This is a genomic window from Mesorhizobium sp. M2A.F.Ca.ET.043.02.1.1 (assembly GCF_003952405.1).
Taxonomy (GTDB): domain Bacteria; phylum Pseudomonadota; class Alphaproteobacteria; order Rhizobiales; family Rhizobiaceae; genus Mesorhizobium.
In genome coordinates this window covers 1015023-1072149 of record NZ_CP034445.1, presented here as the reverse complement: position 1 = coordinate 1072149, position 57127 = coordinate 1015023, and the positions used below count along the sequence as shown (strand labels likewise).

The 57127-nt window shown below is 64.9% G+C and carries 54 protein-coding genes (2 of these 54 only partly in view); 34 read left to right on the top strand and 20 right to left on the bottom strand.

Annotated features, from left to right (window positions below; translation table 11 throughout):
• The 7 genes from EJ068_RS05035 to EJ068_RS05005 all read right to left on the bottom strand — a co-directional run.
• Positions 1-590, bottom strand: partial view of an NAD(P)-dependent oxidoreductase gene (locus EJ068_RS05035; RefSeq protein WP_126081831.1) — the 5' portion only. The gene continues 226 nt to the left of window position 1, outside the view; 590 of the gene's 816 nt are visible here — the first part of the coding sequence; the start codon lies at positions 588-590; its stop codon lies off the left edge, out of view.
• 74 nt (positions 591-664) lie between these two features.
• On the bottom strand, positions 665-2284 hold the full coding sequence (locus EJ068_RS05030; RefSeq protein WP_126081832.1) for a hydantoinase B/oxoprolinase family protein: 1620 nt from the start codon (positions 2282-2284) through the stop codon (positions 665-667).
• Positions 2281-4377, bottom strand: a complete 2097-nt coding sequence (locus EJ068_RS05025; protein WP_127251853.1) for a hydantoinase/oxoprolinase family protein — start codon at positions 4375-4377, stop codon at positions 2281-2283. Before EJ068_RS05025 ends, EJ068_RS05030 begins: the two co-directional genes overlap by 4 nt.
• Positions 4378-4552: 175 nt before the next feature.
• Entirely contained in the window at positions 4553-5500 is a 948-nt protein-coding gene (locus tag EJ068_RS05020; RefSeq protein ID WP_126081834.1) for a LysR substrate-binding domain-containing protein, read from the bottom strand.
• A 78-nt stretch (positions 5501-5578) separates the two neighbouring features.
• Positions 5579-6328 (bottom strand): SDR family oxidoreductase, encoded by a 750-nt coding sequence (locus EJ068_RS05015; protein ID WP_126081835.1) that lies wholly within the window; start codon positions 6326-6328, stop codon positions 5579-5581.
• Positions 6329-6339: 11 nt separating this feature from the next.
• Positions 6340-7050: an SDR family oxidoreductase gene (locus EJ068_RS05010; protein ID WP_127251851.1), complete on the bottom strand. Its 711-nt coding sequence runs from the start codon at positions 7048-7050 to the stop codon at positions 6340-6342.
• Between the two features lie 303 nt (positions 7051-7353).
• A complete protein-coding gene (locus EJ068_RS05005) occupies positions 7354-8313 on the bottom strand; it encodes a dihydrodipicolinate synthase family protein (protein ID WP_128314712.1) in 960 nt (319 codons plus the stop codon).
• Positions 8314-8413: 100 nt separating this feature from the next.
• Here EJ068_RS05005 and EJ068_RS05000 point away from each other — a divergent pair, with 100 nt between their 5' ends.
• The 10 genes from EJ068_RS05000 (at position 8414) to EJ068_RS04955 (ending at position 20341) form a co-directional block, all read left to right on the top strand.
• The gene (locus EJ068_RS05000; RefSeq protein WP_126081838.1) at positions 8414-9454 is read left to right on the top strand and encodes a proline racemase family protein; all 1041 of its coding nucleotides are present in this window, start codon (positions 8414-8416) and stop codon (positions 9452-9454) included.
• 220 nt (positions 9455-9674) lie between these two features.
• Positions 9675-10667 (top strand): cell division protein FtsZ, encoded by a 993-nt coding sequence (gene ftsZ, locus EJ068_RS04995; RefSeq protein WP_042647517.1) that lies wholly within the window; start codon positions 9675-9677, stop codon positions 10665-10667.
• 176 nt (positions 10668-10843) lie between these two features.
• Entirely contained in the window at positions 10844-11905 is a 1062-nt protein-coding gene (locus tag EJ068_RS04990) for a maleylacetate reductase (protein WP_128314711.1), read from the top strand.
• A 207-nt stretch (positions 11906-12112) separates the two neighbouring features.
• Positions 12113-13111, top strand: a complete 999-nt coding sequence (locus EJ068_RS04985; protein WP_127882537.1) for an ABC transporter permease — start codon at positions 12113-12115, stop codon at positions 13109-13111.
• 37 nt (positions 13112-13148) lie between these two features.
• Complete coding sequence (locus EJ068_RS04980) at positions 13149-14165, top strand: sugar ABC transporter substrate-binding protein (protein WP_128314710.1); 1017 nt, start codon at positions 13149-13151, stop codon at positions 14163-14165.
• A 12-nt stretch (positions 14166-14177) separates the two neighbouring features.
• The gene (locus EJ068_RS04975; RefSeq protein WP_129554487.1) at positions 14178-16295 is read left to right on the top strand and encodes an SMP-30/gluconolactonase/LRE family protein; all 2118 of its coding nucleotides are present in this window, start codon (positions 14178-14180) and stop codon (positions 16293-16295) included.
• Positions 16292-17386 carry an SMP-30/gluconolactonase/LRE family protein gene (locus tag EJ068_RS04970; protein ID WP_128315049.1) on the top strand — a complete coding sequence of 365 codons (1095 nt, stop codon included), beginning with the start codon at positions 16292-16294 and terminating at the stop codon, positions 17384-17386. The genes EJ068_RS04975 and EJ068_RS04970 overlap by 4 nt, the downstream gene beginning before the upstream one ends.
• A gap of 3 nt (positions 17387-17389) precedes the next feature.
• The gene (locus tag EJ068_RS04965; RefSeq protein WP_128315050.1) at positions 17390-18886 is read left to right on the top strand and encodes a sugar ABC transporter ATP-binding protein; all 1497 of its coding nucleotides are present in this window, start codon (positions 17390-17392) and stop codon (positions 18884-18886) included.
• Between the two features lie 103 nt (positions 18887-18989).
• A complete protein-coding gene (locus EJ068_RS04960) occupies positions 18990-19886 on the top strand; it encodes a LysR family transcriptional regulator (protein ID WP_128315051.1) in 897 nt (298 codons plus the stop codon).
• A 167-nt stretch (positions 19887-20053) separates the two neighbouring features.
• Positions 20054-20341 (top strand): GIY-YIG nuclease family protein, encoded by a 288-nt coding sequence (locus EJ068_RS04955; protein WP_126081846.1) that lies wholly within the window; start codon positions 20054-20056, stop codon positions 20339-20341.
• Between the two features lie 144 nt (positions 20342-20485).
• On the opposite strand, the gene EJ068_RS04950 is transcribed toward EJ068_RS04955, so the two are convergent.
• Complete coding sequence (locus tag EJ068_RS04950) at positions 20486-21982, bottom strand: aldehyde dehydrogenase family protein (protein WP_128315052.1); 1497 nt, start codon at positions 21980-21982, stop codon at positions 20486-20488.
• A gap of 142 nt (positions 21983-22124) precedes the next feature.
• Between EJ068_RS04950 and EJ068_RS04945 the strand changes: the two genes are divergently transcribed.
• From EJ068_RS04945 to otsB, 12 genes are all read left to right on the top strand, one after another.
• On the top strand, positions 22125-22868 hold the full coding sequence (locus tag EJ068_RS04945; protein ID WP_128315053.1) for a glucose 1-dehydrogenase: 744 nt from the start codon (positions 22125-22127) through the stop codon (positions 22866-22868).
• 27 nt (positions 22869-22895) lie between these two features.
• On the top strand, positions 22896-23987 hold the full coding sequence (locus EJ068_RS04940; protein WP_129554486.1) for an isocitrate/isopropylmalate dehydrogenase family protein: 1092 nt from the start codon (positions 22896-22898) through the stop codon (positions 23985-23987).
• Between the two features lie 4 nt (positions 23988-23991).
• A complete protein-coding gene (locus EJ068_RS04935) occupies positions 23992-25140 on the top strand; it encodes an alpha-hydroxy acid oxidase (protein WP_127252709.1) in 1149 nt (382 codons plus the stop codon).
• 109 nt (positions 25141-25249) lie between these two features.
• Positions 25250-26143 carry an S-formylglutathione hydrolase gene (fghA, locus tag EJ068_RS04930; RefSeq protein WP_127252708.1) on the top strand — a complete coding sequence of 298 codons (894 nt, stop codon included), beginning with the start codon at positions 25250-25252 and terminating at the stop codon, positions 26141-26143.
• Positions 26144-26247: 104 nt separating this feature from the next.
• The gene (locus tag EJ068_RS04925; protein WP_127252707.1) at positions 26248-26700 is read left to right on the top strand and encodes a DUF2231 domain-containing protein; all 453 of its coding nucleotides are present in this window, start codon (positions 26248-26250) and stop codon (positions 26698-26700) included.
• A gap of 40 nt (positions 26701-26740) precedes the next feature.
• Positions 26741-28033, top strand: a complete 1293-nt coding sequence (locus EJ068_RS04920; RefSeq protein ID WP_245463437.1) for a sorbosone dehydrogenase family protein — start codon at positions 26741-26743, stop codon at positions 28031-28033.
• A 242-nt stretch (positions 28034-28275) separates the two neighbouring features.
• Positions 28276-29337 carry a glycosyltransferase family 4 protein gene (locus EJ068_RS04915; RefSeq protein WP_129554485.1) on the top strand — a complete coding sequence of 354 codons (1062 nt, stop codon included), beginning with the start codon at positions 28276-28278 and terminating at the stop codon, positions 29335-29337.
• Between the two features lie 152 nt (positions 29338-29489).
• The gene (locus tag EJ068_RS33105; protein ID WP_245463342.1) at positions 29490-29690 is read left to right on the top strand and encodes a hypothetical protein; all 201 of its coding nucleotides are present in this window, start codon (positions 29490-29492) and stop codon (positions 29688-29690) included.
• Positions 29669-30370 carry a glycogen debranching N-terminal domain-containing protein gene (locus tag EJ068_RS33100; protein ID WP_245463341.1) on the top strand — a complete coding sequence of 234 codons (702 nt, stop codon included), beginning with the start codon at positions 29669-29671 and terminating at the stop codon, positions 30368-30370. Before EJ068_RS33105 ends, EJ068_RS33100 begins: the two co-directional genes overlap by 22 nt.
• A 213-nt stretch (positions 30371-30583) precedes the next feature.
• Positions 30584-31579 (top strand): hypothetical protein, encoded by a 996-nt coding sequence (locus tag EJ068_RS33095; RefSeq protein WP_245463340.1) that lies wholly within the window; start codon positions 30584-30586, stop codon positions 31577-31579.
• A gap of 148 nt (positions 31580-31727) precedes the next feature.
• The gene (locus tag EJ068_RS04905; protein WP_127385998.1) at positions 31728-33521 is read left to right on the top strand and encodes a trehalose-6-phosphate synthase; all 1794 of its coding nucleotides are present in this window, start codon (positions 31728-31730) and stop codon (positions 33519-33521) included.
• Positions 33518-34300 (top strand): trehalose-phosphatase, encoded by a 783-nt coding sequence (gene otsB / locus EJ068_RS04900; protein WP_129554484.1) that lies wholly within the window; start codon positions 33518-33520, stop codon positions 34298-34300. Before EJ068_RS04905 ends, otsB begins: the two co-directional genes overlap by 4 nt.
• 20 nt (positions 34301-34320) lie before the next feature.
• Here the strand turns inward: otsB and EJ068_RS04895 are convergent, their stop codons facing one another.
• The 8 genes from EJ068_RS04895 to EJ068_RS04860 all read right to left on the bottom strand — a co-directional run bounded on the left by EJ068_RS04895 (position 34321) and on the right by EJ068_RS04860 (position 43256).
• Positions 34321-35064, bottom strand: coding sequence for an ATP-binding cassette domain-containing protein (locus tag EJ068_RS04895; protein WP_127252440.1), 744 nt, complete (start codon positions 35062-35064; stop codon positions 34321-34323).
• Between the two features lie 9 nt (positions 35065-35073).
• Entirely contained in the window at positions 35074-36273 is a 1200-nt protein-coding gene (locus EJ068_RS04890) for an alanine racemase (RefSeq protein ID WP_127252442.1), read from the bottom strand.
• 13 nt (positions 36274-36286) lie between these two features.
• Complete coding sequence (locus EJ068_RS04885; protein ID WP_127252444.1) at positions 36287-37258, bottom strand: ABC transporter permease; 972 nt, start codon at positions 37256-37258, stop codon at positions 36287-36289.
• 43 nt (positions 37259-37301) lie between these two features.
• Complete coding sequence (locus EJ068_RS04880; RefSeq protein ID WP_245463339.1) at positions 37302-38363, bottom strand: substrate-binding domain-containing protein; 1062 nt, start codon at positions 38361-38363, stop codon at positions 37302-37304.
• A 62-nt stretch (positions 38364-38425) separates the two neighbouring features.
• Entirely contained in the window at positions 38426-39484 is a 1059-nt protein-coding gene (locus EJ068_RS04875) for a substrate-binding domain-containing protein (RefSeq protein ID WP_127252446.1), read from the bottom strand.
• Positions 39485-39519: 35 nt separating this feature from the next.
• A complete protein-coding gene (locus tag EJ068_RS04870) occupies positions 39520-40773 on the bottom strand; it encodes a M20/M25/M40 family metallo-hydrolase (RefSeq protein ID WP_127252448.1) in 1254 nt (417 codons plus the stop codon).
• Positions 40770-41984, bottom strand: coding sequence for an ROK family transcriptional regulator (locus EJ068_RS04865; RefSeq protein ID WP_127386432.1), 1215 nt, complete (start codon positions 41982-41984; stop codon positions 40770-40772). The genes EJ068_RS04870 and EJ068_RS04865 overlap by 4 nt, the downstream gene beginning before the upstream one ends.
• A gap of 240 nt (positions 41985-42224) precedes the next feature.
• Positions 42225-43256, bottom strand: a complete 1032-nt coding sequence (locus EJ068_RS04860; protein ID WP_127252452.1) for a hydroxyacid dehydrogenase — start codon at positions 43254-43256, stop codon at positions 42225-42227.
• Positions 43257-43402: 146 nt separating this feature from the next.
• On the opposite strand from EJ068_RS04860, the gene EJ068_RS04855 reads away from it, so the two are divergent.
• From EJ068_RS04855 to pobA, 11 genes are all read left to right on the top strand, one after another.
• Positions 43403-44464 carry a LacI family DNA-binding transcriptional regulator gene (locus EJ068_RS04855; protein WP_127252454.1) on the top strand — a complete coding sequence of 354 codons (1062 nt, stop codon included), beginning with the start codon at positions 43403-43405 and terminating at the stop codon, positions 44462-44464.
• A 75-nt stretch (positions 44465-44539) separates the two neighbouring features.
• Complete coding sequence (locus EJ068_RS04850) at positions 44540-45529, top strand: substrate-binding domain-containing protein (protein ID WP_245463338.1); 990 nt, start codon at positions 44540-44542, stop codon at positions 45527-45529.
• Between the two features lie 147 nt (positions 45530-45676).
• Positions 45677-46663 carry an ABC transporter permease gene (locus tag EJ068_RS04845; RefSeq protein WP_127252456.1) on the top strand — a complete coding sequence of 329 codons (987 nt, stop codon included), beginning with the start codon at positions 45677-45679 and terminating at the stop codon, positions 46661-46663.
• Positions 46660-47436, top strand: coding sequence for an ATP-binding cassette domain-containing protein (locus EJ068_RS04840; protein ID WP_127252458.1), 777 nt, complete (start codon positions 46660-46662; stop codon positions 47434-47436). The genes EJ068_RS04845 and EJ068_RS04840 overlap by 4 nt, the downstream gene beginning before the upstream one ends.
• 1 nt (position 47437) lies before the next feature.
• Complete coding sequence (locus EJ068_RS04835; RefSeq protein WP_127252460.1) at positions 47438-48292, top strand: sugar phosphate isomerase/epimerase family protein; 855 nt, start codon at positions 47438-47440, stop codon at positions 48290-48292.
• A 100-nt stretch (positions 48293-48392) separates the two neighbouring features.
• Complete coding sequence (gene pcaD / locus EJ068_RS04830) at positions 48393-49205, top strand: 3-oxoadipate enol-lactonase (RefSeq protein WP_127386197.1); 813 nt, start codon at positions 48393-48395, stop codon at positions 49203-49205.
• Positions 49198-49602: a 4-carboxymuconolactone decarboxylase gene (gene pcaC, locus EJ068_RS04825; RefSeq protein ID WP_127251422.1), complete on the top strand. Its 405-nt coding sequence runs from the start codon at positions 49198-49200 to the stop codon at positions 49600-49602. Before pcaD ends, pcaC begins: the two co-directional genes overlap by 8 nt.
• Positions 49595-50347, top strand: coding sequence for a protocatechuate 3,4-dioxygenase subunit beta (pcaH, locus tag EJ068_RS04820; protein WP_127251423.1), 753 nt, complete (start codon positions 49595-49597; stop codon positions 50345-50347). Before pcaC ends, pcaH begins: the two co-directional genes overlap by 8 nt.
• On the top strand, positions 50347-50961 hold the full coding sequence (pcaG, locus tag EJ068_RS04815) for a protocatechuate 3,4-dioxygenase subunit alpha (protein ID WP_127251424.1): 615 nt from the start codon (positions 50347-50349) through the stop codon (positions 50959-50961). The genes pcaH and pcaG overlap by 1 nt, the downstream gene beginning before the upstream one ends.
• Positions 50962-50972: 11 nt before the next feature.
• Positions 50973-52025 carry a 3-carboxy-cis,cis-muconate cycloisomerase gene (locus tag EJ068_RS04810; protein ID WP_126083749.1) on the top strand — a complete coding sequence of 351 codons (1053 nt, stop codon included), beginning with the start codon at positions 50973-50975 and terminating at the stop codon, positions 52023-52025.
• Positions 52025-53197 carry a 4-hydroxybenzoate 3-monooxygenase gene (pobA, locus tag EJ068_RS04805; protein ID WP_127251425.1) on the top strand — a complete coding sequence of 391 codons (1173 nt, stop codon included), beginning with the start codon at positions 52025-52027 and terminating at the stop codon, positions 53195-53197. Before EJ068_RS04810 ends, pobA begins: the two co-directional genes overlap by 1 nt.
• A gap of 13 nt (positions 53198-53210) precedes the next feature.
• Here pobA and pcaF read toward each other — a convergent pair whose 3' ends face one another.
• The 3 genes from pcaF to EJ068_RS04790 are packed head-to-tail and all read right to left on the bottom strand — an operon-like array spanning position 53211 to position 56074.
• Complete coding sequence (gene pcaF / locus EJ068_RS04800) at positions 53211-54416, bottom strand: 3-oxoadipyl-CoA thiolase (RefSeq protein ID WP_127251426.1); 1206 nt, start codon at positions 54414-54416, stop codon at positions 53211-53213.
• Positions 54417-55220, bottom strand: coding sequence for a CoA-transferase subunit beta (locus EJ068_RS04795; RefSeq protein WP_127251427.1), 804 nt, complete (start codon positions 55218-55220; stop codon positions 54417-54419).
• A complete protein-coding gene (locus EJ068_RS04790; protein WP_127251428.1) occupies positions 55217-56074 on the bottom strand; it encodes a CoA-transferase in 858 nt (285 codons plus the stop codon). Before EJ068_RS04790 ends, EJ068_RS04795 begins: the two co-directional genes overlap by 4 nt.
• Before the next feature lie 106 nt (positions 56075-56180).
• Here EJ068_RS04790 and EJ068_RS04785 point away from each other — a divergent pair, with 106 nt between their 5' ends.
• Positions 56181-56951: an IclR family transcriptional regulator C-terminal domain-containing protein gene (locus EJ068_RS04785; RefSeq protein ID WP_127386198.1), complete on the top strand. Its 771-nt coding sequence runs from the start codon at positions 56181-56183 to the stop codon at positions 56949-56951.
• A 74-nt stretch (positions 56952-57025) separates the two neighbouring features.
• Here EJ068_RS04785 and EJ068_RS04780 read toward each other — a convergent pair whose 3' ends face one another.
• Positions 57026-57127, bottom strand: the 3' portion of a protein-coding gene (locus tag EJ068_RS04780) for a helix-turn-helix transcriptional regulator (RefSeq protein WP_245463337.1). It continues 708 nt past the right edge of the window; 102 of the gene's 810 nt are visible here — the last part of the coding sequence; its start codon lies off the right edge, out of view — the gene reads right to left on this strand; its stop codon occupies positions 57026-57028.

The window sequence follows — 57127 nt, the reverse complement described above, 5'->3', positions numbered from 1 at the left end:
GGCGCGGTGAGCGACGCCTCGACCAGGCGCACGCAGTCGGCGAAGGAGAGATAAGACCACAGCATGCGGCGATCGGCCGGTTCGGGGAAAGACGAGAAGATGCGCAGGCACACCGTCTCGATGCCGAACTTGTCCCAATAGAGCCTGCTCAGGCTCTCGACGAAATTCTTCGAAACGCCATAGAGGCTGTCGGGGCGCACGGGCGCGTCGACGCTGATATGCGCCTCGATCTCGTGATAGCCGATGGCATGCACCGAGGAGGCGTAGATGACGCGCTTCACCCCATGTTTCCGGGCGCCTTCATAGATGTGGTAGGAGCCGCGGATGCTGGAATCCAAGATGGTCTGCCATTCGCATTCGAGGGGCGCGCCGCCGAAATGCACGATCGCGTCGCAGTCCTTGGTCGCTGCGATCGTGGCTTCCATGTCGGCGAGATCGAAGACTGCTTCCTCTTCGTGGGGCGCAAGATCGCCGAAGGGCTCGCGGCCCGCGAGGCGGATGGTCCTGGCGAGCGGCACCAGCCCCTTGCGCAACTGCGAGCCGAGCCGGCCGGCGGCGCCGGTGATCAGGATACGTTCATAATGCGGCATCGTTTACTCCACTTGCGCGACGGCGGCTTTGACCCGCGCGATCGCCTCGGTCGACAGGCGCGAGGCAACATAGCTCATTGGTCGTTCTCCGTAATGTAACCCTTGGAACGGTCATTGGCCCGCGCGGCCACGCTGCGCCTGGCCGGATCGCCATAGCCGCCGCCGCCCGGCAGTTCCAGGATCAGCCTGCGTCCAGCCGGCACATGCTGCCAGCCCTTGGGGCGCATCTTTGTGCCGTTATCGAGCTTGACGACGCCCGCGACGCCGGGCTTGCCGCCTTCGCGACCCTGGGCCGGATGGTTGACGCGGTCGAACATCGCCGAGAAATCGAATTCGTGGCCTTCGGTCGCCTCGATCTCGATGACCTGTCCGAGACCGCCGCGGAATTCGCCGTCGCCGCCGGAGTCCGGCCGCAGTTCCTTGCGCCAGATGACGATCGGGCCGGTATGCTCGGTCGCCTCAATCGGCATCGTGTGCACGCCGGACGGGAAGGCCGTCGCCGACAAGCCGTCCAGTTCGGGGCGGGCGCCCATGCCGCCGGAGTTGAACATCAGCACTTCGGCGCGGCGGCCGGAACCGCCGGCGACGGGTCGCACGGAAATGTGGATGTTCCAGAGCGCCCCGGCGCCTTCGGCGAGGATTTTTCCGGGCAACGCCTTGGAGAACGCGCCCAGCACGAGATCGGGAACCATGTGGCCGAAGATGTGCCTGAGCGCCACCGGCGCCGGCCGCACTGCGTTCAGGATGTTAATGGGCGACGACACGGTGAAGAAGGCGAGCGAGGCGGCATTGTTCGGAATATCCGGAGCGACCACGCATTTCAGCGCATAGCAGGCATAGGCCTTGCTGTAGATGATCGGGCAGTTGATGCCCCAGCGGCTCATCGGATCGCTGCCGGTGAAATCGACCTCGACATTGTCGTCGCGGACCGAGACCGTGGCCGACAGCTTCACCGGCGCGTCATAGCCGTCGGTCACCAGCTCGTTCGACCAGCTTCCCTTGGGCAGCGCCTTGATGCGCTCCAGCATGGCCTCGCGGGTGCGCGAGAAGATGAAGTCGCGGAGCCCGTCGAGCGAGGCAAGGCCGGTCTCCTTCATCATGTCGACGAGGCGGCGATGACCGACCTCGTTGCAGGCCGCAAGCGAATAGAAATCGCCGACCACCTGGTTCGGCTCGCGGACATTGGCGCGCAGGATGCGGACGACGTCGAGGTTGACCTTGCCCTTTTCCGCGAACTTCATGATCGGGATCTGGATACCTTCCTCGTAGACCGACTTGCCGTCGGCGCCGAAGCCGCGGCCGCCGACATCGACGACATGCGCCGTGCAGGCGAAGAAGGCGACGAGCTCGCCGTTCAGGAAGGACGGCGACACCATGGTGATGTCATGCAGGTGGCCGGTGCCGAGCCATGGGTCGTTGGTGACATAGGTGTCGCCCTCGAACATCTGATCGCGCGGGATCGCGTGCATGAAATGCAGCACGGCCTCGGCCATGGTGTTGACGTGGCCGGGCGTGCCGGTGACCGCCTGGGCCAGCATCTGACCGCGCGGGTCGAACACGCCCGCTGACAGGTCGCCGGCTTCGCGCACAGAGGTGGAGAAGGCGGTGCGCAGCAAGGTCAGCGCCTGCTCCTCGACCACCGAGATCAACCGGTTCCACATGACCTGCATGCGGATTGCGCTGATATCGCTCATGACTGACTGCCTTTGCGGGTCAGGAGGATCGCTCCGTCGCTTTGGATGACGGCGTCAAAGCTGGTGGTGACGACGGTCGACGTCTCGCGCTCGACGATGACGGCGGGCCCCGCCAGGCGGTCGCCGACGCAGAGCTTGTCGCGCTCGACGATGCCATAGGTCTGTGGCGCGCCGGTCGCCGGTTCGAACACGGCCCGGGTCGTTATCGGTTCGCTCTTCTTCCTGCCGGTGGTGAGTTCATGCCGCGTCACGGCCGGACGAACGTCCGTCGCCTTGACCGACCAGGTGACGATCTCGATCTCCAGCCCGTCGAGCCCTTCGATGGCCCGGCCGAAGAAGCGCTGATAGCTGGTCTCGAACAGATCCTTGAGCTTGGCGACTGCATCCTCGCCGAACGGTTCGTCGACCAACGGCACGGGGATTTCCCAGCCCTGGCCAGCATAGCGCATGAAGGCGGTGATCTCGCAGACGATCCTGCCGCTGGCGCCGCTGCGCACAAACCCCTCTGCGGAGGCCTTGAGGTCGGCGAGCAGGGCGTTGACCTCGGCCGGCTTGAAGCGCGACAGGCGCGTCAGCCTGGACGCCAGCGCCTCATAGCCGAACGGCGCTTTCAGGAAGCCGATCGCCGAGCCGACGCCGGCGCCGCGCGGCACGATGCACTGGTCGATGCCGAGCTTTTCGCAGAGCCTCGCCGCGTGCAGGGGTGCCGCGCCGCCGAAGGCGATCATCAGATTGTCGGAGATGTTCTTGCCGTTCTCGACGGCGTGGACGCGAGCGGCGTTCGCCATGTTCTCGTCCACGACCTCGCAGATGCCGAAGGCCGTCGCCAAGGCATTCAGCGACAGGCGCTCGCCGACATCGCGCAGGATCGCCCGTTCGGACGCTGCCGTGTCGAGCTTGATCGCGCCGCCGGCGAAATTGTCGGGGTCGAGTTTGCCGAGCACCAGGTCGGCGTCGGTGATTGCGGGACGTTTGCCGCCGCGGCCGTAGCAGGCAGGGCCGGGCTCAGAGCCGGCGCTTTCCGGCCCGGTCTGAATGCGGCCCATTGCGTCGACCCAGGCGATGGAGCCGCCGCCGGCGCCGATCTCGATCATCTCGATGACCGGGATGGAGATCGGCATGCCCGAGCCTTTTGAGAAGCGATAGGTGCGCGCCACCTCGAAGGTTCGCGCCGTGCGCGGCGCAAAATCCTCGATCAGGCAGATTTTTGCGGTGGTGCCGCCCATGTCGTAGGAGACGACCTTTTCCAGGCCGAAGCGACGGGCGATATCGGCGGCGAAAATCGCGCCACCCGCCGGGCCGGACTCGACCAGCCGTACCGGGAATTCCGAAGCGGTCTCCACCGAGATCAGGCCGCCGCCCGAATGGATCATGAAGACGGGGCACTCGGCGCCCATGTCTTTCAGCCGTGTCTGCAGGCGCGCGAGATAGTCGGCCATCTGCGGCCGCACATAGGCGTTGGCTGAGACCGTGTTGAAACGCTCGAACTCGCGCATCTGCGGCGAGACTTCGGCGCTGATCGAAATCGGAATAGTCAGCTTCCTGGAGAGGATCTCGCGCGCCCGGCGCTCGTGGTCCGGATTGGCGTAGGCATGGATGAAACCGATCGCCACCGAGCCGAAATTGCCGGCCGCGATCCGGTCGGCGATCGATTCGAGGGTGGCTTCGTCGAGCGGCTGCAGTTCCTGGCCCTCGGCGCCGATGCGGCCCTTGACGGTAAAGCGGTGCTCGCGCGGGATCAGCGGCGTCGGCAGTTGCAGGTTGAGATCATATTGCTCGAAGCGGTTTTCCGTCCGCATCTCGATCACATCGCGAAAACCTTCGGTCGTGACCAGAGCGGTTTTCGCCCCGCGTCGCTCGATCAGCGCGTTGGTGGCAAGCGTGGTGCCGTGGATGATGATGCCGATCTCGGCCGCCGAAATGCCGGCATCGCGGATGACCATGTCGATGCCGTCAAGCATCGCCTGCTCGGGCGCCGCATAATTGGTCAGCACCTTGGTTGAAAACATCTCTCCCCTGACATCGAGCGCGATGTCGGTGAAAGTGCCGCCAATGTCCGCGCCAAGGCGGATGTCGTCTGCTCGGGAGGTCATGCCTTGGCCTCAGGGAAGAGAATGCTGCGTCACACACTTAGCGGCAAGCGAACCGGGCTTGCCTTTCGGCTTATACCTGAACTCCAGCGGGCCGATGCGAAATCAAGAAATGCAGCTCATTCGAAAGTTCTTCTTTCCTGTCTCCCGCGCCGGAACGTTGGTCTCGCGGCACTTGTCAGTCCGAAAGCGGAGTCGGTTTCGGCAGGGAAACCTTGAGGTCGCTGCGCCAGTCTTGCTGGGCCAGCCATCGATGAAGCGCGGCCACGGGCTTGACGCGCAGATGCCCGCGCGGAACGACGAGATAGAACCCGGGAACTTCTTCCGGCCGCATATCGGCAATGGCCTCGCGGCCGATCGGCGCGACCAGCGCGCCGGAGCGGAAGTCCTCCTCGGCGTCGATCACGGAGACCAGGCCCACACCGATGCCTTGCAGGGTCGCCCGGCGCATCGTCGCCGCATCGTCGAAGCTGACGCTGCGGTCGCCGTCGGTCAGCGCCACGCCCAGGTGCCGCAATATGTCCGGCCACAGTCGCTTCGACTTGACCGTGTCGAGCAACGTGAACTTCGTCAGGTCCTGCGGCGACTTGATCTTCTCGCCGATCGCCGGCGTGCAGCAGATGATCTTCGGGTCCGGCACCAGGAGCGTCACCTCATAGTCCGGCCAGTTGCCGTAGCCCCACTGCACCGCCATGTCGATGTCGTCGCGACCGAAGTCGGGCAGGTCGACCATCGTCGTCAGGCGCAGGTCGGCGCCAGGCAGTATCTCGCGGAACAGCGACAGCCTCGGCAGCAGGTAGTGCGTGGCGAAGTATGGACTGGCGTTGAGGTTGATGCGGTCCCGGTGGTTCGACTTGGTGACGCGACGAACGCCTTCGGAAAACTCCTCGAAGCCGGCCTTCACGTAATGCGAAAGAAGGATCGCCGACTCGGTCAGTTCGATCGAGCGGCCCTTGCGCTCGAACAGCGTCACCTGCAGCGTGTCTTCCAACAGCTTGATCTGCTGGCCGACGGCCTGCGGCGTGACCAGAAGCTCGTCGGCAGCCTGCCTAAAGCTCTTGTGCTGCGCGACGGCGTGGAAGACGCGAAGCGCATTGAGCGAAGGAAGGCGAAGCTTGCCGCTCATCGTAAGTCCGCCTCTTTCCGTTCGAGACCCGTATCATGCACCGCCGAACCTCAACAGCCGCTGGCTATCGAAATGATTCTAAGCGTAGATGTAACCACCTGAAACAATGACGTTTTCGCCGGTCATGTAGGTGTTCTTCGGACCTCCGGTCATCAACACCCATTCGGCAATCTCGGTCGGCTCGGCGCCGCGCCCGAGCGGGCTTGCCTTGGCCAGTTCTTCCAGGAAGCCGAGGGCCTTCGCCTTCTCAGTGGCCATGCCGGCCGGCGCCACGGAGTTCACCAGGATGCCGTCCTTGGCGACGTGATGGGCAAAGGAGCGCGTCAGGCTGACGACGGCTGCCTTGGTCGCCGCATAATGGGCGTTCTGGGGATGCGCCTTGAAGGCGTCAACCGAGGTCAGATTGACGATGCGGCCGCGCACCTCGGCTTTCGGCTCCTGCGTCTGCATGTGGCGAACCGCTGCCACCATCATGTGGTAGGTGCCCTTGATGTTGATGCCGTTGGAGGCGTCCCAATCGGCGTCGGTGATCTCGAGCAGCGGGCGGCGCGGATAGATCGCGGCGCAGTTGATCAGCGTGTCGACGCGACCGAGCTTGGCCACGATGGCATCGAAGGCGGCATGGCATCGCGGGCCGATCTGGATGTCGCACGTCGCGGTGGCGACAGGCAGGCCCTTGGCCCTTGCCGGATCGAGCGCGCTCTCCGCCGCTTCCTGGTTGATGTCGATGATGCCGATCTTGGCCGCCCCGGCCTCGACAGCCATCTTGACCAGGAGGGCGCCGAGGCCGGCGCCGCCGCCAACGATCAGAACGGAAAGATCCTTCATTCCACTATCCCTTACTTGGTGCCGCTCGGCGAGGTCGGCCATGTCGGCATAATGTCGAAACGGGTGACGTCGGCCCATGCCGGCAGCGCGAGCACGGCGACGACCATCCTGGCCACGTCATCGGGCTGCACCACCTTGCTGGCGTACATGGCGGCGCGCGCCTTGGCGTCGAGGATATCCTGGTAGAGCTGCGTCTCGACGCGGCCGGCGACGATCTCGGTGACGCGTATGCCGGAGGGCGACAGGTCGGCGCGCAGCGCACCGGCAAAGCCGGAGATCGCCGCCTTGGTGGCTGCGTAGACGGCGATGTTGGAAAATGCCGTGTGGCCGGCGACGGAGCCGGTGAACAGGATATGGCCCGACTGCCGCTCGCGCATCTGCGGCACGACGAGGCGGGTGAGCAGGATAGCGGCGCTGAGGTTCACCTCCAGCGTTGCGTCGATGTCGGCGATCTTCATGTCGGCGAAACTGCCGAGCGGGGGCATGATGCCGGCATTGTTGATCAGCACATCGATGGTGAGATCCGCCAGCACCGATTCCAGCGCCTCGCGGTCGGTGACGTCGACGGCAATCGGCACGATGCCCGGACGCTCGGCCTGCAACTCCTTGAGCGCGGCCTGGCTGCGGCCAACGGCATAGACATCATAGCCGGCGTCGCTCAGCGCGATCGCCATCGCCCGTCCTATGCCGCTCGTCGCGCCGGTGATGAAGGCTGTCGTCACTTGGACTTCCCCATTTGCGGCTTCCCCATTTGCCTGATTTCAGTGTGCGGCGCGGGCCGGCGCCGCGAAACCAAGAAAACCAGCAAAAGGGAAAGATAAACTTTCAAAAGTTGGTGTGGCGTTTGCAACGTTCCGCGCCGCCTGCGCCATTTTCAGCGCCGTAAAGCAAAGAAATACAATGCTTTCGGCGTGCAGGAGAGGAGTTCCCGATCGAGCAAAAACATAGCTTTCGCAACCGCGTGGGAGACCCGCCGACAGCGGCTTTTCATCGGTGAAGGCGAGGTCGCGGGGCCTCAGGTCCGCTCAGGCCGCGTAACGTGCCATTGCGGGCTGCCTCGACCACTGGGCGTACCAAGTGTCGAAGAGCTTGAGCTGTGCTTCGGCAAAGCCGCGCTGGCTGTCGCTCAGCGCGTCCGTCTCGTTGAAGTGCAGCTTGTATTCAGGATTACCCTTCAGCACCATCATGTGCTTGAAATAGAGCACCAGGTCGGGCCCCTCGTCGAAAGAGGACAGGACCGCAAACGCGGCATCGAGCTCCTGCGCAAGCCGGCGCGCTTCGGCGTCGCCCTTCGCCGCGGCCTGGCTGAGGCCCGCCAGATGCAGCACTTCCTTGGGCAGCACGTTGCCGATGCCGGTGATCGCGCCGGAGGCTCCGCAATTGACGAAACCGTGGAAGACAGCGGTGTCGACGCCGATCATCAGCGCGACCTCATCGTCGCGGCTGGTGATGTTTTCCGCCGCATAGCGCAGATCCGACGGGCCGCCGAACTCCTTGAAGCCGACAAGGTTCGGATGCTCGGCGCGCAGCGCGAAGAACAGATCGGCGCGCGTGGCAAAGCCGTAATAAGGGCTGTTGTAGATGACAGCGGGTAGGTCGGGGGCGGCGGCAAGGATCGCCTTGAAATGATGGCGCTGCGCGGTGACCGACGGACCGCGCGACAGAACGCGCGGGATCACCATCAGGCCGCGGGCGCCGACCTTCTGCGCATGCGCAGCATGAGCCACGGCGCTGGCCGTGTTGACGGCGCCGGTACCGACGATCACCGGCACGCCGGCCTTCACCAGGCGCTCGACGCCCTGCATGCGCTGCTCGTCGCTCAGCAGCGGCCAGTCGCCCATGGAGCCGCAATAGACGACCGCAGACATGCCGGCAGCGATCAATTCGCGTCCCTTGCGCACCAGGGCGTCGAAGTCGGGAAGCCGGTCATCGGTGCAGGGCGTCATCAACGCCGGCATGCAGCCGGAAAAAACGTTGGCGGTCATTTGGGATTCTCCTTGAGGCTGGCACGCAGATTGATCAGTTTGTCCCGAAGCAGCACCGCTTGCCAAGCGGATAGTGGCGGCCGACAGGGAGAAACGAACAATGCGTAGCAGGACCAGCATCCGCGTCGTCAGCTGCCATGCCGAGGGTGAGATCGGCGACGTCATCGTCGGCGGCGTGCTGCCGCCGGCAGGCCGCACGATGATGGAAAAGATGATCGCGATGGAGCGCGATCACGATCATATCAGGCGCATGCTGATCTGCGAGCCGCGCGGCAGCGTCGCCCGCCACGTCAATCTCCTGGTGCCCTCGACGCGCGAGGATTGCGCCGCGGGCGCCATCATCATGGAGCCGACCGAATACCCGCCGATGTCGGGCTCCAACACGATCTGCGTCGCCACGGTGCTGCTCGAGACCGGAATGGTGCCGATGCAGGAGCCGGAGACACGCTTCAAGCTCGATATGCCGGGCGGCGTCATCGAGGTCAACGCCGAATGCCGCGACGGCAAATGCCTGTCGATCACCTTCCGCAACGCCCCCGCCTTCGCCGAACGCCTGGACGCGAATATCGAGGTCGAGGGGCTGGGAACGCTGAAGGTGGACATCGCTTACGGCGGCATGTTCTACGCCATCGTCGATGCACCCGCGCTAGGTTTATCGGTTACGCCCGACGAGGCGCGCGAACTGGCCGTGGCCGGCGAGAAGGTTCGCCGCGCCGCGCGCGAGCAGCTCGATGTCGTCCATCCTGAATTCGACAATGTGCGCGGTGTCTCGATCGTGCAGTTCGCCATGCCGTTCCAGGGGCCGGGCAAGGTCACGCGCAACACCTGCATCGTCTCGCCCGGCCGTTCCGACCGCAGCCCGACCGGGACCGGCACCTCGGCCCGCATGGCCGTGCTGCACGCGCGGGGCCAGATGAAGGAAGGGGAGGTGTTGATCCATGAATCGATCATCGGCTCGCGCTTCACCGGCAGAATTGTCGGCTTGACCGAAATCGCCGGACGCAAGGCGATCGTTCCCGAGATCACCGGCCGTGCCTGGATCACCGGCGAGCACAACTACTATCTCGATCCGACAGATCCCTATCCGCAAGGCTATGTGCTGTCGGACACCTGGGGCACCTCGACCTCGGTGACGCAATAGAACTTCTTGCAACGGCGTCGCCTTGGAGCACTCGGGCACCCGGAGCCTTTTTGTTCAAACGCAGGGGCATTGCGCTTGCATATGCTCGGCGGACTTGCAGGGAGGCGCCCGCTCTGATTCCCTGCGCTTGGTGGGGATCACCTGATTCGTGTGCTCGTTGCTCCGGTTCCGCATCGTCGTGCGGCGGAGCAGCGGGCGCTTTCGGTAGAAAGATGAAAAAATGACCGCCAAGCCGGAAATCCTGGAGATGAGACCCAAGATCACCGTCGTCGGGGTCGGCGGTGCCGGCGGCAACGCCGTCAACAACATGATCGCCGAAGGTCTGCAGGGCGTCGAGTTCGTCGTCGCCAACACCGACGCCCAGGCGCTCACCATGTCAAAGTCGTCGCGGCTGATCCAATTGGGCGCGCATGTCACCGAGGGCCTGGGCGCCGGGTCCTTGCCCCAGGTCGGAAGTGCGGCCGCGGAGGAATCCATCGATGAGATCATGGATCATCTGGCGGGAACGCATATGTGCTTCATCACCGCCGGCATGGGTGGCGGCACCGGGACAGGTGCCGCGCCCGTGATTGCGCGCGCCGCGCGGGATGCCGGCATTTTGACGGTGGCCGTCGTCACCAAGCCTTTCACGTTCGAAGGCAAGCGCCGGACCCAGGCGGCCGAGGAAGGCATAGAACGCCTTCGCGAGAGCGCCGACACCGTGATCGTCATCCCGAACCAGAACCTGTTTCGGGTCGCCGACGCCAGAACCACCTTCGCCGACGCTTTCGCCATGGCGGACCGTGTCCTCTACGCGGGCGTCGGCTGCATCACGGATCTCATCGTCAAGGAAGGCCTGATCAATCTCGATTTCGCCGACGTGAAATCGGTGATGCGGGACATGGGCCCGGCAATGATGGGAACGGGCGAGGCCTCCGGAGAGGGACGCGCAAGAACGGCAGCCGAGGCGGCGATAGCCAATCCGCTGCTGGACGAAGCCTCCATGACGGGCGCCAGGGGGCTGCTGGTGTCGATCAGCGGCGGTATGGACATGACGCTGTTCGAGGTCGATGAGGCCGCGACGAGGATACGCGAGGAGGTCGACGCCGATGCCGACATCATCGTCGGCGCCATCTTCGACCAGTCCCTGGCCGGGAAGTTCCGTGTGTCGGTCGTCGCGACGGGACTGCGCAAGAGCGCGAGCGTGATGCAGTTCGAGCAGAGGATCGCCTGACCCACCGCGATTCTCGAGCGCGCCGATGGCGCGGCGCAAATAGGCTGATGCCAGCTTCCGACGGCGAATAGATCCCTGGCCGCCAGATTTCGACAGCCTGCGCACTTACACGCGCGCCTCTTAGTCGCTAACTTTCATGCCACGGCATACAGTCGCGGCTGACGGGAGAGGCTCACATGAAAAGCTTCGTCTACAACGCCCAGCCGGCACGCGTCGTCTTCGGATCAGGCACGATCGCAAGGCTCCCGGAGGAGATCGACCGGCTCGGGCTGAAACGTGTGCTGGTCCTGGCCACGCCGCCGCGGGAGGCCGATGCCCGGCGCCATGCCGAGTTCCTCGGCGACAGGGCAGCCGGCGTCTATGCCAAAGCGACGATGCATACGCCGGTGTCCGTCACCGAGGACGCGCTGCGGGTCGCGGCGGAACTCCAGGCCGACGGGCTGGTCGCGGTCGGCGGCGGCTCCACGACGGGTCTCGCCAAGGCGATCGCCTTGCGCACCGACCTGCCGCAGATCGTGATGCCGACGACCTATGCTGGCTCGGAAATGACGCCGATCCTCGGCGAGACGAAAGATGGCGTGAAGGTCACCCAATCAAGCCCGAGGGTGCTGCCGGAAGTGGTCATCTACGACGTCGACCTGACGATGACGCTTCCCGCTTCCCTGTCGGGAACAAGCGGCATGAACGCCATCGCCCATGCCGTCGAGGCGCTCTATGCCAGGGAAAGCAACCCGGTGATAAATCTGATGGCCACAGAAGCCATCGGCGCGTTGGTGAGCGCCTTGCCGGTCATTGCCGGGAACCCGCATGACCGCGACGCGCGTTCCGAGGCGCTTTACGGCGCCTGGCTCTGCGGCATCTGCCTCGGCTCGGTCGGCATGGCGCTGCACCACAAGCTTTGCCACACGCTCGGCGGCAGTTTCGATCTGCCGCATGCGGAGACCCATACGATCGTGCTGCCGCATGCGCTGGCCTACAACGCCCCCGCCGTTCCGGCCGTCATGCAAACCCTGCGGGCCGTGCTGAAGACGGATGATCCTGCCATCGCGCTCTACGACCTCGCCGGCCGCATCGGCGCAAAACGCGCGCTGTCCGAGATCGGCATGCCGTCCGAGGGGATCGACATTGCGACGGACCGTGCGCTGGCCAATCCCTACTGGAACCCGCGGGCGCTGGAGCGGGAGCCGATCCGGGCCCTTATCGCGCGCGCCTATGCCGGCGAGCCGCCGCAGGCCTGAGAAGGCTGCCCCTGGGATGAAAGCTTCACGAAGCTTACGCTTCGTCGCGGGGGCAAACTGCACAGCGTATCAGAAAAACGAAATTGTCCGCCGACGCTCCAGTCGTAATTGTCCCGTACAGGCAAACGGCTCGGAGCCTTGGGAGGATTCCGATTCAGCTGGTCGCCTGAGGAAGGCGCCAATCATAGGCTGCCTGGGAGGAGGAAAATGCCTGGTTCGGGCAAATCGGACGACAGGCGCCTTGGCTTCAAGGCGTCGCAGGAAGTCGTCGTCGTCGCGATCTCGGTCGTGCTGTTCCTCGTCTTCTCGGCGACGCTCAACAATTTCCTGAGCCAAGGCAACATCATCGCCATCCTCAAGAACGTGTCGATCCTCGGCACGCTGGCCGTCGGCATGGGCTTCGTCGTCGTCGGCCGAGGCATCGACCTCACCATGGTGGCGGTGATGGTCGTCGGCGTCGCCTTCAGCATCTGGATTTCTACCTGGGGCATCGATTTCACGCTTGCCGTGATCTGCGGCGCCATACTGGTCGCGGCCATCGGCCTGTTCACCGGCGTCATGGTGGCGGTCGCGGAAGTTCCGCCGATCTTCGCTACCTTGGCCATCGCCTCCTCGGTCTACGGCTCGGGGCGCATCGTCTTTGCCTCGGACGTGCTCTATGCCCCGCCGGACATCGCCTGGCTGAAATTCGTCGGCAATGGCAGCGTGCTCGGGATACCGATGTCCGTCGTCATCTTCGGCGCGGTGGCGGCTCTCATGGGTCTCTTTCTGAGGAAGACGCGCTTTGGCCGGCTGGTCTACGCAACTGGCGACAATCCGAACGCGGCCCGCACCACCGGCCTGCCGACACGCCCGATCATCGTGACGCAATATGTCATCAGCGCGCTCATCGCGTTCACCGCCGGCATCATCATGACCGGTCTCGTCACCGGCATCGACACGCGCCTCTACAATTCGAGCCTGATCTACGACGTGCTGCTGGTGGTCGTGCTGGGCGGCATCGGCCTGTCGGGCGGCCAGGGCGGCGTGCGCAATGTCATCGCCGGCACCATTCTGGTCGGCATCCTGACCAACGGCATGACGATCCTCAACTTCTCCTACACCAGCCAGAATTTGATCAAGAGCGTGATCCTGCTCGGCGCCCTTGCCATCGACGCCATCATCAATCCGCGCGACGAGCAGACCTCGCAGAGCGGCGACATCTGAAACAAGAACTCGAACCATCAAATTGGGGAGGAAACCTATGAAGATATTCAAGAAATGCCTGTTGGCGGGCATGGCCGCGCTTGCGCTGCTAGGTGTCGCACAGGTCGCAAGCGCGCAGGAAACCGATCAGGTCGGCCGGGCTGCCTATCTCGACGGCGTCAAGGGCAAGAAGGTCATCTTCGTGCCGATCTCGCAGGGTATGGACCTCAACCAGGCCTGGGTGATGGTGTGGCAGCGTCACGCCGCCCGCTACGGCTTCACGCTCGAGGTGCGCGATCCGAACGGCGACACCAATGCCGGCATCCGCGCCATGCAGGGCGCGATCGCCGAGAAGCCCGACCTGATCATCGGCCAGAACCCGGACGTGCAGACCTATGCGCGGCTCTTGAAGCAGGCGCAGGCCGCAGGCATCAAGGTGCTGCAGGTCAACATGCAGTCGGCGACCCAGACCGACTCCTATGTCGGCAATGACTGGATCGAGATGGGCCGCCTGGAGATGGGCGAGCTGGCCAAGCATTGCACCGGGCCGAACGCCGTCTCGCACAAGGTGGTGTGGCTCGCCGGCGTCCAGACGGGCGCCGCCAACATCTATATGCGCACCGGCATCGACGAGGTGCTGAAGGCCAATCCCGAGCTGCAGCTCGTCTCCGACCAGCCGGCCGACTACATCAGCGAAAAGGCCCGCCAGATCACCGAGACGGTGCTGCAGCAGCATCCCGATCTCTGCGGCATCATGGGCATCTGGGACAATGCCGAAGTCGGCGCGGGCGCTGCCGTCGCGGCCGCGGGCAAGCAGGATCAGGTCACCATCGTCACCAATGGCGCGGGCGCTGCCACAGGCTGCGATAGCATCAAGAACGGGCTGCTCGATGTGATCTTCAATTTCAATGCGCCGATCCAGGGCGAGATCGCCGCGCAGCAGATCTCCGAGCTGCTGCAGCACCCTGACCGCAAGGCCGGCAGCGAGAAGACGATCTTCTTCGGCCCGATCACCCGCGTCGACAAGACCAACGCGACCGGCCGGAACTGCTGGAAGCCCGAAGACATCAAGTAAACGGACTTTCCGATGAGCATGGCCGAAAGCCTTGTGCGCTGGCGCTACCGTCTGCTCCCCGACCATGTGGTCGGGGAGATTCTGACCAAGAAATGGATCGACAGCGTCATCCCCTTCACCGCGCTGGTCATCCTGTGCGCGATCTTCGGCGTGATCGTGCCGGGCTTCTTCGATGTGGCGACGCTGACCAATCTCAGCGGCCAGACCGCCGAACTCGGCCTTGTCGTGCTCGGCATGACCATCGTGATGGTGTCGGGCGGCATCGATCTCTCTGTCGGCTCGACCTTCGCGCTCGCGGTGCTGGTCACGCTCTACGGCATGAATGTCCAGCAGTGGAGTTTTGGGACCGGCCTGCTGGCATGCCTTGGCCTCGGCGTCGTCTGCGGCGCCATCAACGGCTTCCTGGTCGGCTTCCTGCGCATGCGGGCGTTCCTGACCACGCTGGTCACGCTCATCATCTACCGATCCACCTTCGATATCGTCTTCCCGCATGTCTCGACGGCGATCGTCACCAGCGGGCCGGATTCGCCGGCCTATGATTTTCTCGGCTTCGGCACGATCTGGGGTGTGCCGACCTCCTTCGCGGTCTTCGTGGTCATTGCCATCGTGATCCACCTGGTGCTGTCGCGCGCCCGCTATGGCTGGCGGCTGTTCGCGGTCGGCGGCGCGCGCCGCTCCGCCTACAATGCTGGCATCAATGTGCGCTTCACTCTGTTCAGCGCCTATGTGCTCTGCTCGGTGCTGGTGGCGCTCTCCGGCTTCTTCTTCTCGGCCCGCATCGGCAGTGCCGCTTCCGATATCGGCACCGGCCTCGAGCTGCAGGTGCTGACCGCGACCGTGCTCGGCGGCATCTCGCTCGGTGGCGGACGCGGCTCGGTCGCCAAGGCGCTGATGGGCACGCTCTTCGTGCTCGTCCTGTCGAACAGCCTGCTCGCGCTCGCCGTGCCCGGCCCGGTCAACTACCTGATCCTCGGCCTCGTGCTGCTGCTCTCGGTCATGCTCGATGTGCGCTGGGTGAAGAACCGCCACAAGATCCTGCGCAGCGTCTATATCTCGCCAACCTTCGCCAAGATGCCGCAGGCGATCTCGACCGAGCCCGGCGTGCCGATGGCGGTGAACGACAGGCTGAAAGATGTCGGCGTCATCGGCCTCGGCTTCCTCGACGGCGCCGAGGATGTGATCTTCGACCGGCAGGACCGCCTCTACACCGGCAGCCGCCAGGGCGACATATTGCGCTTCCAGCCGCCGCACTACACGGAGAGCGAAGTCTTCGCCCATATCGGCGGCTCGCCGCTCGGCATGGCCTTCGACCGCGACGACAATCTGGTCATCTGCGTCGCCGGCATGGGCCTCTACCAGGTCTCGCCGGCGGGCGAGGTGAAGCTGCTCACCGCCGAGACCAATCGCTCGCTGACATCGGTGGTCGACGACTCGACCATGAAGCTCGCCGACGACTGCGACATTCTCCCAGACGGCCGCATCGTGTTTTCCGAAGCCACGGTGCGCTTCGAGATGCACGACTGGTACGCGGACGCGCTGGAGAGCCGCGGCAACGGGCGCATCATCGTCCACGACCCCAAATCCGGTTCGACCCGCACGCTGCTGTCGAACCTCGTCTTCCCCAATGGCATCTGCACCGCCTTCGACGGCCAGTCGGTGCTGTTCGCGGAAAGCTGGGCCTGCCGCATCAGCCGCTACTATTTCGACGGACCGAAGAAGGGCAAGGTGGAGCGGGTTATCGAGGGACTGCCCGGCTATCCCGACAACATCAACCGCGCCTCCGACGGCACCTATTGGCTGGCGCTGATGGGCATGCGCACGCCGGCGCTCGACCTGTCGCTGGAAATGCCGGGCTTCCGCCGCCGCATGGCGCGGCGCGTGTCGGAGGATGCCTGGTTGATGCCCAACCTCAACACCGGCTGCGTGCTGCGCTTCGACGAGAAGGGCCAGATCCTGGAAAGCCTGTGGGACCAGGCCGGCGAGAAGCATCCGATGATTACTTCGATGCGCGAGCACAAAGGCATCCTCTATCTCTGCGGCATCTTCAACAACCGCATGGGAACGCTGCCGCTGAAGGGCGCCGACCCCAGCTGGTTCAGCTCGGATTCCTACTGGGGCAAAAAGCCATGAGCGCCGTGAGCCGGCTTTTCGATCGCTTCCTTGGCCGTGGCGACTGGGCGGTGACCGTTCCGACGCTCGACGGGCCGCTGCTGCCCAACCAGGACCTTGAGGAGGCGGAGCTCTTCGCAGGCCTCGCTGAGGCCGACAATCTGGTGCGGACCGAAAAGGGCATGCTGGCGAGCAGCGCGAACCGGCTGATGCGGTTCGATGCCGACGGCAAGGCCGAGGTCCTGCAGGAATTTCCGGGCGAGATCACCGCGCTCGCCCATGCACGCGGCATGACCGCCCTGGCCACCGACGGCAAGGGCGTCGTCATCCGCGGCGGCCTGCATGACGGGCGGCAGGCGACGGGCGACGAGGCCCGCAGGCTGTCCTGCGTCACCGCGCTGACTTTCCTCGACAGCAACACCTTGCTGGTCGCCAATGGCTCGGCCACGCTGCCGGCGAGCGCCTGGCGCCGCGACCTGATGCAGAAGAACGCTTCAGGCTCGGTCTGGCGCCTCGACCTGAAAAGCGGCCGGCTGGAGCTGATCCGCGACGGCCTCGCTTGGCCGGCCGGCATCGCCACGACCGGATCAAACCGCGTCTACGTCAGCGAGGCCTGGCGCCATCGCGTGCTGGCGATCGATCTCGCCGGCAAGGCGACGGCGCCGGTGCTGGAACACCTGCCGGCCTATCCGGCGCGCATCGCGCCCGCCTTCAACGCCGGCTACTGGTTGACCGTCTATTCCGTGCGCAACCAGCTGGTGGAGTTCATCCTGCGCGAGGAGACTTTTCGCAAGCGCATGCTGGTTGAGATACCGGAAGCCTACTGGATGGCGCCGTCGCTCAGCTCGTGGCGCGACTACCGCGAGCCGATGCAGGGCAGCCAGCTCAAGCAGATGAACGTGCTGAAGCCCTACGCGGTCACCAGGTCCTACGGGCTGGTGGTCCATTGCGACCAGAACATGAAGCCCCTGTCGAGCTTCCATTCGCGGGCCGACGGCACGGTGCACGGCACGATCAGCGCCTGCGAGGTCGACGACGATCTGCTCGTCGCCTCGCGCGGCGGGTCGAGGATCGTGCGCGTGGCCAAGGCCGCCAGCGGCAAGCGGGGTTAAGCGATGTCGGATAACATCATCGAGCTCAGGGACGCGACCAAGGCGTTCTCGCGCATCCCCGCCTTCAAGAACGTCATTTTCGACCTGCGCAAGGGTGAGATCCACGCGCTGCTCGGCGAAAACGGCGCCGGCAAATCGACGCTGACCAAGGTCATGGCCGGCGTGTTCAAGCTGACCGAGGGCAAGCTCTTCTTCGACGGCAAGGAGGCGTCTTTCGCAACGCCCGCCGAAGCGCTGCGCGCCGGCATCGCCATGGTGTTCCAGGAGACCAATCTGGTGCCGGCCATGACGGTTGCGCAAAACCTCTATCTCGGCGAGGAGAAGATGTTCAACCGGCTGCGCGGCCTCTACATCCAGGCGCGCCAGTTCCTCGCCGGCATGGGCTTCCAGGTGGACCCGACCGCGCAGGTGAGCACGCTGGGCGCGGCGCACAAGCAGATGGTGGAGATAGCACGCGCCGTCCACCACAAGGCCCGGGTCATCATCTTCGACGAGCCGACCGCGACGCTGACGCCGGAAGAGAAGCGCCATTTCTTCAACCTGCTGCAGCGGCTGGTGAAGGAAGGCATCGCCATCATCTTCATTACCCACGCGCTGGAAGAGGCGCTCGCCGTCGCCAACCGCATCACCGTGATGCGCGACGGCGAGATCGTGGCTTCGGGCGAGGCCAAGGGTTTCACCCGCGCCTCGATCGTGCAGGCCATGGTCGGCCGGACGCTCACCGAAACGCTGCATGGCGAGGTCAAGCGCACCGCGCGCCCCTATGGCGACAAGGTGCTTTCGGTCGAGAACCTCTCCTGCGCCGGCCTGGTGCGCAACTCGTCCTTCTCCGTGTTTTCGGGGCAGGTCACCGGCATGTTCGGACTGGTCGGCGCCGGCCGCACCGAGATGGCCAAGGTCGTTGCCGGGCTGTTGAAGCGCAACATCTTCCATGGCGGCGAAATCCGCCTGCTCGGCAAGTCGGTGCGCTATCGCGTGCCGCGGCCGGCGGTGCGCGACGGCATCGTCTATGTGACGGAGGACCGCAAGTTCGACGGTTTCTTCGAGACGATGACGGCCGGCGAGAACCTGCAGATCGGCGAGCTGACCGACAAATCCAACCCGGTGTCGATCGTTTCCCTGGCGCGCGCCAGGGAGCTCGCCAAGCAATGGGGCGAGCGGCTCAGGCTGAAGCAGATCAGCGAGCGCGCCAGGATGATCGAGCTTTCGGGCGGCAACCAGCAAAAGGTCGTGATCGCCAAATCGCTGATACAGCAGCCCAAGCTGGTGATCTTCGACGAGCCGACGCGCGGTGTCGATGTCGGCGCGATCGTCGAGATCCACCAGCTCATCAGCGATCTTGCCGATCAGGGCATGGCCGTCGTCGTCATCTCGTCGTATCTGCCGGAAATCCTAGCGGTCTCCGACCGCATCCTGGTCGTGAAGCGCGGCCGCGTGGTCGAGGAGATGATGCTGTCGGACGCAACCGAAGAACGCGTGATGTTCGCCGCCGTTCATTGAACTGGAACAGATTTGCTGGCTAAGGCCTGGGACGGCCCTATTGCCTTGCAATCGCTTCCGCGTCTGAATAGGTCAGGAGGCCAGATCACCTGCCCGAGCGGACATGTCCAGCATCAACCTCAAACTTCTGCAGACGTTCCTGCTCGCCGCCGAAAACGGCAGCTTCCGGCGCGCGGCCGAAGAGAGCAACCGTTCCCCTTCGGCCGTTTCCATGCAGATACGCGACCTCGAGGAGCAGATCGGCATCTCGCTCTTCATCCGCACGGCGCAGCGCGCCAGCCTGACGCCGGAAGGCCAGGTTCTGTTCGAGGAGATCGCCAATGCGATGTCGCAGGTGCAGACCAGCCTCGACCGGCTGACCGAGATCGCCGCGCGGCGCAAGGGCAAGGTGCAGATCGCCTGCGCGCCGACGCTGGCGGCGAGCCGGCTGGGCGACATATTGGCGACATTCAAATTGCGCTATCCGCGCTCGATCGTCGAGGTCATCGAAACCCCGCCGCAGGCCGCGCTTGCGCTGTTGCAGCAACAGGAGGTCGAGTTCTATCTCGGCCCGGAAGTGCCGAACCTCAACGACTTCCAGTTCGAGTCGATCCTGGACGATCCGCTGATGGCCTGCATCCCGGTGGAGACCTATGGCGGCGAGAAGAAGCTCAATCTGTCCGACCTCAAGCGCTTCCCGCTGATCCTGCTCAACCGCAAGACGGCGGTGCGCGGCCTGCTCGACCGGCTGACGGCGGCGGAAGGGATCGAGCTCAAGCCGCAATACGAAGTCGAAAGCGCGCAGACGGCGGTGGCGCTGGTGTCATCGGGACTGGGCGTCTGCGTGGTGCCGGGCATCGCCATCTCGCGCAATGACGAGCGCATGCGGGTGGTGTCGATCGACCATCGCGACGCCCATCGCTCCGTCGGCATCATCACCGCGCGCGGCTACGTGCACCATTCCTTTTCCGAACAGCTGATGAACCTGATCCGCACCAATCTGCGCGAGCTGGCTCACTGAGTACGGCGTTTTAGAGAATAGTGCAGAAAGCCACTCCGTTCGTCATCCTAGGCGCAGCAAGGAGCGAAGCGACGCGCGAAGACCCTAGGATCCATGCCGGAATCTCGACCGTAGAGTGCCACGGTGCAGGATGGTCGTTGACAGCAGCACCGATTAGGATCCTCCACATGACCGGATACGTCTACATGACCGCGAGCCAGAAAGGCGGCACGATCTACATCGGTGTCACCAATGACCTCGCTCGCCGAATTCCAGAGCACAAAACTGGCCAAGGTTCACGCTTCACCAGCCGCTACAACGTACAGCGTTTGGTCTGGTACGAGGAGTTTTTCGATATCGCCGACGCCATTCAGCGCGAGAAATCGCTGAAACGCTGGCAAAGGCAATGGAAGGTCGAACTGATCGAGAAGACCAATCCGACTTGGTCCGAGCTATTTCTCGGGATCGGCTGGTGACTATTCCTCACCCCAGCAGCGCTCGCAAGGTCAGGCATGGATCCTAGGGTCTGCGCGCGTCGCTTCGCTCCTTGCTTCGCCCTAGGATGACGAAGGCATGGGCATTTGCGTACCCGCCTTTCGCAGGCCGGCCTCACCTGAATATCAATCTGTCTGAATCCAGACCGCCTTCGTCTCCAGATATTCGTGCAGATGCTCGACGCCGCCTTCGCGGCCGTAGCCGGACATCTTCATGCCACCGAACGGCACGGCCGGATCGATGGCGTGGTACATGTTGACCCAGACCGAGCCGGCCTTGACGCGGCGGGCCAGCTTATGCGCGGTGCCGAGATTGGTGGTGAAGATGCCGGCCGCCAGGCCGTAAGGCGTCGCGTTGGCGCGCGCAACGGCCTCGTCCAGCGTGTCGAAGGGCATGGCCGAAATGACCGGACCGAAGATCTCTTCCCGCGCGATCGTCATCTTGTCGGACACCGCGCCGAAGACCGTCGGCGCGATGAAGTTGCCGCCGTCATAGAGCTCGCCCGTCAGCCGCGAGCCGCCGGCGACCAGCCTGGCCCCTTCGTCGCTGCCGGCCTTGATGTAGCCTTCGACCTTGCCGGCCTGCCTGGCGTTGATCAGCGGTCCGATTTCGGTCTCCGCCTCGATGCCGTGGCCGATGCGCAGCTTGCCGGCGAACTCGGCGACCCGGCGCACGAACTCGTCATGGATCTCGCGCGCCACGAACAGGCGCGAGCCGGCAATGCAGATCTGGCCCGAATGCACGAACACCGCCATAGCCGCGACCGGCACGGCTTTGTCGATGTCCGCGTCGCGGCAGACGATGATCGGCGACTTGCCGCCGAGCTCCAGCGAGACGCGCTTGAGGTTAGCGACGCCGGCGCGGGCGATGGCCTGACCGGTCAGCGTCGAGCCGGTGAAGACGATTTTGTTGACGTCCGGATGCTCTGCGAGCCGAGCGCCGGCCTCGGCGCCCGTTCCGGTGACGACGTTGACGACGCCGTCGGGCACGCCGGCTTCCTGCATCAGCTTAGCGATCAGGAGCGGCGTCAGCGACGCATCCTCGGACGGCTTCAGCACGATGGTGCAGCCGGTGGCGAGAGCCGGCGCGATCTTCCAGACCGAGGCGGCGGTCGGGGCATTCCAGGGAATGATCGCGCCGACGACGCCGACCGGCTCGCGCCGGGTGAAGGTGACGATCTCGCCGGGGATCGAATTGTCGATCGCCTCGCCATGCAGCGCGGTCGCCATGCCGCCATAGAAGCGCAGCATACCGATGACCCGGCGGCGGTTGGCTAGCGTGCGGGTGATCGGCAGCCCCATGTCGAGCGTGTCCGAGACGCTGAGCTCTTCCCAATGTTTTTCGAAGAGGTCGGCGATCCTGAGCAACACGCATTGCCGCTCGTAGGGCGAGAATTTCGACCAGGGGCCTTCGAAGGCCACGCGCGCGGCGGCCACCGCCGCGTCGATGTCGGCGGCTCCGCCGCGCGGCACCGTCGCCAGCACCTCGCCGGTCGCCGGGTTTAGCGCCTGCATCACCTCGCCGGACTGCGCCGCGACCCACTTGCCGCCGATGAACATCGGCCGGAATTCGCCATGGTAGAGCGTGGTGGCCTTCGCCCTCGGGTCGAAGTTCAGCGTCATCGTCTCCTCCTCACGAATTCCGAGGCGACTATTACTCCCGCTTCGGGCGACCTCAAACAAGGAAAGCTAAAAGGGCGTTCAGATAATCGGACTGTGCAACGCGCGCGTCTTCCCCGATGGTGCCGGCAACGGAGGAACAGATATGAGACTTGCTGGCAAGGTCGCCATCGTCACCGGTGGCGGGTCGGGGTTTGGCGAAGGCATCGTCAAAAAATTCGTCGAGGAAGGCGCGTCTGTCGTGCTGATGGATCGCGACGAAGCCGCGGCTTCGCGCGTTGCTGGCGAAGCCGGCGACAAGGTGCGGCCAATCACGGGCGACGTCTCGACGCTGGAGAGTTTTACGGCGGCCGCCGACCTGGCGCTCTCGGCCTTCGGCGGGCTCGACATACTCGTCAATAACGCCGGCGTGGCGCAGCCGCCATTGCCGCTTGAGACGATGGCCGAAGGCCTGTTCGACCGCATCGCCAACGTCAACATGCGCTCGATCTACAACGGCGCCCGCGCCGTGGTGCCGCATTTCAAATCAATCAAGTCCGGCGCCATCCTCAACGTCGCTTCGACCGGCGGCGTCTCGCCGCGTCCGAACCTCACCTGGTACAACGCTTCCAAGGGCTGGGCGATCGCCGCTACCCGCGCCATGGCGGTGGAACTCGCGCCGTTCGGTATCCGCGTCAACGCGATCAACCCGGTCGCCGGCGATACGCCGCTTCTGTCCACCTTCATCGGCTCCGGCGAGGAAAACCGCGCCCGCGTCGTCGCCACCATCCCGAGCGGCCGGCTGTCGACGCCACAGGACATGGGCAACGCCGCGGCGTTCCTGTGCTCCGACGAAGCCAGCATGATCACCGGCGTCGACCTGAATGTCGACGGCGGCAAATGCATCTGAATATTTGCGGTTCCTGAGGGATTGGCGATGAAGGATGTCTACCAGATCGCGGTCGTGCATGGCGACGGCATCGGCCCCGAGGTGTGCGCCGCGGCCGTCGAGGTGGTGAATGCGGCACTCGGGCCGGACTGCCCCTTGCGTTTCACCGAATATCCGGCTGGCGCGGAGCATTTCCTGAAGACGGGGCAGAGCTTTCCCCAGCCAACCTTCGCGGCGTGCCGGGCGGCTGACGCGATCCTGCACGGCGCCGGCGGCCTGCCCGGCGTGGTCTATCCGGACGGCACGGAAGCCGGCCTCGACTTCACGCTGAGACTTCGTTTCGAGCTCGATCTCTACGCCAATATCCGCCCGATCAGGCTCTTCGAAGGGGTGACGAGCCCGCTCGCCGGGGTGAAGGCCGGCGACATCGACTACGTCATCCTGCGCGAGAACAGCGAAGGGCTTTACGCCGCGCGCGGGGCAGGGGCGTTGCTGCGCGGCCAAGTGGCGGTCGACACGCTCGTGCAGACGCGCGCCGGTATCGAGCGCATCGTGCGCAAGGCCTTCGAGCTGGCGCGCCAGTCGAACGGCGCGCCGCGCGACGGCGTGCGGCGGGTGACATGCTGCGACAAGGCCAACGTGCTGCGCAGCTACGCGTTTTTCCGCTCCGTCTTCGACGAGGTGGCGAAAGACTATCCCGACATCGAGACGGAACATGCGCTGGTCGACGCCATGGCCATGCATCTCGTGCTGAAGCCCGGCCATTTCAACGTCATCGTCAGCGAGAACATGTTCGGCGACATTCTGTCCGACCTGGCGGCGGCGACGGTGGGCGGAATGGGCATGGCGCCTTCGGCCGAGGTCGGCGACGCGAATGGCTTCTTCCAGGCTGCCCACGGCTCCGCGCCGGATATTGCCGGCAAGGGAATCGCCAATCCCTACGGGACGATCTTGTCGGCGGCGGCGATGCTCGACTGGCTTGGCCGCGGACATGGCGACGAAAGGCTGCTGCGGGCCGCCGAACAGATCCGCCATGTGACGGAGGCGTGCCTGGCGAACGGGCTGCTCAGCGCCGATCTGAAGGGGAAATCATCGACCGCCGAGATCACCGGAAACGTCTGCGACCGGCTCGCGGCCTGAGGCGATGGGGCGGCTCGATCGCTGCGTTTCGGTGGAAGATTTCCGCCGGCTGGCGCGCCGCCGGCTGCCGAAATCGGTCTTCGAGTTCGTCGATGGCGGGGCAGGCCAGGAGCTGACCCTGCGCGACAACCGCGCCGGTTTCAAGCGCATCCGGCTGCTGCCGCGTGTTCTTACCGACGTATCCCGGCCCAATCTCACCACCACCTTGTGGTCGAGGACCTATCCGACGCCGCTGGTGATCAGCCCGATGGGGTCCTGCGCGCTCGTTCGCCCCGGCGCTGACATCGCCATTGCTTCAGCGGCCACGGCGCGCGGCATTCCCTACACGCTGTCGACCATGGCGACGACCGGCATCGAGCGGATGGCGAGAGCTGTCCAGGGACCGCTCTGGTTCCAGCTCTATGTGCTGAAGGATTTCGATTTCAATCGCCGGCTGGTGCGGCAGGCTGAAGAGTTCGGTTATTCGGCGCTGGTCGTCACCGTCGACCTCCAGGCTGGTGGCAAGCGCGAGAAGGATCTGAGGAACGGGATTTCGATCCCGCTGCGGCCCTCCCTGCGGCACGTGATCGAAGGGATCGCGCATCCGGGATGGTCGTTTCGCCTGCTTCGCGGCGGCCTGCCTCAGTTCGAGAATGTCCGCGGTTACCTTGGTGACACCAGCGCGGGGCCGACGATCGCGGCGCGCGTCGGCCACAATCTCCATGCTGGCTTCGACTGGAACGATTTTCGTTCGATCCGCGACTGGTGGAAGGGGCCGCTGATCGTCAAAGGCGTCCTGCACCCGGACGATGCCGTGAGATTGATCGCGGAGGGCGCGGACGGGATCTGGGTTTCCAATCACGGCGGCCGCCAGCTCGACGGCGCGGTCGCGAGCATCGATGCGACCGGCGCCGTGCATGCGGCCGTTGGCGGCCGGGCTCCGATCCTGATCGATTCCGGTATCCGTACCGGCATGGACGTGATCAAGGCAAAGGCGCGCGGCGCGGCCGCCTCGGCAATCGGCCGCGCCGCCCTGTTCGGCGCAGTGGTGGGACAGGCCGGCGTCGAGCGGGTGCTGGATATCCTGCTCGACGAGATCGCGACCGGCCTGAAGCTGTGCGGAGTGCCCGGTTTTCAACAAGTCGGCCCAGACCTGATTGCGCCGGCGGGCTAACCGAACGAAACCTTTGTCGCGCCACCCCTGCGGTTTGCCGAGGCGCCAGGTTGCGCCGATCATGGCCGGCGGTTATGCCGGGCCAGGATTTCCAAACGAGAGGCAACCGATGAAGGTCGTTTCCACCTCCAAAGCGCATGGCGGCATCCAGGGCGTCTATTCACATGCTTCGGAGGTCTGCGCCTGCGACATGACCTTCGCGGTGTTCGTGCCGCCCCAGGCCGAGGACGGGCGGCTTCCGGTCCTGTGGTACCTGTCGGGCCTGACCTGCACGCATGCGAACGTCATGGACAAGGGCGAGTACCGGCGCCTGGCATCCGAGCTCGGGCTCGTCATCGTGTGTCCCGACACCAGCCCGCGCGGCGCCGACGTTCCAGACGAGAAGGACAATTGGCAGTTCGGCTGCGGCGCCGGTTTCTATCTCGACGCGACCGAGCAGCCTTATGCGAAGAACTACCGCATGTATTCCTACATCGCCGAGGAATTGCCTGCGCTGGTCGCCGCCAATTTTCCGGTCGACATCTCGCGCCAAGGCATTTTCGGCCATTCGATGGGCGGGCATGGCGCGCTGACGATCGCGCTGAAGAACCCTGAACGCTATCGGAGCTGCTCGGCCTTCGCGCCGATCGTGCAGCCCTCGACGGCCGGCTGGTCAAGCCCCGCTTTCGAGAAGTATCTCGGATCGGACGAAAAGAGCTGGCGCGCCTATGATGCGACGCTGCTGATCGAGGACGGCAAGCGCTTCCCGGAATTTCTCGTCGACCAGGGCACGGCGGATGGTTTCCTGCAGGATGGCCTTCGCCCATGGCTGCTGGAAGAAGCCTGCAAGAAGGCAGGCGTCGATCTGAACTTGCGCATGCAGGAAGGCTACGACCATTCCTACAATTTCATTTCGACCTTCATGGACGATCATCTGAAGTGGCATGCCAGCCGTCTTAAAGACATTCGCAGAATGCGCGCCCCGCCGCAATCGAACGGTCCATTCCGGGTCACCCGTGACTGAAGGGATATCGGCGTTCACCTTCCGGTGAGCGCGCGTATTTCCGGCGGAACATTCCTCTTTTCGCTCTGTTAGACCCAAGCAGCAGCGCGGAAAGGAGCTTGCGCATGGACAATCCGCGATCCACGGCAAGCATAGCCGGCCATCCCATCCATCCCATGCTCGTCACCATCCCAATCGCCTGTTTCGTCGGGACCTTGCTCACCGATATCGCCTATTGGCGGACGGCCGAAATGACCTGGGCCAACTTCTCAACCTGGCTTGTAACCGTCGGTGTCATCGTCGGCATTCTGGCTGCCATAGCGGGGCTTACCGACTTTCTTGGCAGCCGCAGGATACGCGCCCAGCCGACGGCATGGCTGCATATGGCCGGCAACCTCGTCGTGCTGGTGCTGTCCTTCTTCAACATGCTCATCCACACGCGCGATGCCTGGACATCCGTCGTGCCGGCCGGGCTGATCCTGTCGGCGCTGGTGGTGATCATCCTGATCTTCACGGGCTGGCTCGGCTGGGCGCTGGTCTATCGCCATCACGTAGGAGTGGCCGATGAGACGACCTGACAGCCCGATAACATCAGCGACCGCCGCGCTTTGTTGCGCAATGGCTCTGGGCGTTGCCGGCTGCAGCGACGACAACACCGATCCGAACGCGCAGATCGGGCCGAACCCGAAACTGCCGGAGATAAATCAATACCTATTCCCGCCAATGCATCTGGCCTCGGTGGTCGGCTGGAAAAACGATGAGAAGCCGGCTGTGGCACGGGGTCTGCAGATCGAGGCGCTGGCCAAGGGGCTTCAGCATCCGCGCTCGCTTTACGTGCTGCCAAATGGCGACATACTGGTGGTGGAGTCCAAGGCGCCGGATGAAGCATCGGTCAAGCGGCCGAAGGATATCGTCATGGGCTGGGTCGAAAGCTGGGTGACCTCCGGCGGCGATACCGGACCGAGCAACCGCATCACGCTGCTGCGCGACACCAATGGCGACGGCAAGCCGGATTACCAGGGCGTCTTCCTCGACCATCTCAATTCGCCCTTCGGCGTGGCGCTGGTCGGCAACGACCTCTATGTCGCCAACACCGATGCTATCGTGCGCTACCCGTACCAACCGGGCGATACGAAGATCACCGCGCCGGGCAAGGTGCTGACGGAACTGCCGGGCGGGCCGATCGATCACCACTGGACGAAGAGCCTGGTGGCGAGTCCGGACGGCTCATTGCTCTATGTCGGCGTCGGCTCGAACAGCAACATCACCGAGAACGGCATCCAGGCCGAAAAAGACCGCGCCGCGATCTGGGAGGTCGATCGCGCCACCGGCCGCTCGCGCATCTTCGCCAGCGGGCTGCGTAATCCCAACGGCCTGTCGTTCGAGCCTGAGAGCAAGGCCCTGTGGGCGGTGGTCAACGAGCGCGACGAGCTCGGACCGAACCTCGTGCCGGACTATATGACGTCGGTGAAGGACGGCGCCTTCTATGGCTGGCCCTACAGCTATTACGGCCAGCATGTCGATCCGCGCGTGATGCCGCAGCGGCCGGACCTGGTGGCGAAGGCCATCCCGCCGGACTATGCGCTGAGCTCGCATGTCGCGCCTGTCGGGCTCGCCTTCTACACCGCAAGCAACCTGCCGCAATCCTATCGCGGCGGCGCCTTTGTCGGCGAGCATGGCAGCTGGGACCGCTCCCAGTTCAATGGCTACAAGGTGGTTTTCGTGCCGTTCAGCGGCGGGCATCCGAACGGCATGGCGCAGGACGTCGTCACCGGCTTCCTCAACGACAAGGGCGAGGCAAGGGGCCGCCCGGTCGGCGTTGCCGTCGATAAATCCGGCGCGCTGCTGATTGCCGACGATGTCGGCAACACGGTGTGGCGTGTCACCGCGGCGGCGCCAGGATCGACGTGAGGGAAGGCATCCTTCGACACTGCCGCCCGGCCTGGCCGATCAATTGAACGGTGATGCCGTAGAGGCGCGATAATCCGGCCGGAAACAGTGGGATCCCGCGCAGGAGACCGTGGCTTCTGGCGCGGAGACCCTGGGCAAAGCGCGGCGCGGCAAAATCGGCGGCCAACGGCACCTCGACCAATTGGGCAGGAACGATCTGGCGGCTGACGCATTTTGCTTCGCGTCAACAGCCGAGGGACCCGATGCGCATTGCCCATGTCGCGCCGCTCTATGAATCGGTGCCGCCGAAACTCTATGGCGGGACCGAGCGGATCGTCTTCTACATCACCGAAGCTCTGGTCGAGCTTGGCCACGATGTGACGCTGTTCGCGAGTGGCGACAGCGAGACGTCGGCCAAGCTGGTGCCCGCGCGTGACCAGGCGATACGTCTCGATCCGCGGCCGAAGAAATCGGAGATCGCCGCGCATCTCGCCATGCTCGCCGATGTGCGCGCGCGCGCCGGCGAGTTCGACGTCATCCATTTCCATCTCAGCCACTTCCTGCATTTTGCGTTCTTCGAGAACATTGCGGAGCGGACCGTGACGACGCCGCATGGTCGGCTCGACTATGTCGACCTGGCGCCGGCCTATAAGCGCTTCCCGCGTTTCCCGATGATTTCGATTTCGCACAGCCAGAAGCGGCGCGGTCTGCCCGACGCCAACTGGCTCGCCACGATCCATCACGGACTGCCGCTCGATGCCTACCAACCGACCTATGAGCCGCAGGCGGAAGAACCATATCTCGCCTTCCTCGGGCGCCTGTCGCGCGACAAGCGGCCGGACCGCGCCATCGAGATCGCGCGACGGTCCGGGTTGAGGCTGAAGCTGGCGGCCAAGATCGGTGACGACGACCGCGCCTATTTCCGCGACAATATCGAGGCGCTCATCGATGGCGACCGCATCGACTATGTCGGCGAAATCACCGAGGACGAGAAGGCCGAATTCCTCGGCAATGCGGCGGGCCTTTTGTTTCCCATCGACTGGCCGGAGCCGTTCGGCCTCGTCGCGATCGAGGCCATGGCCTGCGGCACGCCGGTGATCGCCTGGAACAACGGTGCCTTGCCGGAGATCGTCGACGACGGCGTCACCGGCTTCGTCGTGGACAGTGTGGACGCCGCGGTCGCGTCGATACCGGCGCTTCTCGATCTCGACCGGTGGCGGGTGAGGGCGATGTTCGAGAAAAGGTTCTCGGTGGCAAGAATGGCAAGCGACTATGTCGCTGCCTATATGCGTCTGAGCGGCATGCCGGAGGCCAAGGCCTCCTGACCTTCATCCCTAGAGCCGGATGGTTTCAGGTCTGCTCGACCTGAAATCTCAATCCGGCTCTAAATCAAAGCGATAGAGCATAATGTTGTCCGAAAACCGCTTCACACTTTTCGGCATCATGTTCTAGGGCGGGGCAAACGAAGAGGTGACGAATGACGGAGCTCGACGAGCGCAAGCTCGATCCTGCCGTAGCCCTTTCTTCACTCGACGAAACGGCGCCGCGCGAACCGCACCGGCTTTTCGCCCTCAAGCAGGGCGATTGTTTCGCCGTCGCCGACGCCTATGGCGACATCAGAGGCTCGGGCGACGGGTTCTTCCGCGACGACCGCGCGTGCTCTCCGAATTCCGGCTGACCGTCGGCGGCAGGCCGATGTCGCTGCTCGGCGCTTCACTCAGCCAGGACAATGTGCTGTTCACGTCCAACCTGACCAACCTGCCGATCCAGAGCGCCGTTGGCCGCGACATCCCACAAGGCGCGATCCATATCGAACGGGTCAGGCTGATCTGGCAGGACCGGTTGTTCGAGCGGATCACGCTTTCCAACTACAGCCGCGAGCATTCGACCATCACCGTCTCGCTGCATTTCGCCGCCGATTTTCGCGACATGTTCGAGGTGCGTGGTTCGACGCGGGTGAAGCGCGGCACGACGCATTTGGCGAAGACCGACAAGGAGTCCGTCATGCTCGGCTATGATGGGCTTGACGGGCTGCCCCGCCTGTCGGCGATCTCGTTCTCGCAGGCGCCCGACCAACTGAGCGACAACCGTGCGGATTTCCTCATCGCGGTGACCAAGCGCAGCCAGAAAGTGCTCTATATCGAAGTCGGACCGGAAGTCTCCGAGGCTCCCAGTCGCGACCGTTTCCCGCGCCGCCGGCGGCACGAGCTCGCTTCGGCATGCGTGCCAAGCGGCGTCATGGCGCTACGGTGCACAGTTCGTGCCGCGCCGACGTGGCACTGCTCACACCGACTTCCGACCGGCCTATCCCTGCCGGCATCCCCTGGTTCTCGACGGCGTTCGGCCGCGACGGGGTGACTCCAGCTGCAGATGCTTGCTCAATCCGGGCCTGGCGCGCGGCGTGCTGGCATTCTGGCCGAGCCCAGGCGACCGAAACGTCGCCTTTTTCGGATTCCAGCCGGCAGATCATGCATGAGACGCGCAAGGGTGAGATGGCGGCGCGCGCGAGCTCCGTCGGGCGCACTTGGCGGGTCGATACCACGCCGCTCTATATCCATCTGGCTTCGGCCTATGCCGACCGCACCGGGACATGGCCTCATCGACAATGTGGCCTTCGCTCAGGCCGCAGAATGGACGGAGGAGGCGAGCGCGCCACCGGCTTCGTCCCTCCAGCGCGCCGCCGAGTCCGGTCTCGCCAACCAGGGCTGGAAGGACAGCTTCGATTCGGTGTTCCACGCCGAGGCGCATCCAAAGGGCCGATCGCGCTGGTCGAGGTGCGGGCACGTCTCGCCGCCTTCCGGGGCTGGCGGCGCTGGGCGCCGCCGCGGCGATTCGCCGATGCCGAGCACTGGGAGAACCGCGCCGGCAATGCGAGTCGCCGTGGAACGCGATTTCTGGCAGGACGACATGAATTTCTACGCCCTGGCCATTGATGGCGAGGGCCAGCCCTGCAAGGTGCGAACGTCGAATGCCGGGCACCTGCTGTTCGTCGGGCTGCCGCAACCGGAGCGGGCCAGGCTGGTCGCCGACCAATTGCTGTCGGCGTCCTTCCATTCCGGCTGGGGGCTGAGGACGCTTGCCGACGACGCGGTATTCTTCAACCCGATGTCCTACCATAACGGCTCGATCTGGCCGCATGACACAGCACTTTGCGGCGTAGGTCTCGCCCGTTACGGCGAACGCGACAGCGTGGTGCGGCTGATGAGCGGCACGTTCGAGTCCGCCGTGCATTTCAACATGCGGCTGCCGGAACTGTTCTGCGGCTTCGCCAGGGCTCCGGGTGAGGCGCCCATCGCCTATCCCGTGGCCTGCCTGCCACAGGCTTGGTCGGCCGGTTCCACCTTCATGTTGATGCAGGCGTGCCTTGGGCTCGAAATCGATGGCTGGGAGGGCGAATTGCATGTCACGCGGCCTAGGCTCCCGATCGGCATCGACACGCTCACGCTCCGGCATCTGACGGTCGGCGACAAAGCGGTCGACCTCACCTTCCAAAGGGTCGGCGACCGCGTTGCCGCCTTCTTGCCTGACCGGCATGAAGGTCAGGTACCGCTCATAGTGCGCACGTAAATAAAGCACCGCAACCCCGCGTCCAACAATCGAAAAGTGTCGGAACTGATCGCTGGTTCATGCGTTGCAGACCTAAGCCGGTCTGCCCGTCCGCGGCCGGCACGAACGAAAACAATGAACGGACGGCCGGAGGCAACCTGGCATTTCAATGACACAATACGGCGCCGACCTGCTACTGGTCCTTATTCTCGCAAGCCTCGGACTGTCCGCATTAGCGATTATCATTTCAATATCCCGACACCGTCGCAATAACCCGATGGCGTCGGCCGTGCCGGGTTCCGGCGACGACTCCGCCACCGAAGCCGCGCGCAAGGTGCTGCGCGAATTCGAGAAGAACGGGCAGTCGGTCGATGCCGCTCTGGTCTCATGGTCGCCCGACACCCTGCGCAAGATCCTTGCCGACGAATTGCCGGAAGCGCAGGTGATCGTCGTCTCCAATCGCGAACCGTATATCCACAACGAGACCAGAGACGGCGGCGTCGAGCTCGTTATCCCAGCAAGCGGTCTGGTCTCGGCGCTGGAGCCGATCACGCGCGCCTGCGCCGGCACCTGGATCGCCTATGGCGGCGGCAGCGCAGACCGCCGGATGGTCGACAAGGGCGACCGGGTTCAGGTCCCGCCCGGTAATCCGTCCTATACGCTGCGGCGGGTATGGCTGAGCGACGACGAATATCAGGGTTACTATCTCGGCTTCGCCAATGAAGGCCTGTGGCCGCTCTGCCATATCGCCTTCACACGGCCGACCTTTCGCGAGTCGGACTGGGAGGCCTATGAAGCCGTCAACCGCAAATTCGCCGAAACGGTGGTTGCCGAGGCGCGCAACGAGCGGCCGATCGTGCTGGTCCAGGATTATCACTTCGCGCTTTTGCCCCGCATGATCCGCGAGCGGTTGCCGGAGGCGATCGTCATCACCTTCTGGCACATTCCCTGGCCGAACTCGGAGGTGTTCAGCATCTGTCCCTGGCGCGAACGCATCCTGGACGGCCTGCTCGGCAGTTCGATCGTCGGTTTCCACACCCAGTTCCACGCCAACAATTTCACCGAGAGCGTCGACCGCTTCATGGAAAGCCGCATCGAGCGAGCCGATGCCGCCATTTCCTATGGCGGCCAGGTGACGCTGGTGCATTCCTATCCGATTTCGATCGAATGGCCGGTCGAGCTCCTGAAAGCCCTGCCCAGCGTCGAGGAAAGCCGGGCGCGCGTCCGCAAGCGGTTCAGAATTCCAGCCGGCGCCAAGCTGTGCGTCGGCGTCGAGCGGCTCGACTACACCAAGGGTATTCTCGATCGCTTCCGTGCACTGGAGGAGCTGTTTATTCGTCATCCCGAAATGGTAGGCAATGTTGCATTCCTGCAGATCGCGGCGCCGAGCCGCGGCACGCTGCCGGCCTACAAGCATCTGCATGAGGAATGCCTGCGCTACGCGGAGGAGATCAATCAGCGCTTCGGCAGCGAATCCTACCGGCCGGTCGTCATGGTGGCCGAGCACCATTCGCAAGCGGCGGTCTATGAACTCTATCGCGCGGCCGACATTTGCCTTGTCACCAGCCTGCATGACGGCATGAACCTGGTCGCCAAGGAGTTCGTCGCGTCGCGCGACGACGAGCAGGGCGTGCTTTTGCTCAGCACCTTCGCCGGCGCCTCGCGCGAGCTGCTGGAGGCGCTGATCGTCAATCCTTACGACGCGGCGATGATGAGCGAGGCGATGCTGCAGGCGCTGACCATGGGACCGGACGAGCAGCACGAGCGCATGCGGCGCATGCGCGACATCGTGCGCGACAACAATGTCTATCGCTGGGCCGGCAGCATGCTGCTCGACGCGGCGCGGCTGAGGAAGCGCGGCGACCTGGATCGGGTCACCGCCTTATACGAGCGGCCGGCAGGCCCCACCGGCGACAATGTCGTGTCCATGTTCGAACGCAAACAGGCAGTGGGATTTAGATGAACATCCAGGCAGACCTTACCCCGCCGCTTCCCGCGGGACGGTGGGCGCTTTTCCTCGACATCGACGGCACCTTGCTGGAGCACGCGGCGCATCCCGACGCCGTCTCGGTCAGCGAGGAGTTGCGCGTTCTTCTGCAGACGATCGAGCGGCGCCTGGACGGCGCGCTCGCCTTCATCACCGGCCGCTCGATCGCGGCCGTGGACCATCTGTTCGATCCGTTGAAGCTCAGGATCGCCGGCCTCTACGGGCTGGAGCACAGGCTTCTCCCGGACGGACCGATCGAGGCCGCGGACGAACCGGCGGATATGGCGGCGCTTGCCGACGAGATTGAACTCGAGCTGGCAAGCCAGGCCGTCTATGTCGAACGCAAGGGGCCGGTGCTCGCCATACATACGAGAGCCGCGCCGCAGCTTCTGGCGCGGGCGACGGAGCTGGTCGAGGCAGCGCTTGCGCGCCTGCCCAAGGGCTACCGCGCGATCGCCGGCAATGCCGGCGTCGAGCTGATGCCGCTCGAAGCCGCCAAGGGCGCCGCGATCCGGCGCTTCTTGCAGCTCGATCCCTTCACCGGCAGGCGTCCGGTGTTCCTCGGCGACGACACATCCGACGAGAATGGCTTCGAGACGGTCAATGCCGCGGGCGGAATCTCGATCCGCGTGAAGCCGCAGGGCGAGACGGCCGCCCGCTTCGCCATCGAAGACGTGGCTGGCGCCATCGCTTGGCTCGAAGCCGCTTTTGCGGAGCCTGCCGCGCAGGCGTCCAGCCGCAATCTCGTTGCCTAAACCGGCCAGGTGCTCCGCAGCTACTGCTGCTGCAGGCCCGTGATCATGGCGATGATCTCGTTCTTGTCGGTCTTCCTGGTCTCGCGCACGCCAATCTGCTTGCCGCGCCTCAGGACGCAGATGCGGTCCGACAGCTTGAACACCTGGTCGAGGCTGTGGCTGATGATCAGGATGCCGACATTGCGCTGCTTGAGCGACTGAACGATCGTCTCCACCCTGGCGGTCTCGGCAACGCCGAGCGCGGCTGTCGGCTCGTCGAGCAGGATCAGCTTGCTCGCCCAGTGCGTCGCCCTGGCGATCGCGACGCCCTGCCGCTGGCCGCCGGAAAGATCGCGGATGGTGGCGTGCGCGGAAGGAATGCGCACGTCGAGCTCCTTCACCAGTTTTTCCGTCTCGTCGATCATGCGGCGGCGGTCGAGCAGGCCGAAGCGGTTCAGCGGCTCGCGGCCGAGGAACATGTTCATATAGACCGTCTGCTGGTCGGCCAAAGCGAGATCCTGGTAGACAACCTCGATGCCATGCGCGCGCCCCATCGTCGCGTTCGACATCGTCACCGGCTTGCCCTCGATCGTGATCGTGCCGGAGGAGGGCGGATGCACGCCGGAGATAATCTTGACCAGCGTCGACTTGCCGGCGCCGTTGTCGCCGACAAGCGCCACGATCTCGCCGGGAAAGACCTCGAGCGAGAAGTTCTCGATCGCGGTGAGGCCGCCGAAATGCTTGCGGATGTCCTGAAGCTGAAGGATGGGGGCGCTCGCATTCATGGTTTTCTCCTAGACGGGCCAGGCATAGGGCTCGCCAAAACCGTTCTCGATCGTTTCAACTACGGGCTTGCCCTTCGAAACGCCGGAGACGCCGACGACATAGGCGCGGGTGACGAAGGCCTGGCCGCGGAAGCCGAAGACGGCGCTGTCGCCGGGCCTCGGCGCATTAGCGCCGGCGGCGTCGATCATGGCGTAGTAGTCGATCGCCGAAGGCGGCGGCACTTCGACGCTTCTGAGCGCCGACGCGGCGGTGGTCGGCTCGGCCGAGACGATCGCCTTGACGTCATAGTCCGGGAAGATCGGGTCGATGTAGAAGCCGCCGCCGAAGCAGTAGGCCTTGCCGCCTGACAGATGCGACACTTCGGTGAGATAGAGCACGGCAGGCAGTTCCGGCAGGTCTTCCATGACATGCAGCGCCGTGGCGCCGTGCAGGCCGTTGCCGGGTTCGCATTGCGTGGCGCCGGCTTCCGCCAGCGCGGCCAGCATGACGCTCGACGTGGTACCCGGCGCGTTGATTTCGACCCCCTTGCGGCCCGCCTTGGCGAGCGCCTCGGCTGCCTTGCTCAGCGTCGCCAGATTGGGCGTCGGCAGCACTTTACGCGCGGCATGGTTGAAGAGCAGGGCAGGGAAGGTGGTGATGCCGGCGAAGCGGCCGCCCGGAACGGCATCCAGCCGGTCAGCGACGGCGACAATTTCGCCGGCGTCGAAGCCGCCTTCATGGCCGCGGTAGAAAATGTCACCTTCGGCCGCGATGCGGGCGAGCAGGTCCTGGACATAGCCGGCCGCCTTGGCGCCTTTGCCTGCTTCCTCGGCCTTGGTGTCGTTGAAGACGGTCCAATAGTCCGGCTTGAAGGTCCTTGCCGCCGCGTCCGCCTCGAATTTCGCGATCTGCTGCAGATGGCCGAGATGGCCGAGCTTCATGCCGGCCTTATGCGTGGCGCGCGCGCAGGCCATGTCGACCGCGACAGCGCGTTCGATGCCGCCGCGCATCACCGCCTTGCAGAAGGAGCTCGAGCGGCCGACCTGCTTGGTCATGGCGAAGATCTTCAGGCCGAGCCGATCGGCTTCCTGCTTGAGGACCTTTGCATTGCGCTCGACCGTGTCGAGATCGAGCACATAGGCGTTGGCCGGCAGCTTGCCCTGCTGGTGAAGGCCGATCGCCGCTTCGATGAGGGCGGGGTTGCGGCGGCGCAGAACGTCGAGAAACATGGAAAAGGTTCCTTCAGCGGGATTTGTCGCGCAGCGACACTGCGACCGCGGTGAGGATGATCAGGCCGCGCACGATCATCTGGTCGGAGACCGAGAGGCCCATCAGGATCAGCCCGTTGTTCAGCATGCCCATCATCAGCGAGCCGACGAGGGCACCGACGATCGAGCCCTTGCCGCCATTGAGCAGCGTGCCGCCGACGATGACGGCGGCGATGACCGTCATCAGATCGGTCTCGCCGAGCGTGTATTTCGCCGCCTGCAGGCGGCCGGCGTAGAGCAATCCGGCGAGCCCCGCGAGCCCGCCGCTGATGGTGAGCACGGCGAGCCTGATCTTGGGCACGCTGATGCCCGAAACGCTTGCAGCGCGGGCGTTGTCGCCGGTCGCCAGCACATGCGCGCCGAAACGCGTCTCGCGGTAGACGAGGTGGCCGACGGCGATGGCGATCACCGTCCACCAGATGAGCGAGGGCACGCCGAGCAGCGAGCCGGAACCAAAGAAACCGGTGAAGGCATCGTTGGTGACCGAGATCGAACGCAGGTCGGTCATCGAGCGCGAGACGCCGGCGAACAGGCCCATCGTCGCCAGCGTCACCAGGAAGGACGGCAGCCTGACATAGGCGACCAGCGCGCCGTTGATGAGGCCGATCAGGATACCGGCGCCCAGGCCGGCGACGATTCCCGCCGCCATCCCGTAGGAGGCGATGGTGACGGCAGCGGCGAGCGCCGATACCGCCACGATCGAGCCGATCGAAAGGTCGATCTCGCCGGCCGACATGACGAAGACGAGGCCGATCGCCATGATCGTCACCGGCGCCGTCTGCAGCACGATGTTGGAGAGGTTGCGGACGGTGAGGAAGCCGCTGTCCCTCAGCATGAAGGCGAAGAACAGGAAGATCGCCAGGAAGCCGAGATAGACGACATATTGCTGCAGATTGAAGCGGCTGGCGAAGCTGCCCATCTCGGTGCCGGTGTTGGCGCTGGTCATGTTCGATCTCCGATGGTGCGTGCTTCGCAGCCTGCCACGCCGTCTATTTCATGGCGTCCGCGATGGTCGCGGGCACGTCCTTGTTGAGCGACTTCTTCCAGCCGTCCTTCACCGTGTCCTTGGTGACGGCGATGGAATCGACCGCGTAGAATGGCTCGGCCTTCAGGCCGACCAGCGAGCCTGCGGAGGCTCGCGCCAGCGTCACGCCGATCGAATAGGCCTCGTCGGCGACAAGGGCTGCGATGTTACCACCTTTGACCATGTCGAGCGCGGCCGGTTCGTTGAGGTCGAGCGTGACGATCTTGGTGTGCGTGTTGCCGGCGGCGCGAAGGGCGGAGAGGACGCTCAGCGCCGGCTCAGCCCAGGTGACATAGATGCCGTCGAGGTCGGGATGCTGGGTGATCATCGCCTGCGCGATGTCCTCTGAGCGCGCCGGATCGGCCATGCCGGCCTCGGCGGCGATCTGCATGTCGGGATAGTCCTGCTCGATGGTCTTCTTGAAGGCGCCGTCGCGCTGGTTGGTGACGTAGAAATCGGCGTCGTGGAAGATGTAGCCGACCTTGCCCTTCTTGCCGAGGGCCTCTGCCATGGCGATGCCGGCCTTGTTGCCCATCTGGAAGAGGTCGTCGGAGACGATGGTGACGTAATCCGTGCCCTGCTTGTAGCCGGCCGGGCTATTGTCGACGAAGCCGAGCTTGACGCCGGCCTGGCGGGCCGGATCGTAGACAGAGGCCGCGGTCGCCGGATCGACTGGAAGCGACAGGATGATCGACGGCTTCTTGGCCATCACCGTCTCGACATCGGCCTTCTGGCGGGCGGCGTCGAAGCCGGCATCGGTCTGCGCCACCACCTCGATGCCGAGACGCTTGAACTCGTCGCGCGCCCCAGCGTTGACCGCGTTGGTGTACTCGCTCATCTCGTGCCAGACGAGGGCCGCGGTAAACTTGCCGTCCTTTATCTGCTGTTCCTGCGCCGCCGTCAGCGTCAGCGAGGCCGCCGGAACCGGCTTCTCGCCGTTCGGCCCGGTGGTGACGCCTTCGGCGGCGAAGGCGTGGGCGGCGAACAGGCTCGCCAATACAGTCATGATACCAAATGCTTTGCGCATATCGTTCCCCTTCTTGTTCAGGAAGATAGCTCCGGCCCGGCAGGCCGAGCCGGAGCGTCGGCTCACTTCGCCGCGTCGAGCACCGACTGCGGCGCGTCGCGGTTGAGCGAGTCCTTCCAGCCCTGGGAGACGTTCTCCTTGGTCACGGTCAGCGCCGGCGCGACGACGAAGGCGGGCGTCTGCTGGGCAAGCAGCGACTTCATGCCGGAGGCGGCCATGGCGCGGCCGAGTTCATAGGCCTTGTCGGCGACGAGCGCGGCAACATTGCCGCCCTTGACCATGTCGAGCGCGACCGGCTCGGCAAGATCGAGCGTGACGATCTTGGTGTGGGTGTTGCCGGCGCCGCGCAGCGCCGAAAGCACGCCGTCGGCAGGCTCGGCCCAGGTCACATAGATGCCGTCGAGATCGGGATGCTGCAGCAGCATGGCATTGGCCAGTTCCTCGGCCCGGGCCGGGTCTGAGATGCCCTGTTCGGCGACGATCTTGATGTCGGGATAGTCCTTCTCGATGGTTTTCTTGAAGGACTGGTCGCGCTGGTTGGTGACGTAATAGTTGGCATCGTGGAAGATATAGCCAACCTTGCCCTTGCCACCGATGGCCTTGGCCATGGCGTCGGCCGCCTGCTTGCCCATCTGGTAGAGATCGTCGGTGACGATCGAGGCATAGTCCGTGCCTTGCTTGTAGTCCTTGGGCAGGTTCGACAGGAACACCAGCTTGACGCCGTCCTTGACGGCCTGGCGGAAGGCTTCGGCGGAGGTGACCGGGTCGAGCGGCAGCGCCAGGATGACGTTTGGCTTGGCGGCTAAAGCGGTCTCGATGTCGCTGCGCTGGCGGGCGGCGTCGAACTGCGCGTCGGTCTTGACCGCGATCGGGATGCCGGCGCGGGCGAACTCGTCGGTGGCGCCGGCTGTCACAGCATTGGTGAAGTCAGAAGAGGTGTGCCACAGAAGGGCAGCCTTGTAGCCCTTGTCCTTCAGCGCCGCGATGTCGGCATCGCTCAGCGTCAGGCTGGAGCTCGGCGTGGCGGTCTCGCCCTGCGGACCGACCGTCTGCGCGTGAGCGGCGGCGCTGGCGAGCATCAATCCGCCGGCCAATGCGGCAATCCATTTCTTCATCAGCATGTTTTCAGTCTCCCATTTTGTGCTTCGTTGGTCGTTCAATCGGCCACGCCGCAATAGCGGGCCATGAAGGCTGCGAAGCCGACGATGCCGGCGAGGTATTCCTCGACATCGACGTGCTCCCCGAAAGTGTGGCAGTTACGGATGTCGCCCGGCGCGCAATAGACGGCGGGAGTGCCCAACCGGTTGACGAAGAACGACGATTCCGACCAGAACGGCGCGCCTTCGATCACGCCGCGTCCGGCCATGGCGCCTGCCATCGATTGCGACAGCATGGCAACTTCGGCGCGCGTCTCGTCGATCTCGGCGGCGGTGCCGCCCAGCCTGTGATCGCGTCCGGCCGGATAGGCGAACTCCACGGCGATCTCGGGATCGGTGATGGCGCCGCGCACCGCGGCCTCGATCTCGGCGGCGGCCGTGTCGAGCGATTCGCCCGGCAGGAGCTTGCGGATCAGCGACAGTGTGCATCGCTCAGGCACGGCGATATAGCCGCCGCCGGTGAGGCCGGTGATCAGCAGGAAGCCGCGCCCGGTGAGCTTGTGCTCGGCCCGGGCCGCTACCTCGTCCGAGTGTCTCCACAGCGCCGTCATGGCGGCATGGGCGGCGCGCAACGCATCCTTGCCGAGCTCCGGCACGCCGAAATAGGCCGACTTGCCGGTGATCGTGATGTCGGTGATGAAGAAGCCAATCTGCGCGGCGTAGACGGCAAGCCGCGTCGGCTCGACATAGACGGTGAAGTCGGGCGCCGCGACCTCGCCGGCCTCGATGCGGCCGACGAAATGCTTGATGCCGGCGGAGACGCCGGTGCCGGGCTGGCCGCTCTCCTCGTCGCCGACGAAAGCGAAGGCCACATCGCCCTTGAGGCGGATGCCGGCCTTGTCGAGCAACGAGAGCGCCGCCAGCGAAGCGGTGATGCCGGCCTTCAGATCGCCGGAGCCGCGGCCCCAGACCGCCCCGTCAATGATGGGCGCGCCGAACGGGTCCTCGCGCTCGGTGCCGGCCCAATGCTCGCGCCAGCCGTCGACATGAACGGTGTCGGTGTGGCCGATGAAGAGCAGGCGCTTGCCATCGCCGGCACCCTTGCGTTCGCCCCAGATGTTCGGCCTGCCGGGTAGGAAATCCGCCCGGCTCAGGCCGTTCAGCCCCAGCTCGCGCATTTTCGCCTCAAGGAAGCCGACGAAATTCGCTTCGTTGCCGGTGATGCTTTCGCGGCCGATCGCGCTCCTGAACAGCGCCAGCGCCTGGTCGGGATCGAGAGCGGCACGCAGCCTGGTCAGGATATCTGCGGTCACAGCACGACCTCCTTCAAGGCAGCCGCCTGGGCGGTGGGGAGAGAGATCCGGCCGTCCGGCGCGTCGACGCCGAACAGCGTATTGTGCAACTGGCCGAGACCGATGGCGGCCGCGCCGATCAGCGCGGCGCGCGCGCCCAGCTCGCCGGCCTCGACGGTGACGGGGTAGGGGAAGCACAGCGGCATCAAGTCCTTGACGCGCGAGAGGATCTCCGGCCTGAGGCCGATCGAACCTCCCAGTATGACCTTCTCGGGATTGGCGACGGCGGCGATCGCCGCAATGCCTTGCGCCAGGTAACGCGCCGTTTCGTCGAGCACGGTAATCGCCGCCTTGTCGCCCGTCGCCGCATTCTCGAAGATCGCCGGAACCGCGACCTGGGCGCCGGTCAGGGACCTGTAGCGTTCGGTCATCGCGTGCGTCGCCACCGCTCGCTCGAAAGCGCCGGTGCGCAGCGATTCAGCCGCGAACGGATCGGCGCCGATCGGCATGAATCCGATCTCGCCCGCCGCATGGGTGGCGCCGCGCACCAGATGCCCGCCCAGCATCAGGCCGCTGCCGACGCCGGTGCCCAGCGCGATATAGGCAAGATTGTCGATGCCCTGGCCTTGGCCAAGCCAATTCTCGCCGAGCACGGCGAGATTGACGTCGTTCTCGATCATCACCGCGACACCGAGCGCCTTTTCGAAGGCGTCGAGGACATTCATGGCGTCGAAGCCGGCAATGTTGGGCGCAAGCAGGATGCGGCCCGTCGCGGGGTCGGGCGCGCCCGGCGCGCCGATGACGGCAAGGCGGATCTTCTTGCGGGGAATGCGCTCGCGGGCAGCCGCCTGGAAGGCAAGCGCCGCGATCTGGTCGATGACGAACTGGCCCCCGCGCGGATCGGTCGGCGTCGCCGCCTCGGCGAAGATCTGGCAGGCGAGGTCGGTCAGCGCCACCCGCACCTTGGTGCCGCCCAGGTCGACGGCGATGATGTAGGCGGCGTCGTGGACGAGCTCATAGGTGACGGCGGTGCGGCCGACATGGCCGCTGGTGCGGCCCGTCTCCTGCACCCAGCCTTCCTGCTCGAGCCCGCGCACGATCTCCGAGATCGTCTGCTTTGACAGGCCGGTGAGCTTCGAGATCGAGGCCCGCGAGATCGGTCCGCCCTGGACGATCGCCTCCATGACGGAGCGCTGGGAGAACTGGCGGGAAATACGCGGCAGGTCGCTCACATGCGCCTCGATTAATTCGTTCTGTCACCGAACTTATTAGTGAAACGACGTCTTGTCAACGATCACGTCGCATTGTCGGAGACCGCAAACGGAAGGGGGTGATTTACTGGGGCGCCAGCTGCTGCACCGACCGGGCAACCGCGGCGAAATCAGGATTGCTCATAGGTCGGCCGGCGGAAGCGAGCGATCAAGCCGGTCCCGAACACGCGCGTGCTGGGTGGTCAGCGAGTCGAGCCAGCCTCAGTTCCTGTCGACCGGCTTGGAGCGCATCCTCGACACCGTCTCACGCTCCGCCCGCTTGGAGCGCAGCGGCGGCAGGCCGCGATCGACGAGGTCCATATCTTCCAGCGCCATGTCGCCCATGCGCTTGAAGGCGACGTCCAGCGCGCCGGCGCGGTGCGCGGAGCGCAGGAAGCCGGGGAGGGCTCGCACGGGATGGTCCTTGGGCAGCGGCTCTTCCGGGAACACGTCACTTGCGGCGACGATGTGGCCGCTCTTCACCGCTTGCATCAACGCCTGGAAATCGACGACGCCGGCGCGGCTGAGCAGGATGAAGGCGGCACCCTGGCGCATTTTGGCAAAAGAGTCGGCGCCGAGAAAACCCTGGTTCTCGCTGGTGACGGAAGCGACGACGAAGACGAAATCGCTTTGCGACAGCACCTCGTCCAGCGAGGCCGGCTCGACGCCATTGTCGACCAGGATCGACGGCGGCAGCCACGGATCGTAGACCTTGGTGCGGGTGCGGAAGCCGGTCAGCAGGCGGTTGAGCGCACGGCCGAGGTCGCCGAAGCCGATGATGCCGACATCTGCGCCGGAGAGAAGCCGCGCGGTCTGGTTGCCGTCGCCGCCCCAGAGTTCCTTGCCCTCGCGAAAGGCGAGATCGGCATCGACGATGTTTCTGGCCAGATTCAGCGCCATTGCCAGGCCGAGCTCGGCCACCGGTTCGGCAAAGACAAGACCGGTGGTGACGACATGGATGCCGCGCGCGAACAGCGTCTCATAGGGCATGTTGTTGAGGAGGTTGGTCTCGACGTTGAAGATGCAGCGCAGCGCCGTCATTTTTTGCAGCGTTTCCGAGGCGATGGGCGGCTGGCCAACGATGTAGCGCGCTTCGGCCAGCACATCCGGCGGCAACTTTGCGATGCCTTCCGGCGTGGTCTCGACAATGCGATAATGGCTGCGCAGGCGCGCCAGTTGCGGCGGAGTGAAGATAAGGTCTAGCGTGCGCGGTTCGGGCACGCTGATCACCAGCGGCAAGGTCTTGTCGGACATGATTTTCCTCCCGGGACACGATTGGATCGCGTCAATCACATCTTCGAGTCTTATCCACGATGAAACGATTTACAAGAACGAAAAATCGATTTATCGGTTAGAATAGCAAGGCAGAAAATCGACTGCATGCCCTCGGGAGGAGGTCAATGGCGCAACAGGGACCCCGGCAGAGGCGTCCGTCGATCCACGACGTGGCAAGCCATGCCGGCGTGTCCGCGGCCACTGTCTCCAAGGTGCTGGCCGGTGTCACCACGGTGAAGCCCGAAAATGCGCAGCGCGTCCTCGATGCCGTCGAGCGTCTGGCCTATCGCGTCGATCCACTAGCTTCCGACATGCGCAGGGCCAAGCGCCGCATCATCGGCGCCATCATGCCCGAGTTTGAAAGCGAGTTCTTCGGCCAGATGGTCACCGAGCTGGAGGGCCTTGCCGAGCAGCGCGGCTACACGCTGGTCGCGGCGTCGAGCCGTGAATCGGAAGCGCGCGAGAAGGAGATCCTGGCCCGCATGCATGACTGGCGCGTTGCCGGCGTGGTGCTGGCGCCGGTGCGCAACGAGCACGGGCCGGCGGCCGCCTTCATGAAAGCCAACGGCATGACCGGCGTGCTGATCGACCGCGTCTTGTCCGACGATGCTTTCGATACCGTTTCAGCCGACAGCGCCGCCGCCAGCGCCGAGGTTGCGCGGATGCTGGTCGGCAAGGGCCACAAGCACATCCTGATCATCGGTCTCGCCGAAGGCGCGGCAACCGTGCGCGCTCGCCTGGAGGGTTTTCGCACCCAGGCGCTGGCGCTCGACCCGTCCATCCGCATCGACGTGATCACGTCGGAGGTCAGCGTCGAGCCGCTGCGATCGTCGCTGCGCGATTATTTCGGTCGGGGCGAGCGGCCGACCGCTGTCTATTCGCTGCTGCTCAAGGGCACGCTTGTGGCGCTGTCCGAATTCCGCCGGCGCGGCTGGCATTGCCCGAACGACATCTCGCTGGTCGGCTTCGACGACGCCGAATGGATGCAGGTGACATGGCCGGCGATCGCCGCCGTGGTGCAGCCGGTGCGCCAGATCGCCAGCGAGGCGATGAACCTTTTGTTTCGCAGGGTCGAAGGCGCGGTGGGACCACCCACGGCGCGGCTCGAACCCTGCCAGGTGTTGGAGCGGGAATCCGTTGGCTCGCCAGGCAACGGCCCGCATTCCGGGGGAGGAGACCGACAATAGCCCCCATTGTCGTGAACGGAAACTGCGCCGGCCCTGGCCAAGGCATCCGGCGCCAAAGATCGAACGGAGGATCGAATGACATCGCATTTCTTGAAGATAAATCGATTTACGCTTGCCGTCGGCGCCGCGCTTGCGTTTTCCGCCATCGGCGTCGCCAAGGCCGAAGACGGCGAATATGGCGTGCTGATGAAGACGCTGGCCAATCCGTTCTGGGGCGCGATGGCGCAGGGCGTCGAGGACGGCGCCAAACAAGCCGGGGTGAAATATTTCCAGCAAGCGGCAGAGAGCGACCAGGCGGCCGAGCCGCAGCTCAACCTCTGCAACACCATGCTGGAGCGCAAGCCGGTGGCGATGATCACCGCCGCCATCAACTCGACCAATCTTCTGCCTTGCCTTAAGTCGGCGCAGGACGCCGGCATCAAGATCGTCGACCTCGACAACAATCTCGACCAGGCGGTGCTCGACAAGGAAGGCGTCAAGGTGACCTTCCATATCGGCTCCGACAACATCGCCGCCGGCGCGCAGGGCGCCGAATATCTTGCAAGCAAGCTCGGTAAGGACGCCAAGGGGCCTGTGCTGGTCATCGAAGGCCTCTCCGGCAACATCACCGGCGAGAAGCGCGCCAAGGGCTTTGCCGACAAGCTGAAAGAGCTGGCGCCCGGGCTGGAGATCGTCGCCTCGCTGCCGGGCGACTGGGACCGCGGCAAGGCCGCCTCGATCGCCACCGACACGCTGACGGCGAATCCCGACTTGGTCGCCATCTTCTGCGCCAATGACGGCATGGCGCTCGGCGCGGTGGAGTCGGTCTATGCGGCCGGCAAGGGCCCGCAAGTAACGATCATCGGCGTCGACGGCAATGTCGATGCCGTGAAGTCGATCAAGGAAGGCCGCCTCAATGCCTCGGTGGCGCAGCTTCCCTACCTCGTCGGCAAGCAGGCGGTGGAGAACGTCAAGAAGGCGTTGGCGGGCGACAAGGTCAAGGACAGCATCGCGGTGCCTACGCTGGTGCTGACCAAGGACGTGATCGACGCCGGCAAGGAGCCGATGCTGCAGTATGTGAAGTAGGATGGAGAAAGGGAATAGGGCAGTAAGGGAGTAGGGCAGTAAGGGAAGGCAAAAGTTGCGCTTCTCAGGCCTGGCTCCTCTACTCCCTACTGCCCTACTGCCCTACTGCCTTACTCCCCTACTCCCCTACCCGAAGGGTGCAAAGACATGGCTTCTGAACAGCCCGGCTTCTGGGCTCGGGTGCAGCGCGCATCCGTTGAAAGGCTCCACATCAGGCTGGAGTCGCTGGTGGTGCTCCTGGCGCTGAGCACGGCGATGGCGCTGTTGTCGCCCTATTTTCTGTCGCTCAGCAATTTCCTCAACATCCTGCTTGCCACCTCGACGATCGGCGTGCTGGCGATCGCCGCTACCTTCGTCATCGGCTCGGGCGGGCTCGATCTGTCGCTCGGCTCGGTGATGGGGCTCGCCGGTGTCGCGGGCGCGTTCGTGGCCGTCAATCTCGGCTGGCCGTCGGTTCTGGCGGTGATCGCCTGCATCCTGGCCGGCGCGATCGCCGGCTACATCAACGGGCAACTGGTCACCCGCGCCTTCGTGCCGGCCTTCATCGTCACGCTCGGCATGCTGGGTCTGGCGCGCGGGCTGGCGCTGGTCATCTCGCAGGGCAGGGCGATCTACGGCCTGCCGCAGGAGATCGTCTATATAGGCCAGGGGCGGCCGTTCGGTATCCCGATGCCGGTGATCATCTTCGTGCTGACGGCGATCGTCGCGCATGCGGTGCTCGCCTATACACGCTTCGGCCGCCACACGCTGGCGCTGGGCGACAGCGAAGGCGCGGCGCGCGCCGCAGGCATCCGCGTCGAGCATCACCGCCGCATCATCTATACGCTCTCCGGCGCGCTTGCCGGCCTCGCTGGCCTGCTCTTCACCGCGCGCGTCAACGCCGGCGACCCGACGGCCGGCATCAACTACGAGCTTACCGCGATCACGGCGGCGATCATCGGCGGCACCAACCTGTTCGGCGGCCGCGCCTCGATCCTGGGCACCATGATCGGCGCGCTGATCATGGGTGTGCTGCAGAACGGGCTGACGCTGCTTGCGGTTCAATCCTACTACCAGCAGATGGGGATCGGCGCGGTGCTGATCCTCGCCGTGTTCATCGACCAATACCAGGTGCGGAAGGAGTCACGCGTATGACCCTGCTTTCGCTTCGCGGCATCCGCAAAAGTTTTGGCGCGGTCGACGTGCTGCACGGCGTCGACCTCTCGGTCGCAGCCGGCGAGGTGGTCGGGCTGGTCGGCGACAATGGAGCCGGCAAGTCGACGCTGATGAAGACCATCACCGGCATCTACCGTGCCGACACCGGCTCGATCGAGTTCGACGGCAAGGACATTCTTGCCCTCGACCCCGGACAGCGCCGCCAACTCGGCATCGAGATGATCTACCAGGATCTTTCGCTGGCCAAGCAGCAGGACGTGGCGTCCAACATCTTCCTTGGGCGCGAGCCGACGAAGAGGCTGTTCGGCCTGTTCCCCGGCTTCGTCGACAAAAGCGAGATGGATCGTCAGGCGTCCAAGATGATCGAGCGGCTGGGCGCGCATCTGCCGTCGATAAACCGTTCCGTTGGTTCGTTCTCCGGCGGCCAGCAGCAGACGGTGGCGATCGCGCGGGCGCTGACCTTCAACCCGAAGCTCGTCATCATGGATGAGCCGACGGCCGCACTTGCCGTACGCGAGGTGCAGAGCGTGCTCGATCTCATCCGGCGGCTGAAGTCGGAAGGCATCGCCGTAATCCTGATCTCGCACCGGCTGAACGACGTGCTGTCGGTCACCGACCGCATCGTGGTGTTGCGCCACGGCAGGGCGGATGCCGATCTCGTCACCGCCAACACCAACATGAGCGAAGTCGTCAGCCGCATCGTCGGCGGCGGCGACATTGCCGCCGCGGCGGCGCATGAACAACGAGGCTGACATGAACACGTTCGGACTGCACACTTTCGCCATCGCGCCGGTCTGGGACCTCGCCCGCATCGAGCCGCAGATGGACCGGCTGAAGGAGCTCGGCATCGGGTTGATGGAGATCCCGCTGCTGCGCCCCGAGGAGATCGACACCAAGCGCACGCGCGGCTTCGCCAGCCACTACGGCGTCGAGCTCATTCCGTCGCTCGGCCTGCCGCGCGCGCTCGATGTGGTCGAGCGGCCGGACGAGGCGCTCGACTTCCTGCAGCCGGCCTTCAATGTCTGCAACGAGGTGGGCGCCGAGGCGCTGGGCGGGGTCACCTATGGCACGATCGGCAAGACCACCGGGCGGGCGCCGGCACAGCGCGAGATCGACGGCATGTGCCGCTTCCTCGAACGGGCGGCGAAGTCGGCGAAGTCGCGCAGCCTGAAGCTCGGCATCGAGCCCTGCAACCGCTACGAGACACATCTGATCAATCGCGGCATCGACGCGGCGCGCATCATCGAGCGCGTCGGCGCCGAGAACATCTTCATCCATCTCGACACCTACCACATGCATATCGAGGAAAAGAGTTTTGCGTCCGGCTTCGAGGCGGCGGCGCCCTATCTCGGCTATGTGCATGTGTCGGAAGCTAATCGCGGCGTGCCGGGGCGCGGCATGCTCAACTGGGCCGCCTGCATGAAGGCGATCGCCGACATCGGCTATCAGGGCGCGATCACGCTTGAAAGCATGAACCATGTCGATGTCGACATCGCCGGCGGGCTCGCGGTGTGGCGACCGGTGGCGGAAGACCCGCGCGACGTCATCGAGGTCGGGCTGCCGTTCCTGCGCGAGGAAGCGAGGAAGGCAGGACTGACGCTGGGGTAGGCGGCAGGGCCCGCATCACGAGCCGGCCGAAGCAACCTCGGATGGTTTCGATTTACCGAACCAAATTGCTGGTGCAATGTGGGTTCGGAGGATCGAAATCGTGCCATTCGTCAGCATAGGCGGCGTCACACTGCATCATCGCCATATCGAGGCGGCCGGCACGTCTCGCCCGATCATCTTCATCAATTCGCTGGGCACCGATTTCCGGATATGGGACGACGTCGTCGCGCGGCTCGCCGGGGAAATGCCGATGCTGGTCTACGACAAGCGCGGCCACGGGCTTTCCGATATCGGCAGCGGCGTGCGTTCGATCGACGACCATGTCGACGACCTGCTGGGCCTTATCGATCATTTCGGCTTCGGAAAGGTCGTGCTGTGCGGCTTGTCGGTCGGCGGCCTGATCGCGCAGCGGCTCTATAACCGCCATCCCAAATGTGTGGAGGCGCTGATCCTCAGCGACACCGCGCATAAAATAGGCACCGCAGAGAGCTGGAACACGCGCATCGCCACCGTCGAGCGCGACGGCATCGAGGTGATCGCCGACGGCATCATGAAAGTGTGGTTCACACCGGAGTTCCATGCGAAGCGCTCGGCCGAACTTGCCGGCTGCCGCAACATGCTGACCCGGCAGGCGCTGCCCGGCTATATCGGCACCTGCATGGCGGTGCGCGACGCCGATCTCACCGACGCGGCGCGGCGTATCGCGGCGCCGACGCTCTGCATTGTCGGCGACCAGGACGGCTCGACGCCGCCTGATCTTGTCCGCTCTCTGGCCGGACTGATCCCCGCCGCACACTTGGAAGTGATCCGCGATGCCGCGCACATCCCGTGCATCGAGCAGCCCGATGCGCTTGTCAGTTTGATCCGCGATTTCGTCGCCTCGTTGCCGGAGGGAAAGTCTGCTCATGGATGATGTCACGAACAACCGCTACTGGACCGGTCTCGAGGTCCGCCGCTCCGTGCTCGGCGATCCCCACGTCGACCGCGCTGAGGATACGGCCACGGATTTCGACCGGCCGTTCCAGCAACTGATCACCGAAGCCGCCTGGGGAACGGTGTGGGCACGGCCCAACTGGTCGAAGCGCGAGCGCTCGATCGTGACCCTGGCGCTGCTTGCGGCACTCGGTCATGACGAGGAAGTCGCCATGCATGTGCGCGCCACCGCCAATACAGGCGCCACGCGAGACGACATCTGCGAGGCCTTCCTGCATGTCGCGATCTATGCCGGCGTGCCGGCCGCCAATCGCGCCTTCAAGATCGCCAAGGAAGTGTTCGCGCAGATGGACGGAGCCAAGGCCGCCCATGGCTGAGTCCGGCTCCAACCGCGCGCCGGAAACCGGCGCCTTCTTCCAGCGCGACCGCCAGTGGCACCCGCCGGCCTTCACGCCGAACTACAAGAGCTCGGTGCTGCGCTCGCCGCAGAAAGCGCTGCTGTCGTTCGACAACACGCTGTCGGAACTGACCGGCCCGGTGTTCGGGCACGCGATGCTGGGCGAGCTCGACAAGGACCTGATCCACAATTTCGCCAGGCCCGGCGAGAGCGCCATCGGCGAGCGCATCATCGTCCATGGACGCGTTCTCGACGAGCGCGGCAAGAGCGTGCCCGGCGTGCTGCTCGAATTCTGGCAGGCCAATGCGGGCGGCCGCTACCGTCACAAGAAGGACGGCTATCTCGCGCCGCTCGATCCGAATTTCGGCGGCTGCGGCCGCACGATCACCGGCGAGGATGGCGGCTATGCCTTTCGCACCGTCAGGCCCGGACCCTATCCGTGGCCGAACGGTCCGAACGACTGGCGGCCGGCGCATATCCATTTTTCAGTGTTCGGCCACGGCTTCGCGCAGCGGCTGATCACGCAGATGTATTTCGAAGGCGATCCGCTGATCTGGCGTTGCCCGATCGTCGGCGGCATTTCCAACAAGGCCGCGGTCGAGGCGCTGATCGCCGCGCTCGACACGCAGTCGACCATCCCGATGGATGCGCTCGCCTACAAGTTCGACATCGTGCTGCGCGGGCGCCGCTCGACGCTGTTCGAGAACAGGCCGGAGGGCAATTGATGGCGCAGTCGCTCGACCAACTGAAGGAGAGCCCTTCGCAGACCGCCGGCCCTTATGTGCATATCGGGCTGACGCCGAATTTCTGCGGCATCGGCGGCGTCTATGCGAGCGACCTCGGCTCGACGATGCTCAACGATGAGACCAAGGGCGAGCGCATCGAGCTGCGCATCCGCGTGCTCGACGGTACCGGCACGCCTCTCAAGGATGCGCTGATCGAGATCTGGCAGGCGGATGCCAGCGGGCTTTACAACTCGCCCGCGGAGATGCGCGGCGCGGCCGACCCGAATTTCCTTGGCTGGGGCCGGCAGCCGACCGACATGGAAACAGGTATCTGCCGGTTCCAGACAATCAAACCGGGCCGCGTGCCGTTTCGCGACGGCCGGCTGATGGCGCCGCACATCACGCTGTGGATCGTGGCGCGCGGCATCAATACCGGCCTGCACACCCGGCTCTATTTTGCGGACGAGGAAAAGGCAAATGCCGAGGATCCGATCCTTGCCCGCATCGAGCATCGCTTGCGCGTGCCGACGCTGATCGCCGAACGCCAGGGCGATACTTACGTCTTCGACATCCACTTGCAGGGCGAAAAGGAGACGGTCTTCTTCGACAGCTGACCGTGGCCGCCATGACCGTTTCGCCCTTCGATCATCCGCTGCTTTCCGGCCTGCTCGGCGACGAGGAGGCGGCGCGGCATTTCTCCCTGGAAGCGGACCTCGATGCGATGCTCACCTTCGAGCGGGCACTGGCTGAAGCCGAGGCTGAACACGGCGTCATCCCACGCGATGTCGCGGTCGCGATCGTGAAGGCGCTGGCGTCGTTCCGGCCGGACACGGCCAAGCTGAGGGCCGGCGTCGCCAGGGACGGCGTGGTGGTGCCGGAATTGGTTGGGCAAGTCAAAGCTGCAGTCGGCGCTCCGCACGACGCATATGTGCATTTCGGCGCCACCAGCCAGGATGTCGTCGACACCTCGCTGATGCTGCGCCTGCGGCAGGCCGTCGACCATATCGGCCTGCTGCTTGGCGAGAATGTTGTGCGCCTCACCGGCCTCGAGCTCGAGTTCGGAGAACGTCAGTTCATGGCGACGACGCGCATGCAGCCGGCGATCCCGATCACGGTGACCAATCGGACTGCTTCCTGGAGGGCGCCGCTCGAGCGTCACCAGCAGCGCCTTGCCGAAATATCCGGCGGTCTGCTGGCGCTGCAGTTCGGCGGCGCCGCCGGCACGCTGGAAAAACTCGGCGACAAGGCCACGGCCGTTCGCGCCGCGCTTGCCGCGAAGCTCGGTCTTGCCGATACGCCGCAATGGCACAGCCAGCGCGACGCGCTCGCCGAGTTCGCATCCTGGCTTTCGCTCGTTACCGGCAGCCTCGGCAAATTCGGGCAGGATGTCGCGCTGATGGCGGAGGTTGGCTCCGACATCAAGCTTTCCGGCGGGGGTGGCTCATCGGCCATGCCGCACAAGCAGAATCCGGTGAAGGCGGAAGCGCTGGTGGCGCTGGCGCGCTTCAATGCCGTTCAGCTCTCCGGCATGCATCAGGCGCTGGTGCATGAGCAGGAGCGCTCGGGTGCGGCCTGGACACTGGAGTGGCTGATCCTGCCGCAAATGGTGGTGGCGACCGCCGCCGCGCTCAGGCTCGCAGCCGAGCTGACCGCGCAGATCGAGAGCCTGGGTCACTGATGCGCACGCAGGTGGTCATCGTTGGCTCCGGGCCGTCCGGCCTGCTGCTCGGCCAGTTGCTCGCCACCGTTGGTGTCGAGACGATCATCCTCGAGCGATCCAGCCGCGAGCATGTGCTCGGACGTGTGCGCGCCGGCGTGCTCGAACAGGGCACGGTCGACCTGCTCGGCGAGGCGGGCGCCGCGGACAGGCTGCATGCCCAGGGCCTGCCGCATGAAGGCATCTCGCTCGCCTTCGACGGCCGCGCGCATCGCATCGACATGAGCGCGCTCACCGGCGGCAAGCATGTCACCGTCTATGGCCAGACCGAGGTGACGCTCGATCTGATGCAGAAGCGCGAAGCGTCGGGGCTCCAGACCGTGTTCGAAACGTCGAATGTCGCGCTGCATCATTTCGATGGCACGTCGGCCTTCGTCACCTACGACAAGGATGGCGCGACGCATCGCATCGATTGCGACTTCATTGCCGGGTGCGACGGCTATCACGGTGTCAGCCGCAGGTCAGTGCCGGACGGCGCGCTGAAGACGTTCGAGCGCCAGTATCCGTTCGGTTGGCTGGGCGTGCTGGCCGAGGTGCCGCCGGCCGATCGCGAACTGGTCTATGCCAATCACGAGCGAGGGTTCGCGCTCTGCTCGATGCGGTCGCCGCAGCGCAGCCGCTACTATGTGCAAGTTCCCGCCGGTGAGCGCGTCGAGGACTGGTCGGACGACCGCTTCTGGGATGAGCTGCGCAGCCGCCTGCCGGCGCAGATTGCGGCCGCGGTCACCACCGGGCCGTCCTTCGAGAAGTCGATCGCGCCGCTGCGTTCCTTCGTCGCCGAGCCGATGCGCTTCGGAAAACTGTTCCTGGTCGGCGATGCTGCGCATATCGTGCCGCCGACCGGCGCGAAGGGCCTGAACCTCGCTGCCAGCGACGTGGGCTATCTGTTTGCCGGGCTTCGTGAATTCTACCGCGAGAGGTCGGAGGCCGGGCTCGACGCCTATTCGGCCAAGGCTTTGGCGCGCGTGTGGAAAGCGGTGCGCTTTTCCTGGTGGATGACGACGATCCTGCATCGCTTCCCCGAGACGGGGGAGTTCGGCCAGCGCATCCAGGAAGCCGAGCTCGATTACCTGGTGCATTCCAGAGCGGCATCGACGGCGCTTGCCGAGAATTACGTCGGGTTGCCTTATTGATCTGCCTGAGCGGTCAGACCCGCTCCAGCGCGATCGCGATACCCTGGCCGACGCCGATACACATGGTGGCCAAGGCCAGCTTGCCGCCGCGCTCGCTGAGTTCCAGCGCCGCCGTGCCGGTGATGCGTGCGCCGGACATGCCGAGCGGATGACCCAGCGCGATGGCGCCGCCATTGGGGTTCACATGCTCCGCCGTCTCGGAAATTCCGAGTTGGCGGAGCACGGCAATGCCCTGGGAGGCGAAGGCTTCGTTCAATTCGATGACGTCGAACTGTTCGGGCGTCAGGCCGAGGCGGGCGCAAAGCTTGTTGGTGGCCGGCGCCGGTCCGATGCCCATGATGCGCGGCGCCACGCCGGCGACGGCGCCGCCGAGGATACGGGCGATCGGGGTCAGCCCATGCTTCCTTGCTGCCGCTTCCGAGGTGATGATGAGGGCGGCCGCGCCGTCATTGACGCCGGAAGCGTTGCCGGCGGTGACCGTGCCGCCTTGGCGGAACGGCGTCGGCAATTTGGCCAGCGTTTCGATGGTCGTGCCGGCGCGGGGATGTTCGTCTTTCGCGACGACGATTGCATCGCCTCTCCTTTGCGGGATGGTCACCGGCGTGATCTCCTTCGCCAGCCGGCCACTGGCCTGCGCGGCCACCGCCTTGTCCTGGCTGCGCACGGCGAAAGCGTCCTGGTCGGCCCGAGAGACGGAAAAGTCCTCGGCGACGTTCTCGCCGGTCTCCGGCATGGAATCGACGCCATATTGCTTCTTCATCAGCGGGTTGACGAAGCGCCAGCCGATGGTGGTGTCGTAGATTTCGGCATTGCGTGAGAAAGCTGCATCGGCCTTCGGCATGACGAAGGGGGCTCGGCTCATCGACTCGACGCCGCCGGCGACCATCAGCTCGGCCTCGCCAGCCTTGATGGCGCGCGCGGCGATGGTGACGGCATCCATGCCCGAACCGCAGAGGCGATTGACCGTCGAACCAGGAATGTCCTGGGGCAAGCCGGCAAGCAGCAGCGCCATGCGCGCGACATTGCGGTTGTCCTCGCCGGCCTGGTTGGCGCAGCCATAGACAACATCGTCGGTGGCGGCCCAGTCGAGACCCATGTTGCGCTCAACGAGCGCCCGCAACGGGATGGCGCCGAGATCGTCGGCTCGCACGGAGGACAACGCGCCCCCGAAGCGGCCGATGGGCGTGCGGATGTAATCGCAGATGAAGGCTTCAGCCATTTAAGCAGCTTTCCCTTTGGCGGTCGCTTGATGCGCCGCCTTGGTGCGGGCCTGCAGGTCGCGCAATGTCTTCAGCTCGAGTTCCGTCGGCGCCGGCGTCTCGTCAAGGGCCTCCGCGAACTTGACCGTCCAGCCACAAGTTTCCTGCACCTGTGCGCGGATGACGCCTGGATGCAGCGACACGACGGTGAATTCCTTGGTCACCGGGTCCGGCTTCCAGATGGCGAGATCGGTGATCAGAAGCGTCGGGCCGGCGGTGTCGATGCCGAGGCGCTTGCGGTGGTCGCCGCCTTCGCCATGGCCGAAGGAGGTGAAGAAATCGATCTTCTCGACCATGCCGCGCTTCGACTGCGCCATGGTGATGTAGACCTGTCTCGATGAGGTGGCGATCTCCGGCGCGCCGCCGCCGCCGGGCAGGCGGGTCTTGGGATGCGCATAGTCGCCGATGACGGTGGTGTTGATGTTGCCGAACTTGTCGAGCTGGGCGGCGCCCAGGAAGCCGATCGAGATACGGCCGCCCTGCAGCCAGTAGCGGAACATCTCCGGCACGGCGACGGTGGTGACCGCCGTCTCGCACAATTCGCCGTCGCCGATCGACAGCGGCAAGACGTCGGGCGCGGTGCCGATGGTGCCGCTCTCATAGATCAGAGTGATGTCGGGCGCATGGGTCAGCCGCGCGACGTTGCAGGCCGCCGACGGCGCGCCGATGCCGACGAAGCAGACATCGTCGCTTTTCAGGGCGCGGCTGGCGGCGATCGTCATCATCTCGTTGGGTGTGAAGCCCAGATTATCAGCGTCGCTCATGCGGCTTTCCTCAGATGCTCGACGCGGCCGGCAAAGTCGTCGGCGCTGCTCTCGATGACGTTCTTCCGGATCCATGCCTGGAAGCGGTCGCGGTCGGCGGCGATCTCGTCCCATTCGAGATAGGCTGCGTTGTCGCGCTCGTAGTAGCCATGCGTATAGGAGGGATGCGAGCCGCCCGGCACAACGGAAATCGCCGCGATCGTCCAGCTTGGCAGCACGGTGAGGTTGGGGTGCAGGTCGTCGAAATCGTCGACCACTTCCTCGACCGTCACGACCGCGCGTTTTGCAGCAAGAACAGCTTCCTTCTGGATGCCGATGATGCCTTCGACCAGCACATTGCCTTTCCGGTCCGCCTTCTGCGCGTGGATGAAGGTGACGTCCGGCCGGATTGCCGGGACGGCGGCCAGCACCTCGCCGGTGAAGGGGCAGGTGACCGATTTGATGTTGGGGTTGACCGAAGCGAGGCCGGCGCCGCGATAGCCGCGGAACACCGCGCAGGGCAGGCCGGCGGCGCCCGCCTCATAGGCGTTGGCCATGCCGGCATGGCTGTGCTCCTCGACTTCGATGGCGCGCGGAAAGCCGTTCTCGATGGCATCGCGGGCGCGCCGCAACAGGCCGACGCCTGGATTGCCGACATAGGAGAAGATGATCTTTCTGGCCATGCCCATGCCGATCAACTGGTCATAGATCAGGTCGGGCGTCATGCGGATCAGCGTCAGGTCGCGAAAGCCCTGGCGGATCGCCTCATGCGCGGCGGCAGTGGGGATCAGATGGGTGAAGCCCTCGAAGGCGACGGTGTCGCCGTCATGCACGCTTTCCGCGACCGCCTCTTTCAGCGGCAGGAACTTGACCATCTCCAGGCTCCGTAATCGAAAAAGTTCGTATTGCGAACATGTGTTTTAAATGAGATACTTTTAGCTCCAAAGTTTGCCTGGAGTCAACGCTGGCCTGGAGAGGTTCGTGGAAGAGGAATCCATTTCACGCGACCATGTCGGCTCGCTGGAACGCGGCTTGGCGGTGATGGAAATCCTCGCGCGCCATCCGGCCGGCATGACGCTGACCGAGATGGCCGAAGAGGCTGACCTCACCCGCGCGGGCGCCCGCCGCTTCCTGCTTACATTGGTCGCCACGGGCTACGCGACGCAGTCCGGCCGGCAGTTCTCGCTGTCGCCGCGCCTTTTGACCGTCGCGCGGACCTGGCTCGGCGGCGCATCGCTCTGGACCTTCGCCGCGCCCATCATGCGCGAGGTGGCCGGCAAATTCGACGAAGCCTGCAACGCGGCGGTGCTGTCGGGCGAGGATGTCGTCTATGTCGCGCGCATCCCTGGACGGCGAATCTTGAGCGTTGCGCTCGATGTCGGCACGCGGCTGCCGGCCTATTGCACGTCGATGGGGCGCGTGCTGCTTTCCGGCTTGGCGGCGGATGAGTTGAAGGCCTTCCTCGCTGACGCGACCATCGAACGGCGCACGCCGAAGACGATCACCGGCCGCGCCGCGCTCGGCAAGGCCATTGACAGAGCGAGGGTCGATGGCTTCGCCATCGTCGACGAGGAGCTGGAGCTCGGCCTGCGCTCGATCGCTGTGCCGATCGTCGACCGCGCCGGCCGCACCGTCGCCGCCATCAACGTCTCGACGCAGTCGGCGCGTTTCTCGGTCGAGGCGATGGAGCGCGACATCTTGCCGGTGTTGCGGACGGCCAAGCAGCGGGTGGAGGAGTTCTTCTTCGTTTGAGCAGCAACGGCAACCGCCCGAAGTGAGCGCTGCCCCTCATCCGCGACGACGGTTCTCCGACGACCGGTGAGTGCTCAATGTCTGCTTGAGCGTTCCGCCATATAACGGGCTGGCGAGACGCCGAGCGCCTTTCGAAACATTGTGACAAAGCTGCTGACGTTCTCGTACCCAAGGTC

Bases quoted from the DNA above. Each gene is read 5' to 3' on its own strand.
- EJ068_RS05030 (WP_126081832.1), bottom strand. From the start codon at position 2,284: ATGAGCGATATCAGCGCAATCCGCATGCAGGTCATGTGGAACCGGTTG.
- EJ068_RS05025 (WP_127251853.1), bottom strand. From the start codon at position 4,377: ATGACCTCCCGAGCAGACGACATCCGCCTTGGCGCGGACATTGGCGGC.
- EJ068_RS05020 (WP_126081834.1), bottom strand. From the start codon at position 5,500: ATGAGCGGCAAGCTTCGCCTTCCTTCGCTCAATGCGCTTCGCGTCTTC.
- EJ068_RS05015 (WP_126081835.1), bottom strand. From the start codon at position 6,328: ATGAAGGATCTTTCCGTTCTGATCGTTGGCGGCGGCGCCGGCCTCGGC.
- EJ068_RS05005 (WP_128314712.1), bottom strand. From the start codon at position 8,313: ATGACCGCCAACGTTTTTTCCGGCTGCATGCCGGCGTTGATGACGCCC.
- EJ068_RS05000 (WP_126081838.1), top strand. From the start codon at position 8,414: ATGCGTAGCAGGACCAGCATCCGCGTCGTCAGCTGCCATGCCGAGGGT.
- ftsZ (WP_042647517.1), top strand. From the start codon at position 9,675: ATGACCGCCAAGCCGGAAATCCTGGAGATGAGACCCAAGATCACCGTC.
- EJ068_RS04990 (WP_128314711.1), top strand. From the start codon at position 10,844: ATGAAAAGCTTCGTCTACAACGCCCAGCCGGCACGCGTCGTCTTCGGA.
- EJ068_RS04985 (WP_127882537.1), top strand. From the start codon at position 12,113: ATGCCTGGTTCGGGCAAATCGGACGACAGGCGCCTTGGCTTCAAGGCG.
- EJ068_RS04980 (WP_128314710.1), top strand. From the start codon at position 13,149: ATGAAGATATTCAAGAAATGCCTGTTGGCGGGCATGGCCGCGCTTGCG.
- EJ068_RS04975 (WP_129554487.1), top strand. From the start codon at position 14,178: ATGAGCATGGCCGAAAGCCTTGTGCGCTGGCGCTACCGTCTGCTCCCC.
- EJ068_RS04970 (WP_128315049.1), top strand. From the start codon at position 16,292: ATGAGCGCCGTGAGCCGGCTTTTCGATCGCTTCCTTGGCCGTGGCGAC.
- EJ068_RS04965 (WP_128315050.1), top strand. From the start codon at position 17,390: ATGTCGGATAACATCATCGAGCTCAGGGACGCGACCAAGGCGTTCTCG.
- EJ068_RS04960 (WP_128315051.1), top strand. From the start codon at position 18,990: ATGTCCAGCATCAACCTCAAACTTCTGCAGACGTTCCTGCTCGCCGCC.
- EJ068_RS04955 (WP_126081846.1), top strand. From the start codon at position 20,054: ATGACCGGATACGTCTACATGACCGCGAGCCAGAAAGGCGGCACGATC.
- EJ068_RS04950 (WP_128315052.1), bottom strand. From the start codon at position 21,982: ATGACGCTGAACTTCGACCCGAGGGCGAAGGCCACCACGCTCTACCAT.
- EJ068_RS04945 (WP_128315053.1), top strand. From the start codon at position 22,125: ATGAGACTTGCTGGCAAGGTCGCCATCGTCACCGGTGGCGGGTCGGGG.
- EJ068_RS04940 (WP_129554486.1), top strand. From the start codon at position 22,896: ATGAAGGATGTCTACCAGATCGCGGTCGTGCATGGCGACGGCATCGGC.
- EJ068_RS04935 (WP_127252709.1), top strand. From the start codon at position 23,992: ATGGGGCGGCTCGATCGCTGCGTTTCGGTGGAAGATTTCCGCCGGCTG.
- fghA (WP_127252708.1), top strand. From the start codon at position 25,250: ATGAAGGTCGTTTCCACCTCCAAAGCGCATGGCGGCATCCAGGGCGTC.
- EJ068_RS04925 (WP_127252707.1), top strand. From the start codon at position 26,248: ATGGACAATCCGCGATCCACGGCAAGCATAGCCGGCCATCCCATCCAT.
- EJ068_RS04920 (WP_245463437.1), top strand. From the start codon at position 26,741: ATGGCTCTGGGCGTTGCCGGCTGCAGCGACGACAACACCGATCCGAAC.
- EJ068_RS04915 (WP_129554485.1), top strand. From the start codon at position 28,276: ATGCGCATTGCCCATGTCGCGCCGCTCTATGAATCGGTGCCGCCGAAA.
- EJ068_RS33105 (WP_245463342.1), top strand. From the start codon at position 29,490: ATGACGGAGCTCGACGAGCGCAAGCTCGATCCTGCCGTAGCCCTTTCT.
- EJ068_RS33095 (WP_245463340.1), top strand. From the start codon at position 30,584: ATGCCGACCGCACCGGGACATGGCCTCATCGACAATGTGGCCTTCGCT.
- EJ068_RS04905 (WP_127385998.1), top strand. From the start codon at position 31,728: ATGACACAATACGGCGCCGACCTGCTACTGGTCCTTATTCTCGCAAGC.
- otsB (WP_129554484.1), top strand. From the start codon at position 33,518: ATGAACATCCAGGCAGACCTTACCCCGCCGCTTCCCGCGGGACGGTGG.
- EJ068_RS04895 (WP_127252440.1), bottom strand. From the start codon at position 35,064: ATGAATGCGAGCGCCCCCATCCTTCAGCTTCAGGACATCCGCAAGCAT.
- EJ068_RS04890 (WP_127252442.1), bottom strand. From the start codon at position 36,273: ATGTTTCTCGACGTTCTGCGCCGCCGCAACCCCGCCCTCATCGAAGCG.
- EJ068_RS04885 (WP_127252444.1), bottom strand. From the start codon at position 37,258: ATGACCAGCGCCAACACCGGCACCGAGATGGGCAGCTTCGCCAGCCGC.
- EJ068_RS04880 (WP_245463339.1), bottom strand. From the start codon at position 38,363: ATGCGCAAAGCATTTGGTATCATGACTGTATTGGCGAGCCTGTTCGCC.
- EJ068_RS04875 (WP_127252446.1), bottom strand. From the start codon at position 39,484: ATGCTGATGAAGAAATGGATTGCCGCATTGGCCGGCGGATTGATGCTC.
- EJ068_RS04860 (WP_127252452.1), bottom strand. From the start codon at position 43,256: ATGTCCGACAAGACCTTGCCGCTGGTGATCAGCGTGCCCGAACCGCGC.
- EJ068_RS04855 (WP_127252454.1), top strand. From the start codon at position 43,403: ATGGCGCAACAGGGACCCCGGCAGAGGCGTCCGTCGATCCACGACGTG.
- EJ068_RS04850 (WP_245463338.1), top strand. From the start codon at position 44,540: ATGACATCGCATTTCTTGAAGATAAATCGATTTACGCTTGCCGTCGGC.
- EJ068_RS04845 (WP_127252456.1), top strand. From the start codon at position 45,677: ATGGCTTCTGAACAGCCCGGCTTCTGGGCTCGGGTGCAGCGCGCATCC.
- EJ068_RS04840 (WP_127252458.1), top strand. From the start codon at position 46,660: ATGACCCTGCTTTCGCTTCGCGGCATCCGCAAAAGTTTTGGCGCGGTC.
- EJ068_RS04835 (WP_127252460.1), top strand. From the start codon at position 47,438: ATGAACACGTTCGGACTGCACACTTTCGCCATCGCGCCGGTCTGGGAC.
- pcaC (WP_127251422.1), top strand. From the start codon at position 49,198: ATGGATGATGTCACGAACAACCGCTACTGGACCGGTCTCGAGGTCCGC.
- pcaH (WP_127251423.1), top strand. From the start codon at position 49,595: ATGGCTGAGTCCGGCTCCAACCGCGCGCCGGAAACCGGCGCCTTCTTC.
- pcaG (WP_127251424.1), top strand. From the start codon at position 50,347: ATGGCGCAGTCGCTCGACCAACTGAAGGAGAGCCCTTCGCAGACCGCC.
- EJ068_RS04810 (WP_126083749.1), top strand. From the start codon at position 50,973: ATGACCGTTTCGCCCTTCGATCATCCGCTGCTTTCCGGCCTGCTCGGC.
- pobA (WP_127251425.1), top strand. From the start codon at position 52,025: ATGCGCACGCAGGTGGTCATCGTTGGCTCCGGGCCGTCCGGCCTGCTG.
- pcaF (WP_127251426.1), bottom strand. From the start codon at position 54,416: ATGGCTGAAGCCTTCATCTGCGATTACATCCGCACGCCCATCGGCCGC.
- EJ068_RS04795 (WP_127251427.1), bottom strand. From the start codon at position 55,220: ATGAGCGACGCTGATAATCTGGGCTTCACACCCAACGAGATGATGACG.
- EJ068_RS04790 (WP_127251428.1), bottom strand. From the start codon at position 56,074: ATGGTCAAGTTCCTGCCGCTGAAAGAGGCGGTCGCGGAAAGCGTGCAT.